Genomic DNA, 54,348 nt, shown 5'->3' with positions numbered 1-54,348 from the left:
TACGGTCACCCCGCCCGGCAGGACCACCTCGACCCGGCCGGCGGCGTCCACCGTGCCGGTGTTGCCCAGCCGGAGGGTGAGGGTGCTGGCGGTGCCGCTGATGTCGAAGGCGACCTCGTCGGCGGCCAGCGTGATCCCGGGCGCCGGTGGGCCGGGCGGGAAGAGCACAGCGAACCCCTGGTCGTCGACCGCTTCCCCGGGGACCCCCGGGGCGTCCGCGACGACCTGGACGACGCCGGCGAGGGGCATCTGCCGCCACGCGGTGCCGTCGACCCGCAGCCGGAGCACCGCGCTGAACCGGACGCCGGCCGCGGCCGTCCAGGCCCCACAGTGGTACGTACCCCCACCGGCGGCGGCGCAGCCCTTGGTCCCCGCGTCGGTAAGCCCGACCGGCAGCGTGTACGAGAGCCGGATCCGTTGCGCGGTCGTGCCGGTGTTGTTGACGGTGACCTGCAGGGTGGTGGCGGTGCTTGCCGCGTTCCAGTACGCGGTGGGGAGCGTGACGTCCTGGGTGGTGACCTGCACACCGAGTGGATTCGGCGGGGGTGCCTCCGAACCCGGGGCGGGCGGGCGGACCGGCGGGGCCGGCGGCGCGGGCTGCACCGGGGGCGCCGGTGTGGGGGGTCCACCCGGCGCGGGCGCGGTGACGCTCGGTGCCGGCGGCACCTCCGGCGCGGTGGTCTCCGGTGCCGGTGGCGGCGACTCCGGCAGCGGCGCGGTGGTCTCCGGCGCCGGGGTGCTCGGTTCCGGGGACCCGCCCGGCTCCTCGGTCGGGGGTGGGTCCTCGGTGGGGCTGGTCCCCGGCTCACCCCCGGGTTCGTTCACCGGGTCGGTGGTCGCCACGACCGGGTCCGCCTGCGGCGTTGCCGCGCCGGCCCAGGCCGGCCCCAGGGCGAGCGCAGCGAGCAGACCGAGCGTGAGCGAGGTCCCCAGCAGGGACATGAGGCGCCGCCTCTCCGCCCGCTTACCGGGCGATGCCTTCAGGCGGGCCATCTGTCCTCCGGTGCATGGGTGGGGGTCCAATGTTCGGCAACAGTTGCCCCAGCGCACTAGTCCCATCCGGAAACAAATCCGTAACGTGTTTGGGACGACCCCTCCGGGCGAACGGTAGGCTCCGGACTGTGACCGGATACCTGGGCTCGTACGCGACGCTCGGGCTCTTGCTGCTCGCCAGCGTTCTGTTCTTTGTTACGGCGTTCTCGGCCAACCGGGTGTTACGTCCGGCGCGCCCGGCCGACCCACCGGGCAAGCGGGCCAGTTACGAGTGCGGGCTCGACCCGGTCGGCGCGGACTGGGCTCAGATGCAGATCCGCTACTACGTCTACGCGTACCTGTACGTGCTGTTCGCGGTCGAGGCGGTGTTCCTCTTCCCCTGGGCGGTGGTCTTCGACCGGCCGGGCTTCGGTCTGGTGACGGTGGTGGAGATGGCGGTGTTCGTGGCGGTGCTCGCGCTCGGCATCCTCTACGCCTGGCGGAGGAACATCCTCCGCTGGACCTGAGCGTCACCGCCGCCGGCGATCGGGCGGGTAGCACGCCCGCCGGCTGTCGGTTCCGGCGACGACCGGAGTCAGGCCAGACCACGGCGGGTCGCCGACGGCGGACGGTCGCCCCGGATCGAGGCCACCATGTCCAGCACCCGACGGGTCGGACCGACCTGGTGGGCCCGGAACACCCGGGCGCCGAGCCAGGCCGAGACCGCCGTCGCGGCGAGCGTTCCCTCCAACCGGTCGGGCACCGGCAGGTCCAGCGACTCACCGATGAAGTCCTTGTTGGAGAGCGCCACAAGCACCGGCCAGCCGGTCGCGGTCAGCTCGCCCAGTCGACGCGTGATCTCCAGCGAGTGCCGGGTGTTCTTGCCGAAGTCGTGGGCCGGGTCGATGAGGATGCCGTCGGGGCGTACCCCTGCTGCCACCGCTCGCTCGGCGAGCCCGGTCACCGTCGCGACCACGTCGCTTACCACGTCGGTGAAGGCGGCCCGGTGCGGCCGGGTCCGTGGGACCAGGCCGCCGGCGTGCGAGCAGACCAGGCCCGCGCCGGTCCGCGCGGCCACCCGGGCCAGGGCCGGGTCGGCACCCGACCAGGTGTCGTTGAGCAGGTCGGCGCCGGCGGCCACCGCCTCCGTCGCCACCTCGGCACGCCAGGTGTCGATGGAGATCACCACCTCCGGGAACGCGGCCCGGACGGCGGCGATGGTGTCGACAGTGCGGCGGATCTCCTCGACGACGTCCACCTCCGCGCCGGGCCCGGCCTTGACTCCGCCGATGTCGATGATCGCCGCACCCGCTGCCACGGCCCGCTCCACGGCGCGCAGCGCGCTGTCGGCGGCGTAGGTGGCTCCCCGGTCGAAGAACGAGTCCGGGGTGCGGTTGACGATCGCCATCACCACCAGCTCGTCGGGGGCGAACGTGCGACCGCCAAGCCGAAGCGCCCCGGCCATTCCCGCCTCCTGAGAGTCCGCCGTCGCTGCCGCGTCGGCCGACCCCGACGCTAGTCGCTGGTCCGGCCGCGGCTCCGGCCGGCGTCGGTACGGATCGGATCGGGACGGGTGGCGGGGTCGCTCCCGGCCGGCTGCCGTGCCACGATCAGTACATGGGTCAGCTTCTGCTCCTCCTGGTCGTGGCGTTGACGGTCGCAGCGGTGATATTCGGCGTGACGGTGCTGGTCAGCGGCCGTGATCCCGGCTTGGTGGCCGCCGAACCGGATTCGCAGGCCGTGGCGCTGCCCGGCAGCCGGCCACTGCGTGAATCCGACGTGGGGGCGGTGCGTTTCGACACCGGGTTGCGCGGGTACCGGATGGCCCAGGTCGATCAGGCGATGCGCCGTGCCGCCTACGACATCGGCTACAAGTCGGAGCTGATCGGCGTACTGGAGGCGGAGGTCACGGCGTTGCGTGCGGGCCGCATCGACGACGCGGACGTGCTGCGCGACGCCCGCGAACAGTCCGCCCGCCGAGCGGTGAACGCGGACGCGGCCGAGCCCGACGCGGCGAAGTCCGAGGCAGCCGACACCGACGCCGTGAACGCGGACGCGGCCGACTCCGACGCGGCGGAGTCCGATGCGGCCGACACCGACGCGGCGGTCGTGACGCCGGCCGGTGAGCCGGGCTCCGGGGCAGCCCCGGTCGGCTCGACAAGCGCCGAGCCGCTGCCCGCCGCCACCTCGTCATCTGCGGATTCCGACGGCGTGGCACCGGCCGACCCGCCGGCAGGCGCTGCGGCGGCCGATCGCGAGCAGACCGACGGCGAGCCCGCCGACGGCACCGGGCAGCACGGCGCGACGGTTCGGTCGGAGTCGGCGTGACCGGCCCGGGGGGCGCCGACGATCTTCGTGAGGCCGCCCAACCCGGTGCTGGTGAGGTAACCGCCACAGTGATCGTCGACGCGCCTGCCGAGCGGGTCTTCGCCGCCCTGCTCGCCTGGGACCGGCAGTCCGACTGGATCCCGTTCACCCGGGTGCGCGTGGTCGAGGGCGACGGACGTGAGGGCAGCCGCGTCGAGGCGGTGACCGCGCTCGGCCGGGCCGTGCTGCGCGACGAGATGCGGGTGGTCCGGGTCGACGAACCGTACGAGATCGGCGTGGTGCACTACGGCCAGCTGCTGCGCGGCCCGGGTGTGCTGCGCTGCACCCAGCTGGACCGGGACCGCACCCAGGTCGTCTGGCACGAGTGGTTCCACCTGCCGGGCGGTCGGGCCGGTCGGCTGGCGTGGCCGGTGCTCTGGCCCGGCTCGAAGCTCGGCCTCACCCAGGCGCTGAAGAGGTTCGCCCGGCTGGTGGAGCAGGGCCGGCTGCCCTGACCGTGCCCGGCGCGGGCGGCCAGCCCGGTGCTGGCGGCGATGGGGTGTCGGAGCGATGCCCTAGCGTGTACGACGTGACTGACCTGGTGATCGGTGCCGACGGGCTGGCTCGCTGCGCCTGGGGGTCGAGCACCCCCGACTACGCCGTCTACCACGACACCGAGTGGGGTCGGCCGCTGCGCGGCGACGACGCGCTCTACGAGCGGATGACGCTCGAGGCGTTCCAGTCCGGCCTGTCCTGGCTGACCATCCTGCGCAAACGCCCGGCGTTCCGGCTGGCCTTCGACGAGTTCCACCTCCCGAGCGTCGCCGGCTACTCCGACGCCGACGTGACCCGACTGCTCGCCGACGCCGGCATCGTCCGCAACCGGGCCAAGATCGAGGCGGCGATCGCCAACGCCCGCGCCGCGCTGGAGGTGCCGGAAGGGTTGTCCGCCCTGCTCTGGTCCTTCGCCCCGGAGCCCCGAGCGGCCCGCCCCGCCTCGTTCGCCGAGCTGGCGCCGATCACCCCGGAGTCGACGGCGATGGCCAAGACGCTCAAGAAGCGCGGCTTCCGATTCGTCGGCCCAACCACCGCGTACGCGCTGATGCAGGCCACCGGCATGGTCGACGATCACATCGTCGGCTGTCACGTCACGCTCCCCGCGGCGACGTGATGGGATGGCAGGCATGACGACCGAGACCGCGTACCGGGCCGGCGGATCCGGCCGCGCCGACGGCGTGGGAGCCTGGGCCGTGCTGCTGCCAGCCGAGCGGTACGAGGCCGAGCGGCTCGTGCACCACGACACCCTGGAGCTGACCGGGCTGGCCGACCTCGCCCGGCCCGGCCCGGGAGACCAGGTGGCGGTGCTTGTCGACGGGCCGCCACGGCTGGTCGCGCTGGGTCGGGTGCGTACGCCAGGTCAGCGCCACCGCGAAGACCCGGACGACCCGCAGTCCCCGGTCGAGCCGGGGACTGTCGTCGTGACGTACACCCGGCGGGCCTTCGACGAGCCGGTGCCGGCCGATCCGCTGACGCTCGACGGGCCGGTCACCGCGCTGGAGCCGGCGGCCTTCCGGGCGCTTGCCGACCAGCTCGGCCCGCCCCCGGCGCGGCGCACCTGGCTGGTCAGCCTCGACCTGCCGATCGAGGCCGGCACGCGGGCCGAGGCGGTCCGGCTGTTCTGGTCGTACGTGCAGGAGCTGGGCCCGCGTGAGCTGCCCGCCTTCGTCTCGCCGGCCGGCGACGAGCTGGCCATGCAGGCGTTCGTGCTGGGCGAGCAGGCCAACCAGGACCCGGAAGAGGACGACTAGAAGAGCCCGTCGAGGCGTCCCCGCCAGTCGGCGAGCACCGGGCCCGGGTCGGTGTCCAGCACCCGTTCCAGCAGCGTGGCGTAGACGTCCCGGAAGTCGGTGGTGTATTTCAGGTCGCCGTCGTCGAGATCGGTGAGGCTCGGTGCCGCACCGTGCCAACCGCCGCGTACGCCGGCACCCAGCAGCAGCACGTCCGAGGCGGTGCCGTGGTCGGTGCCGTCCGAGGCGTTGGCCCGGACGCGGCGACCGAACTCGGAGTAGACCGCCACCACCACCTTCCGTCCCGCCTCGGTGCGACTCATCCGGTCGGCGAACCCGGTGAGCGCCCGGTCCAGCTGCCCCAGCAGGACTGCCTGCAACTGCTTCTCGTCCGCGTGCGTGTCGAAGCCGCCGAGCGACACCGAGAAGGCCCGGGTGGACACCTCGGCCTCGACGCACTGTGCGACCAGGTCCAGTTGCGCGTCCAGCGGCGTGCGGGCCCCGCCGGTGGCCGTCGCGGGGGCCTGCTCGCCGTCCGGGTCCGCCGGGTCCGGGTCGGCGGAGTCGCGGACCTGGCGGATCATCTCGTCCACCGACCGTAGGTCGGCGAAGCAGGCGGCAGCCCGGCTGCGGGCCGCCGACTCACCCGCCTCGGCGGCGGCGAGCGCGGTCAGGGTCTCCGCGGGCAGCCCCTTGGCTGCCTTCCGGTCGGTCACCGGCACGGCGGCGCCCGCGCTCTGCGCGCCGGCCAGCAGCGGCGGCAGCGCCGGTTCGAAGGAGACCGCCAGCCGGGGGTCGCCGCCGGCCCGGTCCAGCCAACGACCCAACCAACCGGTGTTGCCCGGCCGGTCCGGCTGCGCGGTGTGCCAGATGTCCATCGACCGGAAGTGACTGCGGTCCGGCTTCGGGTAGCCGACCCCGCGCACGATCGCCAGCCCACCCTTCGACCAGCGCTGGTGCAGACCCTCCAGGGCCGGGTTGAGGCCGAAGCCGTCGTCCAACCGCCGCACCTCCGCGTCCGGGTAGGCCAGCTCGGGGCGGGCCGCCCGGTACGCCGGGTCGGCGTACGGGATGACCGTGTTGAGCCCGTCATTGCCGCCGTAGAGGGTCACCAGCACCAGCGTGCGGGACTGGGGATCACGGTCGCCGCCGGTGTCCAGCAGGTCCCGCAGGCGGTACGCGCCGGCGCCGGCGGCCAGCGCGCCCGCGCCGACCACCCCGCTGGTCAGCAGGAACCTGCGTCGGGTCTGGGTGTCCATGTCGACTCCTCCGCTCAGCTGACTGTGTATTCGGGGCTGACCAGGCCGGCGGCCAGCAGCTTGCGGGGCTCGCCGGCCAGCGGGGTGAGGGCGGCCCGGGTCCGCGCGCTCCAGCCGTCCACCACCAGGAGCCGCGCCAGCGCGTCCGCCCGGCCGGCGGTGGGGGCGGCGGTCAGCCGGGCCAGCACCGCCGGATTCACCGCGCTGGCGAGCAGGCCGGCGGTCCGCAGCCGCGCCTGCAACGAGGAGGTGGTCAGCCAGGCGGCCCCGGCCGGCCACCCGCCGACGCTCGGCGGTCGTAGCGGCACCTGGTCCAGCGCGTTGAGGCTGGCCAGTAGTTGCTTGTGTTGCTGCTCCGGCAGGGCGGCCGGTCGGATACCGAGCTGCCGCAGCGCGCCGACAAGCCACTCCACCGGCTGCTTGACGAGCGTGCCCCGGGTCTGGGCGAAGGCCGACGCCGTGAAGATCGCCCGCAGGGTCGCGATGGTGTCCGCGCCGGACAGGCCCGCCGGGGCCGGGACGTCGGTGCCGGCGTAGCGGAACCAGAGCCGCCCGGCCACGAACGTCGCCGCCGCGGGTTGGGCGGCCAGCAGCCCGGCGTACGCCTCGGCGTCGAACCGGCCGCGCTGCCCGAGGATCGTCTTCTCGGCGGGGTCGTGCCGGTTGGCCGCGAAGCGGGCCACCCCGGCCCGCCTGTCGACCACCCACCCGGTCAGGGCGCGCGCACCGGCTTTCACGTCCGCCTCGGAGTAGGCGCCGATGCCGAGGGTGAACAGCTCCATCAGCTCGCGGGCCAGGTTCTCGTTCGGGGCCTTGCGGGTGTTCTTCTGCCCGTCCAACCAGATGATCAGGGCGGGGTCGCGCACCATCGCGGTCACCAGCGGGGCCAGCGGCCCGCGTCCGTGTCGGCGCAGCGTGTCCAGTTGGCCCTGCATCATCCGGGCCGACTTGACCTTCTGTGCGCTCGTCGCCCAGTGCCCGTGCCAGAAGAAGAGCAGCTTCTCGGTCAGCCCGTCCTCGGCGGCCACCATCCGGTCCAACCACCAGCCGGTGACCTGCTGGAGTTGCTTGCGCCGCTCCGCGTTGGCCTGCTGGCGCTGCTCGCGGCTGGATTCGCCGGTCAGTCGGGCGTACGGATCCGGGGCCAGCGCCGGCGGCGGGGTGGCCGCCGCGCCACGGTCGGCCCGCCCCGGATCGAGCAGGTGGTCCACCGTCGCCGCCGGTCCGGCCCGCTCGGCGGCGTCCACCTCGTCTGCGGTCGGCCCGAAGGTGGCCCGGCGCAGCAGATGCGCCACCGCTTCCCGATCGCTCATGGACGCCGACGCTAGGCGGCCCGTGTTCGAGGACGGTAAGGGCGGCGTCCGAATCGCGTTCAGCGTCCCTCGAAGACCGGTTTCTGCTTGCCGACGAAGGCGAACGTGGCCGCCCGGTGGTCGGCGGTGGCGCCGCAGATCGATTGGGCCTGCGCCTCGGCCGCGAGGGCGTCGGCGAGGGTGCCGGCGTCGGCGATGGAGAGCTGCCGCTTGATCGCCCCGTACGCGACAGTCGGACCGGCGGCGAGGCGCGCGGCCAACTCCTGGGCGGTCGGCAGCACCAGTTCGTCGTCGTCGGTCAGCCGGTTGAGCAGGCCGATCCGGCAGGCTTCCTCGGCGCGTACCGGCTCGGCAAGCATCAGCAGCTCCACCGCCTTGGCGTGGCCGACCAGCCGGGGCAGGGTCCACGAGGCGCCGGTGTCGGCGGCGAGGCCGACCTTGGCGAAGGCCATCAGGAAGCTTGTGGACGGGCCACCGATGCGGATGTCGGCGAGGAAGGCAAGCGACGCGCCCGCGCCGGCGGCCATCCCACGAACCGCGGCGATCACCGGCTTGGGCAGGTTGGCGAGCCGGGCGGCGATCGGGTTGTAGTGCGCCCGGACGGTACCCAGCGGATCGCTCGCCGCGTTTTCCAGCGTCGCCACGTGCTCGCGCAGGTCCTGGCCGGCGCTGAACGAGCCGCCCGCCCCGGCCAGCACTACCGCCCGGCAGGACCGGTCGGTCTCCAGCTCCGCCAGGGTGTCCCGCAGCGCCTCCTTCAGCGCCACGTCGAGCGCGTTCATCGCGTTCGCCCGGTTGAGCGTGAGAGTGACGACGGCGTCGGTCCGGTCGACGAGCAGCGGCTCGGTCACGTGTCTAACGACCCTTCTGTCGGACGAGGCGGTTGCCGGCGTCGAGGCACTGCTCGACGTACCGGTCCGCGGCCGGCCGCAGGCGGGCGGCGTGCCGGTCGAAGAAACTGGCCGCGGCGGTGCCGGGCCAGCGTTCGGGCAGCAGCGCCGGGGGCAGCTGCGGGTCCCGGAAGAGGAAGGTACGCCACGCGTGCACCAGCCGGAACCGGGTCGCGTACGCCTCCTCGTCGCTGCTGCGCACGGTGACGGCGGAGAGCAGGGGGCGCTGATCCGCGACGAACCGCTCGTAGGCGCGGCCGATCTCGGTCAGGTTCCAGGCCCGCCGGACCACACCCATGGCGCCGGGGGTGCCGGAGAAGTGGGAGGCGGTGAACCGCTCGAACCGGATGCCGGCCTCGGCCAGGATCAGGTCGACGTCGTCGGCGGGTCGGGTGGCGACCCAGGTCTGCTCGTCGAGCGTGCCGTAGCCGAGGAAGCTCAGGTTCGCGGCCAGCCGTTGCCGGTCCCGTCGGGAGCCCGGGGCCTCCAACACCAGCAGATCGAACCGGCCGTCCCAGGTGACCCGGCCGGTCCGGTAGATCCGGGACGCCGCCTCGTCGAGTCGTCGGGCGGCTTTCGGTGTGATCGAATATCCCGGTCCGGAGATCAACCGGAGCGGCTCGAGCCAGCCCTGACGCACCATCCGGGACACGGCGGTGCGAACGGCTGGCGGTGCGATTCCCAGCGGCGCCAGCAGCTTGACCAGGGCAGCAACCGGTGCGCGGCCACCCCTCGGCCGGAGGTGGTCGCCGTACAGGTCGAAGAGTGCCGACCGTGCCTGCATGACCGCACATTGTGACAGGCCTTCTCAAGATAAGCTAGATGCTGTTACATCAATGCTGCTCCGGTTTGGGTCCGGCGGTGTTCATCAGGGAAAATCGTTTGTTGACACCTCCGCGACAGTTGCGGGTGGTCGTGACGAAGTGGCTGTGGGGCAACCCACCGACCCTGGTGTAGGTCTGAGGGGAGACAACATGGCGGCGATGAAGCCGCGGACGGGCGACGGTCCGCTGGAAGTCACCAAGGAGGGGCGGGGCATCGTCATGCGGGTCCCGCTGGAGGGCGGTGGCCGGCTCGTCGTCGAGATGACTCCCGACGAGGCCAACGCGCTCGGTGACGCGTTGAAGGCGGCGGCCGGCTGAGTAAGGAGTGGTCCGGGCGGCTTCCACCGCCCGGAGCGTTCGGCGACCCTGAGCCACCGGTACCGCCGGTGGCTCAGGGTCTTCATTCCTGCGGGCAGGCGGGCTGAGTCCCGCTCCGCGACACTTTCCTGGAGGTACGGTTCCGCGTGCTCGCCATCCGTCTGATCGCCGAGCCCGACCGGCTCGACGTCCTCGTCCTGCCTGTCCGTCCCGCCGATCCGGCGGCGGGAGGTGACGCCTCGGCCGAGCCGGTGTCGACGGCTGCGGCCCCGCCGGACGGCACGGCCGACGAGGCAGCCGCGCTGGCGTCGGCGGCCCGGCTGGACGGCCGAGCTGGCGAGATCCACACCCAGTTGCGTCCCGGCCGTACCCCCGGTCGGCTCCTGCTGCTCGGCATCGGCGACGGTGGCGAGGCGGCGTGGCGGACGGCCGGCGCGGCCCTGGCCCGCAGCACCGGCGCGAGTGAGACGCATATCACCATCGCGCTGCCGGCCGAGCTGACTCCGACCGAGGTGCGCGGGTTGACCGAGGGGCTGCTGCTCGCCTCGTACCGGTACCGGCTGACCGAGGCCGGTGACGCGCCGACGCTCACCGACGTCGACCTGCTGCTCGCCGACCCGGCCACCTTCGAGGCCGTCGTCGCCACGGCCCGGACCACCGCGGCGATGACCCATCTCGCCCGTGACCTGACCAACACCCCCGCCTCGGTGAAGACCCCGCAGTGGTTCGCCGACCAGGTGGCCTCCGCCGCAGCCGACCTGCCGGACCTGCGACTGCGGGTCCGCGGCCCGGCCGAGTTGGCCGCCGAGGGCTTCGGCGGAATCCTCGCCGTGGGCGGTGGCTCGGCCAGCGGCCCGCGACTCGTCGAGCTGGACTGGCACCCCGCCGACGCGCGTACCCATGTGGTGCTTGTCGGCAAGGGCATCACCTTCGACACCGGCGGCATCTCGATCAAGCCGGTGCCGGCGATGAAACTGATGCGCAAGGACATGGCCGGCGCGGCAGCTGTCGTCGCCGCCACCCTCGGCGCCGCCGCGCTACGGCTGCCGGTCCGGATCACCACGCTCGCCCCGCTCGCCGAGAACATGGTGAGCGGCTCGGCGTTCCGCCCCGGCGACGTCGTCCGGCACTACGACGGAACGACAAGCGAGACGACCAACTCCGACGCCGAGGGTCGACTGGTCCTCGCCGACGCCCTGGCGTACGCGGTGCGGGAGCTCAAACCGGATCTGCTGCTCGACCTGGCCACCCTCACCGGCGCCAACGCCGTGGCGCTCGGCAAGCGCACCGCCGCCCTGTACAGCGAGAACGACCAACTGGCCGCTGACGTGCTGGCCGCTACCGAGGCGGCCGGCGAGTCGGCCTGGCGGATGCCGCTGCACAACGACTACGTCGAGTACCTGGGCAGCGACATCGCCGATCTCTACAGTGCGCCGACCCAGGGGGCCGGATCGGTGCTGGCCGCCCTCTACCTGCGCGAGTTCACGGGCGAACTACGGGACCGCTGGCTGCACCTGGACATGTCGGCCCCGTCCTGGGCGGACGGCGACCAGGCCGAGGTCAGCCGCGGCGCCACCGGTTGGGGCGTGCGGTGGTTGCTGCGTTGGCTGGCCAGCGTCGACTGACCCGGATCAGCACTTCACCGCGGCGAGCACACCGTGCCCGACCGGAAGCAGGGCGGGGATCCAGTGCTCCGACTCCCGGACGGCTTTGATCGTCTCGCGGACCGTCACCGTCTCCGCGTCCCGGGCGGCCGGGTCACCGATCCGGCCGCTCGCCAACACGCCGTTGAGGGCGAGCACACCGCCCGGGCGCAACAGCCGCAGTGCGGCTTCCACGCAGGCGTGGAAGCCGGTCGCCTCCGCGTCCACGAAGACCAGGTCGTACGCGCCGTCGGCGAGTCGGGGCAGCACGTCGAGCGCCCGACCGGTGATGATCCGCGTACGGCCGGCCGCGAAGCCCGCCTCGGCGAAGATCCGCCGGGCGATCCGCTGATGCTCCACCTCCACGTCGATAGTGGTGAGCACACCGTCGGCGCGCATGCCGCGCAGCAGCCAGACCCCGCTCACCCCGGTGCCGGTGCCGATCTCCACCACCGCGCGGGCGTTGCCGGCGGCAGCCAGGAGCCGCAACGCCGCTCCGGCGCCGGGGGTGACCGCGTCGAGGCCCACCTCCAGGGCCAGGCTACGGGCGGTGCGCAGGACGAGATCCTCGGTGACGTAAGACTCGGCGAACTGCTGGGCCTGGGCCGACGAACTGCCGGTACCGGCGACCGTGGCGATGGGGCACCTCCGGGAGCGGTGCGTGGTGCGGGGGCGGGTTGGCACTGTGAGCGTAGAGGCGACCGCCAGGGGGCGCAGTCGGGCCTCCGTCTGACGCGATCACAGGGGCAACCGCTGACTCCACCGCGGGCATCCGTGCAATCCTGGAAGCGGCATCCCGTCAGCCGCGACCAGACCGGCCCGTGGCCGGGCGACGCGGCGCGGGATCCGGGGACCGACTGGGAGGCACCGACGTGACCGACGGCTGGGACTGGCGCCGGGGCGGTGAGACTCCGGCTCCGGCGCGACCGCCCGGGGCAGGGGCCCCGCCAGCGGGATCGCCCACCACGCCGGGGGCCGGCAGCACGCCCGCTGCGCCGCCGTCGGGCAGCCTGCCCGCCGAACCACCGCCGGGGGGTGCGGCCGCCGTGCCGCCGCCGGGCAGCCTGCCGGTTGGGCCGCCGCCGGGAGGTACGGCTGTTGGGCCGCCGCCGGGCGGCGTGCCGTTCGGGTCGCCGGCTGGCGTGCCGGGTTCCGGGTACCCGCCGGTGGCACAGGCACCGGGTTGGCAGGTGCCTGTGGCCGGCGGACCTGGCACCGCCGGGGCGTCGCCCTGGTGGTCCGACGCGCTCGCCGATCCCTGGCGGGACCCGTCGGCACCGACAGCGGTGGTGGTGCCGGGGGCGGTGGCGGTCGGCTCCGAGCCCGAGCCGGTCACCGATCCGGACGCGCCGGGTCGGCCGACGTTACGCCAACTGTTGCTCATTCCCGTGATCACCGCGTTGCTGGCCGGCACCCTCGGTGGGGCGTTGGGCTACGCGTTCGCGGTCCGTGGCGGGGCTGCCGGGGTGGTGCTCGGCGGTGCGCCAGCGGAGGCACCCGCGCTTGCCCAACGCAAGCCGGAGTCGCTGGCCGGGGTCGCCGAACGGGTCCTGCCCAGCGTGGTCACCATCCGGGTGAGCAGCCTCGGCGGGACCAGCGAGGGCTCCGGCTTCATCGCCACCGCCGACGGTCACGTGATCACCAACGACCACGTGGTGGCCGGTGGCACCGGCAAGGCCTCGGTGGTCTTCAACGACGGCAGCACCGCGCCGGCGACGATCGTCGGTCAGGATCCGGAGTCGGACATCGCGGTGATCAAGGTGAGTCGGAGCGGACTGCGACCTGTGGAGTTCGGCGACTCCGACGCCCTGGCCGTCGGTGACCCGGTGCTCGCCATCGGCTCGCCGCTGTCGCTCGCCAACACGGTCACCGCCGGCATCGTGAGTGCCCTGGACCGGACGATGCAGGCCGGCGAGCCGGGTGGCCCGATCCGGTACTACGCGGCCATCCAGACCGACGCGGCAGTCAACCACGGCAACTCCGGTGGGCCGTTGGTCGACGGAGCCGGACGGGTGGTCGGGGTGAACTCGACAATCAAGTCGCTTGTCGCCGAGGGGCAGGAGGCGGGCAACATCGGCCTCGCCTTCGCCATTCCGATCAACCAGGCCAAGCGGGTCACCCAGGACATCATCGGCACCGGCAAGGCCCGGCGTACGGTGATCGGTGCCCGGGCGGACGGCCCGAGTGGGGTCGCCGGGGGTGGTCTGCGGCTGGCGGAGGTGGAGCCCTCCGGCCCGGCGGACAGCGCCGGGCTGAAGGCCGGCGATGTCATCCTCAAGATCAACGGGCGGCCGATGACCGAGCCGACGGACCTGACCGCGCTGGTCCGCAAGTTCGCGCCGGGCTCGGTGGTGTCCGTCGAGTTTCGACGAGGCTCCGCCCGGCAGAACACCTCGGTAACACTCGCCGCGGACGCGAAGTGAACACCGTTCAACCCCTTGCCCGAACGCCGCCCGGCGTGCGTAGTCTTGCTGCTGAGGCGGAGAGGAGGCCAGCGGGATGTTCGAGAACCTGAACTGGTGGGAGATCGGGGCGCTGCTGCTCCTGGCGCTGCTGATCTTCGGTGATCGGCTGCCCGCGGTCATCAACGACGGCCTGCGGCTGGTGCGCAACCTGCGCAACATGGCCCGTAACGCCACCGGCGACCTGAGTCGTGAGCTGGGCACCGACATCCAGCTGGAGGACCTGCACCCGAAGGCCTTCATCCGCAAGCACCTCCTCAGCGAGGAGGACGAGGCGGCGATCCGCAAGCCGTTGCAGGGCGTCTACGACAACCTCCGCGCCGACGTCGGCAGCGTGCACGACGACCTGAAGGACGTGGCCAGCGCCGCGGACGTGCGCTCGGGCGGCTCCCGGCCCAGCACGGCCACCGGCAGCCCGTCGGCGCCGGCTCCCCGCGCCAGCTACGACGACGCCACCTGACGGACCCGCTCCGCACCGCCTGAGCCTCAGCCCGACGGTGATCAACTCGGATTTCGGGAAGTCGGCCTCTCCGTCGGGGTGGAATACCCCGACATCCTCAAAGTCGAGTCGACCACGAGACGACTCAGCCCGTCGGCCGATGGGCGGCCGACGGGCTGGCGGTGTGCGTCGAGGTCAGCGGCCGGCGGGCTTGAGACCGAGCGGCTTGCCGAGCAGCGACTCACGGCGCAGCGCGAGCCGGTCGGCGACCGCGCCGAGGGCCTGCGCGGCCGGCGACTCCGGCTCGGCCAGCACTATCGGGTTGCCCGCGTCGCCGGCCTCGCGGACCCGGGTGTCAAGCGGGATCTGACCGAGCAGCGGCACCTGGGCGCCGATGGTCCGGCTCAGCGACTCGGCGACGGCCGTGCCACCCCCGGCACCGAAGATCTCCATCCGGGATCCGTCCGGCAACTCCAGCCAGGACATGTTCTCGATGACGCCAACCACCCGCTGGTGGGTCTGCAGGGCGATCGCGCCGGCCCGCTCGGCCACCTCGGCGGCTGCCGTCTGCGGGGTGGTGACCAGCAGGATCTCCGAGTTGGGCAGCAGTTGGGCAAGTGAGATGGCCACGTCACCCGTGCCCGGAGGCAGGTCGAGCAGGAGCACGTCCAGGTCGCCCCAGTAGACGTCGGCCAGGAACTGCTGCAACGCCCGGTGCAGCATCGGGCCGCGCCACACCACCGCGGCGTTGCCGGAGGTGAACATGCCGATCGAGATCACCTTCACGCCGTGCGACTGCGGCGGCATGATCATGTCTTCGACCCGGGTGGGACGGCCGTCCGCGCCGAGCATCCGGGGCACCGAGTGGCCGTAGATGTCAGCGTCGACAACGCCGACGGAGAGCCCACGGGCGGCCAGCGCCGCCGCCAGGTTGACAGTCACGCTGGACTTGCCGACGCCACCCTTGCCGCTGGCCACCGCGTACACCCGGGTGCGGGAGCCGGGCTGCGCGAACGGGATGACCGGCTCCTCCGTGGCACCCCCACCGCGCAGTTGCGACTGCAACGACTGCCGCTGCTCCGGGGTCATCACCCCGAAGTCGATCTCCACGCCGGTCACGCCGGGCACCGCGGCGACCGCGCTCGTGATGTCCGTACGCAGTTTGTCCTTGAGCGGGCAGCCGGCGACGGTGAGCAGCAGCTCGACGCGTACGACGCCGTTGGCAGCGATCGTGGCGGAGCGGACCATGCCCAGCTCGGTGATGGGCCGGCGGATCTCCGGGTCGTTGACGGTGGCCAGGGCGGCCTGGATCGCGTCCTCGACGGTGCTCACGGGTGCTGACATGCCCGCAATGCTACGTCGCGGGGCATCCGCTGCCGCTGCTGCCCGGGGCGGTGTGAGCCAATCGATGACCCACGGATCAGCTCTCCGACCGGCGCGGCCCGGTGCCGTCCGGCCGGGGGTCGTGGGCGACGTCGCCGTCCAGGTCGTCGCGCGGCTCGTCCAGGCCGCCGCCGTCGGTCGGCCGCTGCCCGCGTCGCTCCTGCTGGCGGCGCTCCAACCGTTGCCGGCGCTGCCCCACCTCGTCCAGCTCCTCGGCCAGCCGGGCCAGTTCCGAGCGGAGGAAGTCACGGGTGGCCACCTCACCCATCGCGATCCGCAGTGCGGCGATCTCCCGGGCCAGGTACTCGGTGTCCGCCTTCTGCGCGGTGGCTCGCCGCCGGTCCTCCTCCAACGCCAACCGGTCCCGGTCGGCCTGCCGGTTCTGGGCCAGCAGGATCAGCGGTGCGGCGTAGCTGGCCTGCAACGACAGCACCAGGGTCAGGAACGTGAAGGTGTACGGGTCGAAGCGCAGGTCCACCGGGGCCAACGTGTTCCAGGCGAACCAGATCGCGATCACCACAGTCATGACGACGATGAAGTTCGCGGTGCCCATGCCCCGGGCGATGCCCTCCGACCACCTGCCGAACGCCTCCGCGTCGAACCGGGGCAGCTTGATGCCCCGGGGTTCGCGCGGCTGGTCCAGCCGTTCGGTCCGCCGCTGCTCAGCCATCCACGCCGTCCAGCACGGTGTCGGTGGTGCCCGGGGCGGTCAGGGCGTCGCGGTCCCGCCAGTCCCGGGGTAGCGAGTGGTCCAGCACGTCGTCCACCGTCACGGCACCGACCAGCCGGTTGTTCCGGTCGATCACCGGCATGGCGACCAGGTCGTAGGTCGCCATCCGACGGGTGATCTCCGGCAGCGGTGTGGTGGGGCGCAACGGGTCGATGTCGTTGACCACCACCTTGCCCAGCAGGTCGGCCGGCGGTTCGCGCAGCAGCGCCTGGAAGTGCACCATGCCCAGGTAGCGGCCGGTCGGGGTGTTCTGCGGTGCCCGGGTGACGAAGACCTGCGCGGCGACGGCGGGGGAGAGCTGCGGCTCCCGGATCCGGGCCAGCGCCTCGGCGACCGTGGCGTCCGGCGGGAGGATGACCGGCTCCGACGTCATCACACTGCCCGCCGTGCCCGGCGTGTACTTCAGCAGCTGACGCACCGGGTCGGCCTCGTCCGGTTCCATCAGGTCCAGCAGCACGTCCTGCTCCGGTGGGGGTAGCTCGTTGAGCAGGTCGGCCGCGTCGTCCGGGTCCATCTCCTCAAGGACGTCCGCGGCCCGTTCCCGGTCCAGTGCGGCGAGGATCTCCACCTGGTCGTGCTCCGGCAGTTCGCTGAGCACGTCGGCCAGCCGCTCGTCGTCGAGCGCGGCCGCTACCTCGTTGCGCCGTGTGTCGGGCAGGTCCTGAAGCGCGTTGGCCAGGTCGGCGGGGCGCATGTCCTCCAGGACGGCGAGCAGATTCGCCGTACCCCGGTTGTCGGCGATGCCGCTGAGCCCGCGCACCCGGTCCCACTCGACCTGGTGCAGGTGGCCGCGGCGGCTGAGTCGCCCGGTCTGCTCGCGTACGGCGACCCGGGTCAGCGACCACTCGTCGCCCCGGCTGCACTCCATCGCGACGTCCACCACCGCGCCGGGCTGGCCGCCCGGGTCGAGCTGCACCCGCCGATCGAGCAACTCCTGGAGGACCAGCAGCTCGTTCGGGCGCTTCTCGAAGCGGCGCAGGTTGAGGGTGCCGGAGCCGAGCACCACCGCGTCCGCGTCGATGGAGGTGATCCGGTTGATGGACAGGAAGATCCGGCGACGCATCGGCATCTCGGCGACGAGCCCCACCACCTCCGGAGGTCGTTTGGTCGCCCGTAGCCGGGCCACGGCGTCGCGAACCCGCCCCACCTGGTCGCCGTTCGGGTCGAAGACGGCGACTCCGGCGAGACGGGCGATGTAGACCCGGGTCGGCGTGCTCACGCGCACCAGCCTAAGCGCCTAGTGTTTATCAACATGTCGACCTTGGCCTACGAGATCGTGGACGTCTTCACCGACCGCCCGTTCGCCGGCAACCCGCTGGCCGTGGTGTTCGGCGCGGAGGCGCTGGCCACCGAGCAGATGCAGGCGCTCGCGCTTGAGTTCAACCTTTCCGAGACGGTGTTCGTGCTGCCGCCGACCCAGGTCGGTGCCACCTACCGGGCGAGGATCTTCACGCCGGCCGAGGAGTTGCCGTTCGCCGGGCACCCGAGCGTCGGCGCGGCGGTCACCGCGAGCCGACGAGGGATGTTCGGTGTGGGGCAGGTCACCCAGGAGTGCGGAGCCGGGGTGCTGCCGATCGAGGTGACAGCGACCGGGGCGACGTTGACCGGTGGCACGCCGACCCTCGGGCCGGAGTTGGACCCGGAGCCGTTGCTGGAGATCGCCGGGTTGACCGCTGCCGACCACGTCGGGCCGGCTCCCCGCGTCGCGGGCTGCGGGCTGGAGTTCCCGTACCTGCCGGTGCGCGCGGAGTCGGTGGCCCGTGCGCGGGTGGACGCGGCGGCGGCGCAGCGGTACGGGGTGTCGCACGTCAGCGTCTTCTCCTGGGATGCCGCCGCGCAAACCGCGCACGCGCGGGTGTTCGTGCCGGGGCTGGGTGTCCCGGAGGACCCGGCGACCGGCTCGGCGGCGCTCGGCCTCGGGGTCTGGCTGGTGGCGACCGGGCTGCTGCCCGGTGCGGGGCTGTCCCGGTACGCGGTGCGTCAGGGCGTGGAGATCAACCGCCCGTCCGCGCTGGCCTGCACTGTCACCGCGGCGGACGGGGTGGCGGTCGGGGCGACGGTCGCCGGTCAGGTGATGCCGGTGGCCCGGGGCGAGATCACCGTTCCGCCCTTCGTGGGTTGAGCGGCGGTGCCGATGCGGGAGGATGCGGGTGTGACGGACGAGAACGCCCCCGGGGGCACACCGCTTGTCGACGAGGCGATGAAGAAGGCCGCGGTGGCCTGGGTCAGCGTGGCCGGTGGGCCGTCGCTCGCCCTCTGGTGCGCCCCGCTCGAGGGTGCGCTGCTCGTGGTCTCCGGGCCGGGCGAGCAGGCCGCGCCGGGTCTGGCCGACGCGACCGAGGCGCAGGTCACCCTGCGCGGTGATCATGGTGGTCGGATCGTCACCTGGCCGGCCCGGGTGAGCCGGGTGCGGCCGGGCACCGAGGCGTGGGACACCGCCGCACCGCTGGTGGCGGCGAAGCGCCTCAACGCGCCGGGTCCGACCGCCGACCTGGTGGCCCGCTGGGCGGCCGACGGGTGTGCGGTGAACCGACTCACCCCGGCGGGTACGCCGCTGGCCGGCGCGGAGCTGCCCGCCGACGCGCAGGCCGAGCCACCCCGGGCCACCCCGGCGGTGCGGGCCACCCGCAAGCCGTTCCGCCTGCACCGGGTCCGCCGGCGCTGACCGCGACCGCGCCTCGATCCCCGCGGTCCGCTGCCGGTCTTCCGCGACCGCGCCTCGATCAACGCCGGCCGCGACGGCCCGCCGCGACCGGACCGCCGCCGCTGCTCGGGTCAACCGGCCCGGCCGCCGACGCCCACCACGTCGACGAGGGTGAGCACCTCACCCAGTGCGCCGAGCGTGGGACCCTGCCAGTCCAGGTCGGCGTTGAACACCATGTGTGTGGCCAGATCCGGGGCGGCGAGTCGGACGGCGGTCATCCCGGCCCGCTCGGCGCCGGTCAGCTCCTGGCTGCCGCCGTCACCGACGTAGAGGCAGTCGGCCGGCGTGAGCCCGAGCCGCTGACAGGCGGTCAGGTAGAGCACCGGATCCGGCTTGCACCGTCCTACCTGCACCGAGAAGACCCGCACGTCGAGCAGTGGGGCGACCGCGAGTTGGGGCAGGAAGGCAGGGAGCTCGTGCGTACAGTCGCTGATCACGCCGGTGCGCAGGCCGCGTTGGCGCAGGGCCGCCAGCACCGGCACGGCCTCGGCCCGCAGCCAGGTGTCCGCGCGGACCGCCCGGTGCCGGGACGCCACCGCCGCCCGCACCGCGTGGTCAGTGGGGTGTACGCCGACCTGGGCGCATACCCACCGCAGGGTCGCCTCGGCGTTGCCGAGCCGGCCGGTGGCCCGTTCGTAGTAGGTGCGGTTCAGCACCTCGGTGAGCGCATCGGTGTGGCAGCCGAGCAGCTCGGCGGTGCCGAGGTGCGCGACACCGCGCTGCACCGGGCGGGTCAGGGTGCCGAAGAAGTCGAACAGCACCGCCTGGTAGCTGGGCATGGGGGAACGCCTCCGGGCGGTCGGGGGTCGCCGGCGCGGAACCGCGTGATCGTAACGGAGTGATGACCCTCCGTGCTGACCGTCATACGTGTGAGGATTACGTCCCGTGCCCCCACCTTCATCCCGACCGACAGTGGATCCACTGACGACCGGCGCGGTCGGGCTGGCCGTGGTCGCCGTGTCGTCGTCCGCGCCGCTTATCGCGTACGCGGCGGCCCCCGCGCTGGCCATCGCGTTCTGGCGCAACCTGCTCGCGGTGGCCGTGCTGAGCCCGTTCGCGCTGGCCCGACGCCGCGCCGAGTTCCGCCGGCTGACCGTCGGGGCGGGGCGCCGGGAGGGCCTGTTCTGCGTGCTGTCCGGGGTCGCGCTCGCCGGGCACTTCGCGACCTGGGTGCCGAGCGCCCAGCTCACCACCGTCGCCACGTCCACCGCCCTGGTCGCCACCCAACCGGTCTGGCAGGGGCTGATCGCCCGCGCCCAGGGGCGGCGGTTGCCCCGGGTGGTGTGGATCGGCATCGCGGTGGCGGTCGGCGGTGCGGCGATCGCCACCGGGGTGGACGTGGGAGTCTCCGGTCGGGCCGTCCTCGGCGACGTGCTGGCGCTGGTCGGGGCCATGTTCGCCGCCGTCTACACCGCCTTCGGCGAACGGGCCCGTGCCAGCATCAGCACCACCACCTACACCACCATCTGCTATGGGATCTGCGCGCTGATCCTGCTGGCCCTGTGCCTGGTCGGCGGGGTACGGCTGACCGGGTTCGACGGGCGCACCTGGCTGGCCATCCTGGCCCTGGTGGCCGGCGCGCAGTTGCTCGGGCACTCGATGTTCAACTACGCCCTGCAGAAGATCTCGGCGACCACGGTGAGCGTGCTGATCCTGCTGGAAGCCCCCGGCGCGGCCCTGCTCGGCTGGGCCTGGCTGGGACAGTTGCCCCGCCCGTACGCGCTTGTCGGGATGGCGCTGCTGCTGGTCGGGGTGGCGGTGGTGGTGCTCGGCGGTGCTCGCGCCGGCCGCCGGGCAACCGCACCCACCGCCCTGCCCGCCGATCCGACGCCACTGCCCTGAAGGAGATTCAGAGGTACGCGGCGAAGTGCTCGGCCACCAGGTCGGTAAGTCCTTCCCCGTCCAGGCTGCCGTCGACCTGGATCACCCGGACCGCGAGTCGCTCGGCCTGCACGACCGCGTCCGCCGCCACCAACTCGTCGCGTTCCCACCGGTGCCGGTTCGCACGACTCGGATCGCTGACCCCGGCCACCGGGGCGTTGGCCCGGGGCAGCCGACTGAGCTGGTCGGCGCGAAACCCGGGGGTTGGCACCAGCACCACCATCTGCCGTACCGACTCCACGAGCGGCGCGACAAGTTCTGGTCGCAGCCCCCACCCCTCGGCCACCACCCGCCGGCCGGAGACCAGGGCGCTGAGGTCGTCGAGCACCCATTCGAAGCGACGGGGAAAGCCGGCAAGTGTCTCAGCCGCCATCCGCGCCGGATCGGTGTGCACCCAGGTGGCGTCCGGGTCGGGACCGGCAGGCGGCTCACCACGCCGGACGCGGTCGGCCACGCGCCGGTCGTCGTGGCCGCGGGCGTCGTGCCGGTCGTAGAGGTACGCGGTCAGTCCGTGCCGCAGCGCCAGGTTGACGGCGACTGTGGACTTGCCGGCCCACTGCCCGCCGCCGATCCAGAGGGCCCGTCGCGCGGTGGCCATCGCATCGAAATTCACCTACTCACCCTGACCCTCGGCTAAGCCAAGATCAAGTCTTGTTCTCGCGGGTTGAGGATGATGAAGTAGAGGTAGAAGGCACGTCCCGCACCTCGATGACCCGGGTGGTCGGCGCGGAGTCGCCGGAAGTGGCGCCCAACGTGCCCTGTTCCCCGTCGGCGAGGAACACATTCGCCGCCTGGTTCCCTCCGCAGCAGGTCCGCCCGGCGTCTATCCCGGCGAGGAGGGCGATCCGTTGACGACTGAGGACCGCACCCGGGACGGCTTCGCCGACTTCGTCCGGGCCGAGACCGCCGGGCTGACCCGGCTCGCGTACCTGTTGACAGGTGACCGGCACCACGCCGAGGACCTCGTCCAGGTTGCCCTGGCCCGGGTCGCGGTGCGCTGGGAGCGGGTCGCGGAGCCGCACGCCTACCTGCGTCGGGTGCTCTGCACCCAGGCGGCCAGTTGGTGGCGTTGGCGACGGGCCCGCCCACCGGAGCGGCTGGACGGGGTGGTGCCGGAACTACCCCATCCGGGTGACGACGCCGACGTCCGCCTGGTGCTGTGGACAGCGTTGGCCCGGCTCACCGTGCGGCAGCGTGCGGTTCTCGTGTTGCGTTACTACGAGGACCGCACCGAGACCGAGACGGCCGCGCTGCTCGGCTGCCGGGTCGGCACCGTGAAGAGCCAGACCCGGCACGCCCTGGGCCGGCTGCGGGTGCTCGCCCCCGAGTTGGCCGAACTCGTCGGCCAGAGCCCGCAGGAGGTGACCTCCCGATGACCGCCCGACTCTCCGAGGCGCTGCACCGCCTCGCCGCCGACGTGCCGGCCGCGCGCGTACCGGACGGGCTCTTCGACGCGGCGCGGACCCGGCACCGTCGTCGCCGGGCCGTCGTCGCCGGCACCCTCGCCGTCCTGGTCCTTCTCCTCGGCACCGGGTACGCGCTGCACCCGGTGACCCTGCCGCTGCCCGCCGGCCCGCGTCACGAGCGGGCGGGCCTGCCCACCAGGCTCGTCGACCCGCCGCTGCGGACCGCCTCGATCGGCTACTCGGCGCCGGGCGCGGCGGCGATGCTCTTCGGTGGTCCCGCTGTGCGCACCAACTGGTTCGAAACCCGGGTGGGTGTGGTGGCCGCCGCCGACGACCGCTACCGGGTGTTCGACGGCGATCCGGCCGTCGCGGGTTTCGAGGCGCTGCTCTCCCCGGACGGCCGGTACGCCTGGGTGGGCGCGTCGCTGCTCGACCTGACGTCCGGTCGGACCCTTCGAGACCGCCCGGACGGCTACCCGCTCGCCTTCGCGCCGGACGGGAAACGCCTGGTCTACGCCACCGACGACACCACGTTCACGGCCCCGAACACCTACCACACCCCGTACGTGGGGGTCTACGACCGGGAGCGCGGATCGGACGTGCTGCGGGTGCGGGTCGGCACCGGCTGGATCCCGCCGGGGCGCACGGCCGCGCTGTCGCCGGACGGCGGCGACCTCGCGCTCCAGGTCCGCGACGAGGTCTGGCTGACCCGGGTGGACGACGCGGGCGCGGATCAGGTCGCCGAGCCGTACCGGAAGCTGCCGCTGCTGGGTGGGCGGCTCGCCGGGGCCGGGTCCTGGCTGCCGGACGGCCGTTCGGTGGCCGTCCTCGGCCGGTCCACCTGCACCGACTGCCCGGTGCCGTCCTACCGGCGCACCTGGACACTGACCGTCCGGTCGACTGTCGATGGTGCCCCGTTGGCAGCGGCGGCGTTCCCGCCGCTGCGCTCCCGCTCGTTCGTGCAACTGCTCGGCTGGCGCTCGCCGGACGAGGCTGTGGCGTTGGTCGGCGTGCCGGGTCCGACGGCGGAGGATCTCCCGGAGGAGCACGACATCGCCTGGGGGCCGTATCACGAGGTCGGCACGCAGGCTGTGGAACTCGTGGTGCTACGTCGGGGGGCCGCCGCGCCGGACGTGCTCTTCCGGACCCCGGAGGGCATCACCGACCTGTCGGTCGCCGCCGACCTCGCGATCAGCGGGGCGGTACGCGAGTCCGGCCGTCCCCACTACGGGCCGCCGCCGTTCTGGGCGCTCGCGGTGGGGCTAGTAGTGGTCGTGCTCGTCGCCCGGCCCGTGCTGTCGATGCTGCACCGCTGGCGCGACCGGCGACGGGCTCGGGCCTAGGGTCTGCTTCATAAGAGCTGGCCGGCCTGCGGGGGGTTCTGGACCTCCTGCACCTCGATGACCCGGGTGGTCGGCGCGGAGTCGCCGAGGGCGCTCCGCATGGCCATCCGCTCCGGGTCGACGAGGAACGACTCGTAGCCGCCCCGGTCGTCGAAGCGGATCACGTGCACCTCGGTTCGCCCGTCGGTGCCCCGCAGCCTCCGGTCCAGGTGGCCGCCGTGCCGCCCGAGCAGGGCCAGCACCGCGTCCTCGTAGCGCTGCCCGGCCCCCTCGGTCCCGACGGCGAACTCGACGATCGCGACAAGTGTCAGCATGCCGGCCCGCCCTAGCTGTCGAGCCCGACGGCCTTGGCGCTCGCCGCCCAGAGCCGGGCGGCGAGTTGCGGATCGGCCGCCTTGCGGCGGGGCCGGCGCGGCCGACGGTCCACGTAGTAGCCGCCGTTTATCAGCCGGGAGCGCTCCTGGTTCGCCAGCCACACAAGGGTCTCGGCGGCCTTCTCCGGGCTGCGGAACGGCACGACCCGCATGCCGAACGCCACAAGCCTGCTGTCGTTCGCGAACCGGGTGCGCACCACCCCGGGGTGGAAGCTGTACGCGGGAATGTCCGGCCAGCGCCGCGCCGCCTCGGCGGTGAACAGGATGTTCGCCTGCTTGCTGGTGCCGTACGCGCCCAGCGGGCGGTAGCCGCGCAGCGGGGCGTTCAGGTCGTCGGGGTCGAGGGTGCCGAAGCGGTGGGCGCCGGAGGCGGTCACCACGATCCGGCCCAGCCGGTCGGCGAGCAGGTTGGTGAGCAGGAACGGGGCCAGGTGGTTGGCCTGGATCGACATCTCGAAGCCGTCGACGGTGCTCAGGGGTTGCAACGCGATAGCGCCGGCGTTGTTGGCGAGCACGTCGATCCGGTCGTACGCGGCCCGGAGCTGCTCGGCCAGTCGGCGTACGTCGTCGAGGATCGCGAAGTCGGCCCGGAACAGCTCCGGGCGCTCGCCCGAGGTCTCCCGTACCCGTTCGGCCGCGGCCTGTAGGCGTGCCGGGTCCCGCCCGACCAGCGCCACCCGGTCCCCCCGGCAGGCCAGTTGCACGGCGGCTGCCAGGCCGATCCCGGAGCTGGCCCCGGTCACCACCACCAGTCGACGCCCAGTGAGATCTTCCACAGGTCCATTCACCCCGGTCATGGCGCGAGGTTACCGTGGCGTCACCACGCCCTTTGGGATCGTTAAGTTTTCGTCGCAGTCAGGTGGCGTCGGCATGTCCGCCGGACGCTGGAAGGAGCGCATCCATGGCCGCAGTCGGTCGTCCCCGCCGGTCGTGCCTCGCCGTGCCCGGTTCCAGCGTGAAGATGCTCGGCAAGGCGCAGGGGCTGCCGGCCGACCAGGTCTTCCTGGACCTGGAGGACGCCGTCGCGCCGCTGGCCAAGCCGGACGCGCGCAAGAACATCGTGGCCGCGCTCAACGAGGGCGACTGGGCCGGCAAGACCCGGGTGGTACGGGTCAACGACCTGACCACCCCGTGGACCTACCGGGACGTCATCGAGGTGGTCGAGGGCGCCGGCGCGAACCTGGACTGCGTGATGCTGCCGAAGGTGCAGACCGCCGAGCAGGTGCACTGGCTGGACCTGCTGCTCACCCAGATCGAGAAGACGCTCGGCCTGGAGGTCGGCCGGATCGGCATCGAGGCACAGATCGAGAACGCCGCAGGTCTGGTCAACGTGGACGCGATTGCCGCCGCCTCGCCGCGGGTGGAGACCATCATCTTCGGCCCGGCCGACTTCATGGCGTCGATCAACATGAGGTCGATGGTGGTCGGCGGCCTGATCCCGGACTACCCCGGCGACCCGTACCACTACATCCTGATGCGGATCCTGATGGCCGCCCGGATGCACGACAAGCAGGCCATCGACGGCCCCTTCCTGCAGATCCGGGACGTCGACGGGTTCCGCGAGGTGGCCAAGCGTTCGGCGGCGCTGGGCTTCGACGGCAAGTGGGTGCTGCACCCCGGTCAGATCGACGCGGCGAACGAGGTCTACCAGCCGGCGCAGGCCGACTACGACCACGCCGAGTTGATCCTCGACGCGTACGAGCACTACACGTCGGAGGCCGGCGGCAAGCTGGGCGCGGTGATGCTCGGCGACGAGATGATCGACGAGGCGTCCCGCAAGATGGCGCTGGTGATCGCCGCCAAGGGTCGGGCCGCCGGGATGAGTCGTACCTCGTCGTTCACCCCACCGGCCGGGTGACTGGTCGGGCTGGGACGACCGCCGCCGGCCGTCGTCCCAGCCCACCGACCGGAGGTACGCCGACCTCGCGCGTCGGTCAGGAGCTGCTGTTGCCCGTGGTGATCGCGATGATGATCGCGACGACGTAGAAGGCGAGCAGCAGCCCGAGCAGCCCGGTGAGGATCCAGCCGATGATGATGGCGGCCTTCGCCATCCCCGCACCGCCTTCGCCGCTGAGCAGGATCTGTTTCTGCGCCACGTGCCCGAGGATCGCGCCGACCGGAGCGGTGATGCAGGACGCGAAGCCGACAAGCGCGAGCACCAGCGCGGCGATCGCCATCCCGTTCGTCTTCTGCGGTGGGTAGCCGTAGCCGGGGTACTGCGGCGGGTAACCGGGTTGCGGGTAGCCGGGTTGGGCGTAGCCGGGCATCGGCTGGCCCACCGGCGGTTGCCCCCCGGCGTACGGGTCGACCGGCGCGTACGGGTCGACGGGGCCGGGTTGGGCGGGCACCGGATGACCCGCCACGAGAGTCGGGTCCGGTGCGGGGCTCGACGGCTGAGCCGGCCAGGTGGGATCGGACCAGTTTCCGGGCGGCGGGGGAGTGGTCATGCGAACTCTCTTCGTCAGGTCGGTATGCGCTGTCAGGGTAGTCAGCACAGCCCAAACCCGACGCCCCCACCACCGGGTGCCGCGTTGCTCGGATCGGTCCTAACGGGCAGGATCCTGGCATGGCATTCGACGCGCGCGCCGCGGACCGTTCCGGCAGCCGACCCAGACGGGACGTCAGCCGCCCGGGCGGGGCTCGGCGGGCCCGCGCGGCCACGCCGGCGGGCAGCCCGGGTCCGGATGAGCCGGTCGCGCTCGCCGACCCGGTGACCATGCGCCTCGACGGGCGGGTCGCCCTGGTGACCGGGGCGGGCAGCCCGGACGGCATCGGGTACGCCACCGCCCGGCGGCTCGCCGACCTGGGCGCGCGGGTGGCCGTCGTCTCCACCACCCGGCGCATCCACGAGCGGGCCGGTGAGCTGGGGGTGACCGGCTTCGTCGCGGACCTGACCGACGAGTCCGAGGTCGGCGCGCTTGCCGACGCGGTCGCCGAGCAACTGGGCGACGTCGAGGTGCTCGTCAACAACGCCGGCCTCGCCAGTCGGGCCAGTCAGGGGGTGTTGCGGCCGGTCGCGCAGCTGAGCTACGACGAGTGGCGCGGCGAGATCGACCGCAACCTGTCCACCGCGTTTCTGTGCAGCCGGGCGTTCATCGGTGGGATGGCCGAGCGAGGCTGGGGTCGAATCGTCAACCTGGCGGCCACGGCGGGCCCGGTCAACGCCCTACCCACCGAGGCCGCGTACGCGGCGGCGAAGGCCGGGGTCGTCGGGCTGACCCGGGCGCTGGCCATGGAGATGATCGCGGACGGGGTGACTGTCAACGCGGTGGCGCCCGGCACCATCCACACCGCCGCGTCCACCGTGGCCGAGATCAAGCAGGGGCTGGGCACACCGGTCGGTCGACCGGGCACCCCGGACGAGGTCGCCGCCGCGATCAGCTTCCTCTGCTCGCCGGCCGCCTCGTACATCACCGGTCAGATGCTCGTGGTGGACGGCGGTAACAGCGTCCGCGAGGCCCGGTTCCGGTGACCGGCGCGGCGGATCAGTAGCCGCCGCTGTCGCCGGTGTTGCCGAAGGCCACCAGAGCCAGCCAGCCACAGCAGGCCAGCACGGTGAGCCCGGTGAACACGTACCCGAGGATCAGCCCCCAGGTGGCGAGCTGGTCGCCCTCCTCGCCGCTGGTGCGGATCTGCCGCTTCGCCAGGTGCCCGAGCACGGCGCCGGCCGGCGGAAAGACGAAGGCGAAGATGAGCGACAGGATCGCCAGCACATTTGTGCCTCGACCCGGTCCGGTCGGCGGGCCGTACTGGGCGTAGGGGCCCTGCGGGGGATACGGCGGCTGCTGACTCCAGTGCCCCGACTGGTGCGGCCCCTGCTGCCCGTACGGCGATGGCTCGTCCGCTGGCGGCCCGTACGGTGACTGGCCGGCCGGCGGCGGCGCGTAGGGTGACTGGTCCCGGGGTGGCTCGTAGGGTGACGGCGGTTGCTCGTCTGATGGTGGTCCCGACGGCGGCGGGTGGCTCACGCGCTGTCCTCCTCCTGCCGGTGCCGGAAAAGTCCCTCTTGCCGGACGCTACCCGTAGCGGTGAACCTTTTCACAGTGGTTGTGTGGACTGGTCACCTTGGCCTCGTCGGCCCGCGCGACCGATACTGACCCAGCGTTCAGTTACCCACGAGTAGTGCGCGGATCCCCGGAGGCTGAGATGGCTCGACTCGCCCAGACGCCCGGCCTGACCGATGTGCAGCAGTCGATCCTGGAGACCGTTCGGGACTTCGCCGACAAGGAGATCATCCCGCACGCCCAGCGGCTGGAGCACGCCGACGAGTACCCCACCGACATCCTCGACGGCATGCGCGAGATGGGGCTGTTCGGCCTCACCATCGCGGAGGAGCATGGTGGGCTCGGCGAGTCGCTGCTCACCTATGCGCTCGTCGTGGAGCAGTTGTCCCGGGGCTGGATGTCGATCTCCGGCATCGTCAACACCCACTTCATCGTGGCGTACCTGATCTCCCAGCACGGCTCCGCCGAGCAGCAGGCCCGCCTGCTGCCGAAGATGGCCACCGGCGAGGTGCGCGGCGCGTTCTCGATGTCAGAACCGGGTTGCGGTTCGGACGTCGCGGCGATCGGGTCCAGGGCCGTCCGGGAGGGCGACAACTACGTGCTCAACGGACAGAAGATGTGGCTGACCAACGGGGCGTACTCCTCGGTGGTGGCCACCCTCGTCAAGACCGACACCGGCGCCGACTCGGTGTACGGCAACATGAGCACCTTCCTGCTGGAGAAGGAGCCGGGCTTCGGCGAGACCGCCCCCGGCCTCACCATCCCCGGCAAGATCGAGAAGATGGGCTACAAGGGCGTCGAGACCACCGAGATGGTGCTCGACGGGGTGACGGTGCCCGACTCCGCGATCCTCGGCGGCGCCGACCAGGTGGGCCGCGGCTTCTATCAGATGATGGACGGCATCGAGGTGGGCCGGGTCAACGTGGCCGCCCGCGCCTGCGGCATCTCCATCCGCGCCTTCGAGTTGGCCGTCGCGTACGCCCAGCAGCGCAAGACCTTCGGCCAGCCGCTCGCCAAGCACCAGGCGATCGCGTTCAAGCTCGCCGAGATGGGCACCAAGATCGAGGCCGCGCACGCCCTCATGGTCAACGCCGCCCGCCTCAAGGACGCCGGCCAACGCAACGACGTCGAGGCCGGGATGGCCAAGCTGCTCGCCTCCGAATACTGCGCCGAGGTCGTCCAGGAGGCGTTCCGCATCCACGGCGGCTACGGCTACTCCAAGGAGTACGAGATCGAGCGGCTGATGCGGGAGGCCCCGTTCCTGCTCATCGGCGAGGGCACCTCGGAGATCCAGAAGACAATCATCAGCCGTGGCCTGCTGAAGGAATACAAGCTCTGACCCGCGCCCAGGCCGGTGACCCGCCCTCACCCCACCAGCCCTCCCGCACTCACCCCAACCTCGTCGATCAAGGAGTCGTGGTGCGGAATAGAAGCGGCAAAGGCCCCCCAACCTGGCACCACAACTGCATGATCGGCGGGGCGGGACGGAGTTCGCGTTAGGCCAAGCGGGTCAGGTTGGCGGCGGCGCGTTCGACGATGAGGCAGCGGTCTTCGACGTAGTCCATGCCGGCCTTCTCGGCGATCCGCCGCGCCTCGGCCGAGACGATGCCCAGTTGCAGCCAGACCGCCGGAGCGCCGATCGCCGCCGCGTCCCGGACCACCTGCACGGCGTCGGCCGCCGGCCGGAACACGTCCACCAGGTCAACGGGGTGCGGGATGTCGGCGAGGGTCTTGTACGCCCGTTCCCCGAACAGTTCGTCGACTGTCGGGTTGACCGGGATGATGCGCCAGCCGTGCTGCTGCATCTGCAACGGCACGCGGTGCGCGGCCTTCAACGGGTCGCGGGACGCGCCCACGACGGCGATCACGGCGGAGTCGGCGAGGATCTGCGAAGCGGTACGCACCCGCCGACTGTAGCTCCGACTAGAGCAGCGTCAGCTGCTCGGCCACTGCTGGTGTCGGCGGCTCAGGCAGGCTGCGGTTGTCGCCCCGCTCGCCGCGGTGCAGCCCGTGCCGGCGGGCCGCGATCCGCACCCGCGCGGTCACCTCCCGCTGGTACGTCTGCGGGGCGTACGCACCCGCCCGGTACAGCTCGCGGTAGCGGGGCACGAGGTGCGGGTGCTCCCGGGCGAGCCAGGGCGCGTACCACTCCCGGGCGCCGGGACGCAGGTGCAGCGGCAGAGCTGTCACGCTTGTCGCGCCGGCGGCGGCGATCGCCGACACGGTGGCGTCGATCGACTCGTCGCTGTCGCTGAGGCCGGGCAGGATCGGGGCCATCAGCACCCCGACGGAGAAGCCGGCGTCGGTGAGCGCCCGGACGGCGTCGAGCCGGCGGCGTGGGTGCGGTGTGCCCGGCTCGACGGTGCGCCAGAGTTGCTCGTCGACGAACCCCACGGAGAAGGAGATGCCCACCGTGGTCACCTCGGCGGCCTGGCGCAGCAGCGGCAGGTCACGAAGGATCAGCGTGCCCTTGGTGAGGATCGAGAACGGGTTGGCGAAGTCTCGCAGGGCACCGATGATCTGGGGCATCAGCCGGTAACGGCCCTCGGCGCGCTGGTAGCAGTCCACGTTGGTGCCCATCGCCACGTGCGCGCCCCGCCACCTCGGTGCGGCCAGCTCCCGCCGGACCAGCTCACCGGCGTTGACCTTGACGATCACCTTCCGGTCGAAGTCCGCGCCGGCATCGAGGTCGAGGTAAGTGTGAGTATTTCTTGCGAAACAGTTGTGGCTGACCACTCCATTGGCGATGAAGTCCCCGGTGCCAGTGGTGATGTCCCAGAGCGGCAGCTCCAGCCCGAGCGCCTGGATGTCGACAACCCTGAGGTCCGCCCTGCACTTCAGTGCGGCGCCCTCGATCGAGCGCTTCCTGGTGATGGCCGGGTCGGTCAGGTGGAAGAACCGAAACCGGGCGGCGAGACCTCCGGTCAGTCTGATCTGCCGCACCCGGTTGGGCCGACCGGGGTCTTCCCGCACGGAGGTGAACCCGAGATGGCGCAGAGCCTCCGTTGCCTGGTCGAGGATTGCGTCGTCGCTGTTGCTGATGCGCAGGATTCCCCCGCTGCAGCTGCCCTCGGCGTCGAAGATGCCGGCCAGGAAGCCGAGTCGCCACTCGTCGCTGGGGCTGCCCGGCCATTGGATCAACTCGGTGATCCTCTCGATGTCCCGCTGCTTGGAGGTGCGGATGGCCGACAGCGGTCGGCGCGTGGCGCTGGCCGGTGTGAATGAGAAGAGCCTCGTCTCGATGCCCTCCTGAGCGAGGTAGCGCGCACTTCTACTCAACGCCTCGTCATCGATCAGCGCCAGACGGAAGCGATGCACTGTTCCGTAGGAGTACGAATGGGTGCCGAGGTGAGCGTCACCCCGCACCATCCCGCAGAGGTAGCCCCGGCGGTAGTCGAGTGACTCCTTGGGCCCGGCCGCGAAACGGCCCGTGCCGATGAGGCGGTTGTTCGTCGTCAGGTAGGGGCGTTCGCCGGCGCCCTGCATGGCGCCGGTGACGTACTTCCAGCCACGGTCTGAGAGGAACCGGTGGTCGCCGCTGGCGATGAGCGTGGTGCCGTCCGCCAATGTGACCCGGTATGCGGGTTTCACCGTGGACCACTTGTCGACGACGGTGGTGATCACATATCGGCGGTAGGCGCCGCGTCGTTCGGTGCCGTAGATGCGGTCGCCGGGCTCAAGCTCGCTGATCGGCTTCGTACGCCCGTCCGCCATCAGGATCGGGGTGTCACCGCTCAGGCAGTAAACACAAGCATGACTGCATCCCCGGTACGGGTTGATCGTCCACTCGAAGGGCACGCGGGACTGCCCGGGCACCCGGTTGAGGATGGACTTGGCCTGCACCTCGTAGAACGTCATCCCGGCGAACTCCGGGGTGTCGAACGTGCGGACGACGGCGCCGGGCAGCGCCAGCGGCAGGGGTGGCGTCGCCGGCGCTGCCCGCTCGGGGTCTCCCTCGACCGGGGGAGCGGTGAGGTTGTCCCAGCGCATGGGCACTATTCGAACACGTGTACGAGCACTGCGCAAGTGACCCGCCGGACACCCGTGCGTGATCGGCGGTCCGGCGGGGGAGGATGGACGGCATGGAGACGTCGACCTTCGTCTACGACGGTGACTGCGCGTTCTGCACGACCTGTGCGGAGTTCATCGAGCGCCGGATCCCCACCACGGCGCGCGTGGTGCCCTGGCAGTTCGCCGACCTGGACGCGCTCGGTCTCACCGTTGCCGAGTGCGAGGAGGCCGTGCAGTGGGTCGGCGCGGACGGCTCCCGCGCGGCGGGTCCGGACGCCATAGCGAAGCTGCTCGCCGACAGCGGGCCGGTCTGGCGGGTGGCCGGGGCGGGCCTGCGGTTCCCGCCGGTGCGCGCGGCGGCCTGGCCGGTGTACCGGTGGGTGGCGCGCAACCGGCACCGCCTGCCGGGCGGCACGGCGGCGTGCTCGCTGCCGCAGGAGGCGCGCGAGCGGCTCTACGGACCGGCCGGACGCCCGACCACCGGGGCCTGATCGCCGAGCGGGGCCAGGTCCGCATCAGCCCTGACCACAGCCTCATCGCCGGGCGGGGCCAGGTCCGCGCCGGTAGCGTGGTCGCCGAGGCGCACTGGTGCCGTGTCCGCGTGTGCCGGGCCCGGGGTTTCCGACGCTGTCCCGGCTGGGCCGCGGCCAAGGAGTCGGCGGGCCCAGAGCATCGGGCGGACCCGCTCCAGCGGCAGGAAGCTGGTCATCGCGGCCAGATGCGGCGCGAACGAGATGGTGATGGTCGCGATGGTGACCACGTGGAACGAGTAGAAGAAGCCGACCATGGCCAGCCGCCAGCGGGGCGGCAGCAGGAAGACCACAGGGCTGAACAGCTCGAAGGCGACGATGCCGAACTGGGCGATGATCAGCAGGTACGGCACCTGGGCGATGAGGTCGGCCAGGTCGGTGCCGCGCCGGATGATCGCGCGGGCCAGGACCGAGCCGGTCAGCCAGTCCAGGCCGCCGAAGCGCAGCTTGGCGAAGGCGGCCAGGAAGTACGTGCAGATCACCGCGATCTGGGTGACGCGCAGCGCCCACCCACCGGCCTCGGTGCGGGTCGTGTCGCCGTGCCGGGCCCGGCCGGCGGTGGGGAGGACGGCAAGTGCGATGAGCAGCCCGAACCGGTCGTGGTCGACCTTGCCGTAGCTCATCGCGATGATCATCCACTGCAGATACAGCGCGCACACCGCCCAGCCGAGCAGTCGGGGTGCCCGCCCGGTCGCGGCGAGGAGCGCGAGCAGCAGCAGCGACCAGAAGATGACCGCCACCAGCGCCGGGGTCGGCGTCGGTAGGGGGAGCACGCGGCCGACCAGCAGCGGCTGGTACAGCTCGCCGGGCACGCTGACCCGGGTGCGCACCCAGGGGGTGAAGATCACCAGGTCGGCGGCGACGAAGAGGTAGATCACGGTCCGGAACGCGGCGATGCGACCACGCGGCACGGCCTCGGTCAGCCAGCGGCTCATCGGGGGGCCTGCCAACTGACCACCGTCTCGTCGGTGTGTCCGCCGGTCGGCCGGCCGGCCCGGATGCCGTGCCAGCGGATCACGATGCGGATCTCGACAAGCGCGTCGGCATCCGGATGGCGTTCGGCGTACGCGTCGGCGATCTCGGCGAGCAGCGCCGGGTCGGCCGCGTACCGGTCCTGCTGCCCCTCGATCTCGGCCCGCCGGATGCCTGTCGCGTCCTGGCCGAGGTCGACCACGACGCCGCTGCTGGTCACCCCCTCGACCCGGGTGTCCGGCGCGGGTGCATTCGGCGGGTTGGAGGTGGAGTACATCCGGAACGGGCCGAACGGGAAATCGTCGTCGCTGCCCCAGAAGGTGCCGGCCAGCAGCAGGACTAGACCGAGTGCGGTCGCGCCCAGCCGGGTCACGCGCCCGCGGGTGGTCAGGGTCTCCATCAGGTCGTGACGATACGGGATCTACCGGCCGTCTCGGGTCCCTCCGACGGTCAGTTGGGCCTGCCCAGGCAGGTGATCACGGAAGGGGGACACGACGAAGGCCGGGCCCGCACCGGGCCCGGCCTGCGGATGTCGTCGTGGGGACGACTCAGTGCTTGTGCTCGGCCAACTGCTTGCGGACGTCGTCCATGTCCAGGGCCTCGACCTGCTCGATCAGGTTTTCCAGGGCGGACTCCGGAAGGGCACCCGGCTGGGCGAAGACGATCACGCCGTCACGGATCGCCATGATCGTCGGGATCGACCGGATGTCGAACTTCGCGCCCAGCTCCTGCTGAGCCTCGGTGTCGACCTTGCCGAAGACGATGTTCTGGTGCTTCTCCGAGGAGCGCTCGTAGACCGGGGCGAACCGCTTGCACGGACCACACCAGTCGGCCCAGAAGTCGACCAGGACGATGCCGTCGTTGCCGGTCACCTCGTCGAAGTTCGCCGAGGTCAGCTCAACGGTTGCCATTGCACTCTCCGATCACCGCGGTTTGTCTACGTCCCGTAGAACCAGGGCTGACCGTATCGAATTCCCGGGCGGTCGGGCCCGAAACGTGTACCTCCTGGTGGGGGCGCCGGGGTCATCGACCCACGTCTGTTCATCTCTTTCCTGCGGAACGCAAATGCATGACGCACTTGCGTGACCTGCCGTGATGGGAGCGTTTCCAGGGAGATCCACCCGATTGAGCGCTACGAATCGGTAACTTGGTGCCTGACAAGGAGGTATCCGGCCTGGGGAGATCGCCGATCAACCCTCCCGTCGTCACCGAGAGTAGTGTTACAAAAAGATAAATGTGACCTCGATCTCTGTTGGACCTACGCTTCCGTAGGGCAGAATTCTCCGCATCAGAGCGTGGGCGGCGGGTGCCGGGGAGGGCCCCGCCGCTCATTGCGTCTCCCCCCGTGTGAGTGACTGGTGTGACATTTCCGCCACGGTCCCTCCCGGTCGGTCTCCTTAACCAGCGGTAAGGCATGCTGTGCCGAACTCCATCGCCGCCCGTCGAAGGGGACCAGGATGCAGTTCGGCCGCTACTACGAGGAGTTCGAGGTCGGCGCGGTCTACCGGCACTGGCCGGGCAAGACGGTGACCGAGTACGACGACCACCTCTTCTGCCTGCTCACGATGAACCACCACCCGCTGCACCTGGACGCGCACTACGCCGCGACAGCCAGCCAGTTCAAGCGCAACGTGGTGGTCGGCAACTACGTCTACTCCCTGCTGCTCGGCATGTCGGTGCCGGACGTGAGCGGGAAGGCGATCGCCAACCTCGAGGTGGAGTCGCTGCGGCACGTGGCGCCGACCTTCCACGGCGACACCATCTACGGCGAGACCACGGTGCTGGACAAGCGCGAGTCCGGCTCCAAGCCCGACCGGGGCGTGGTGTCGGTGGAGACCCGCGGCTACAACCAGGACGGCACCATGGTCTGCGTCTTCCGGCGCAGGGTCATGGTCCCCAAACGGGAGTACGCGGAGACCGCCGTCCCCGAGGGAGTGGACCCGGAGCGGCCGAGCTTCCCCGAGCCTCGCTGAACGGGCGGCGGCCGGCCGCCGCCCCGGGCCGCCGCTGCCGACAGTTTGTTCTGCGCGGAAGAGGCGCTGCCCGGGTGGCGGGGGACATATGCTGACGCCGGAGGTTCCGATGAGCCACTCCGTCGCCGGAGAGCCGCCCTCTGCCGGCCGTCGAGCCGCACCCCTGACCACCGCTGTCTACTCCGCCGCCGAGTGGGACCTGCTCGTCAGCCTTCCCGGCCGGGTTCTCGTGGCCACCGCGGCTCCCGGCCCCGGTCGCCCGGAACGGGGGGTCAGGGCGGGGCTGGCCGGCCTGGACGCCGTGGCCGCGGGTCGTGCCTCGGACAGCGACCTGGTCCGGGCGGTGGTCGCCGCCATCTACGCCCGGCACGACGGCACCTCGCCGCCCACCGAACGCCTCGCCGACCCGGTGGATCTGCTGGCCACCTGTCGCGCCGCGAGCCGGGTGCTCGGGCGACGCGCCGACCCGGCGGACTCGGCCGCGTACCGCCAGTGGGTGCAGTCGGTCGCGGCCCGGGTCTGCCGCGCGGTGCCCGGCCCCGGCGAACGCCGGGTGGACCAACACGCCACCCCGGCGGACCGGCGCTTCCTGGACCGACTCGGTGCCGCGCTCGGGCTGGGCTGACCGGCAGGCCGTCGCGCCGAGCGCCGACCCGGTCCGTACCCTCTGATGACCGTGACCGACGACCAGCTTGAGGTGGGCGTGGGCCCCTGGCCGGGGGACCCACCGGACGACCCGCGTTACGACCCGCAGTTGCTTGCGGAGGGGGACCGGCGCAACGTCGTCGACCGCTACCGCTACTGGCGGCACGAGGCGATCGTCGCCGACCTGGACCGGCACCGGCACGGCTTCCACGTGGCGATCGAGAACTGGCAGCACGACTTCAACATCGGCACTGTGGTCCGCAACGCCAACGCGTTCAACGCCGCCGAGGTGCACATCGTCGGGCGGCGCCGGTGGAACCGGCGCGGCGCCATGGTGACCGATCGCTACCAGCACGTGCGGCACCACGAGACGATCGAGGAGTTCGTCGCCTGGGCGGCCGGTCGGCGGCTGCCGGTGTTCGGCATCGACAACCTGCCCGGCTCGCTCCCGCTGGAGACCGGCACCCTGCCCCGCGCCTGTGTGCTGCTGTTCGGCCAGGAGGGGCCCGGTCTCTCCGCGCCGGCCCGCGCCGCGTGCGACAGGCTCTATTCCATCGCCCAGTACGGCTCGACGAGGTCGATCAACGCGGGCGTGGCCAGCGGCATCGCGATGCACGCCTGGATTCGTGCGCACGCTGGCACGCCCCCGGACTGAGTCGCACCCGGGGGCCGAATCGGACGTTCCGGCTTGACGTGCCGTCGGTCGAGGACGACGGTGGAGATGTGAGTGTCGCGGTGAGTTGTCCGAGATGCGGGAGCCCGGTGCGGGCGCCGGATCTGATGCACACCGACTCGAGGTGTCTGCGCTGCGGCCCGGTGCCGCCGTTGCACGTGCCTGAGCACATCGGAGCGGAGATCGTGGCGAGCGTGGTGGAGCGGATCACCGCGACCGCGGACCCGCCGGCGACCCCGTTGTGGTGCCCGTGGCCGCTGCCGCCCGGCTGGACGCTCACCGGCGTGGCGTACGCCGGGGACGAGCGGACGGGCGTGCGGGCGACAGCGGTGGCCTGTGCGGGCCCGGCGCCACTCGGCGGTGGCCCGGCGGACCTGGTCTTCGTGGCCGAGGAGCCGGGCGTCGGCCTGGGCACCCGGCTCGCCGGACTGGCCGGGCCGGATCCGGGACCGCAGTTGGCCGGCGCGCTCACCGACCCGGGGCCAGGTCATCCCGACCACGTGGGCCAGGCCAGGATCCGGGTCGGCGGTCATCCGACTCCACTGTGGTTGGTGAATTCTCCAACGGATCGAAGCGCGTACGCCGGCGAAGCTCGGGGAATGTGGCTCCATGCGATAGCCTGGCCGGCGAGTGCGGGTCATCTGCTCGCGGAAGATGTCGTGTTACACGACCTGACCGAGTGGACTCCGCCCGAGCTCGTGTACGGCGCACCGTCTCCGTACCTACCCGGGAGGGCTTGACAAGTCTCCCGGATTGACGGAGAACGGACGCAGATATTCACTGTACGACACCACACTGATACTCTGGGTGCCGCTGCGGTAATGGGACCCGGCGCCGCGCGAGAGGATGGCCCGCCATGGTCAAGAAGGTCCTCACCTGGGCCGGAATCGCATTCTTGATCTTCTTCGTCGCCTACCGGCCAAACTCTGCGGCGGACGTGTTCAAGTCGCTCGGCGGCGGGATCATGGATATCGCTCAGGGGTTCGGCGACTTCTTCACCAGTCTCGTCGCTTAACCGCCGATGGGCAGCCCTTCCGGTCCACCCTTCGACCCGGACGACCCCGACCGGGAGCGTCGCGAGCGCGACACTGAGCCGATCCCGCGGATCGGGCCTGATGACGGCCCGGACTACGGGGCCGGTCCCGGCCTGTCCGACGGTCCGTCCCTTTCGGACGACGTCGGCTACGGCGACGGGCCTGGCTATGCCGGCCAGGGTCGTTCGGGTCGATCGTGGATTCGTGACCCGGAGGCCGGCTACCAGCAGCCGCAGATCTCCGAGGACGAGCTGGCCGGGTTGCGGGCCGACGCGACAGGCGCGACTCCCCGGCGGGTGCTGCCCCTGGAGGACGAGCCCAGCTCGCTTGTCGCCCGCTACCTCTTCCCCACCGAGCGCTACCGGGGCGAGTGGAAGCGGCACTGGATCCACCTCACCAACCCGCTGCTCATCGGCGTCGCGGCGACCTTCGTGCTCGGCTACCTCTCCGGCTTCCTCGCCGGAAACGGCGTGGGCGCGTTGACCACAATCGCCGTGCTGCTCTGGTTCGCGGTGATGGGGTGGGTGGCGTGGAAGGTCGCCGACTGGTGGTATGACCGTTTCATCCTGACCAACAAGCGGGTCATGGTGGTCAACGGCATCGTCACCCGCAAGGTGGCGATGATGCCGCTGGTCCGGGTCACCGACATGAAGTACGAGCAGACGCCGACGGGTCGCGCCCTCAACTACGGCACCTTCGTGCTGGAGTCCGCCGGCCAGGAGCAGGCGCTCCGCGAGGTCAAGAATCTGCCCAACCCGAACGAGCTCTACCTGCGTGTGGTCGAGGAGATGTACGAGCCGCAGGCGGTCGAGGCTCGGCTCGGCAAGGAGGCCGACGAGGCCAAGGCCGACGACGGGGCGTGAAGGTTTCCGACCGAACATCGGAGTAAGTGCGCACCTTTCGTCATGGACCGGAACGCCTCTGACGTGGCACTCTGCCAGGACGGCTGGGGTGCGGAGGTGGGCGGTGGCGAGCAGGGACCCGTTGGAGGAGCAGTTCCGCGAGTTCGTCGCGGCCCGCTCCGCCGCGCTCCTACGCACCGCCTATCTGCTCACCGGAGACTGGGCCACTGCCGAGGATCTGCTCCAGACGGCGTTGACCAAGACCTACCTGGCGTGGAAGCGGCTCGGCGGAATCGAGGCCGTCGAGTCGTACGCCAGGCGTGTGATGGTCAACACATCGACAAGCTGGTGGCGGCGACGCTGGCACGGTGAACGCCCCACCGAGGTGCTGCCGGAACGGGCCGGCGTCGACGAGATCTCGCAGCAACTCGACCGGGACCTGCTCTGGCGGCACCTCCGGGAGTTGCCCGGTCGGCAGCGGGCGGTGCTGGTGCTCCGCTACTACGAGGACATGTCGGAGGCGCAGACCGCCGCGATGCTGGACATCTCACCCGGCACCGTGAAGAGCCAGGCATCCCGGGCGCTTGCCACGCTGCGTCGTCGGATGGGCGCCGACGCACCGGACCTGACCGCCACTCCCGGTGCCGCCGGTCGCTCGGCTGGCGCTGGCGCTGCCGGTCGGCCGGCTGCTGCCGGTGCTGCCCGGCGCGGCGGCCCGGGGGCACCGAGCGGACCGGTCCCGGCCACCGGTGCCACCGCCCCGTCCAGCGGCCGGCAGCCGGCCGGTCGACCCGTGCCCCGCCCCGCCGTCCGCCCGGCCGCGCCGAGACCGACCGGTCCGCAGGTCGTGCTTCCCGCCGCCCCGGTGGTCGTGCCCGTCGGCACCGGCCCCGGGGAGCAGCAGTGAGCGCATTGCCAGGTCAGTCCGACAACCTGACGGACGGGCCGCGGCGTTCTTACCAGGTGCCGCCTGACGAACTGGAAGGTGCGGTGCGGGAGACTCTCTCGCACCAGGTCGCCCTTGCCCGCCCACTGGGCGTCGACCCGGCCGGCCAGGCCATCCGCCGGGCGAACCGGATCCGGCGTCGGCGTACCGCTGCCGGCCTCGCCGTCGCGGCGGTCGTCACCGTCCTGCTCAGCGCCGGCATGGCACAGCTCGGTGCCGAAACCGGGCGCGACGGGGCGCCCATCGTGGTGATCGGAGATCCGGATCCGTCCGGTCGGCCGATGCCGACGGCAAGCGTTCCGGGCGCCGTTCCCTCGCCCGCGCCGTCGCTCGCCGCGCTCGGCAGCGAGATCCTTGTCAACGCGGACGGACGACGACTGGTGCTGTCCGACGTCGGGCCTGCCGAACGGGCCCAGCTCCTACCCGGCGGCGGCGGTTGGCTGGTGGTCAGCACGCAGAAGACCGCAGGCCGTTCGCTCTGGATGGTGCAGAACGACGGCCTGGTGCAGGTGCTGCTGGCCGGAGCGGGCCCGATCGTCCTGGCCCCGGACAGCCGCCAGGTCGCCTGGCGGGACGGCGGCGACCTGCTGGTGGCGGGGGTGGTCGGCGGTCAGCTCATCGGTGCGGCGCGCACCGCGGCGCCCGCCGGCGCGGTGCCCGTCCGGTTCGTCGGCGACAGCGTGCTGGTCCGACCCGACCCGGCGGACGCCGGCCACACTCTCTGGCGGCCCGCCGCGGGGCCGTTGACCGGGGCCGTCGAGCAGAAGACCCTCAACTTCTACGGGGGGCTGCCCGACGGGCGGCTCGTCGGGCAGATCTCCACCGGCGCGGGTCGGACCTGCCTGGCCGCGCTCGACCCGACCCGGCTGAACCCGGTCGAGACCGGTTGCGGGCCGCAGCTCAGCCAGGACGGAGCCGGCGAGATCTCCGCCGACGGGCGGTGGCTGCTGGTGAACGGGCTGGTCGGCAAGGCCAGGCAGGCGCTGCTGATCGACCTCCGGCGGCTCGGGTCGAACCCGACCGCCGTCTCGGCCGGGCCACCGATCACCGGCGCTGTCGTCTGGACCGACGAGTCCCACGCCGCCTACCTCGACCCGGCAGGCGAGCTGGTCCGGGTCGACGTCGGCCGGGTGCGGGCCGGAATACCCGCCAGCCCCGCCGCGGTCTCCGGTGTGCCGGCCGGGGACCGTCCGATCCTGGTGGCCGGCTTCTGACCCACCCCGGTCGAGGTGACCTTCGTGAGCCGGGCTCGGGTGTTCCTCGGTAGCGTCGGACGGTGACCTCGCGTACCGGCTCTGCGCCGCGCATCGACCTGCACACCCACTCGACGGCCAGCGACGGCACCCTGCCCCCGGCCGAGCTGGTTCGGGCTGCCGCCGAGGCGGGGCTGGACGTGCTGGCGATCACCGACCACGACACCACCGCCGGCTGGGCGCCGGCCGTGCGGGCGCTGCCGCCGGGACTGCGCCTGATCCGCGGGGCGGAGCTGTCCTGTCGATGGTCCGGCACCCGGCCGGCGGTGCCGTTGCACCTGCTCGCGTACCTGTTCGACCCGGAGCACCCGGAACTGGTGGCCGAGCTGGGGCGGGTGCGGGCCGCCCGGGAGGAGCGCGGCGAACGGATCGTCGGGTTGCTGCGCGCCGACGGCATCGACGTGAGCTGGCCGGAGATCCTGGCCGGTGCCGGCGGCGGCACTGTGGGCCGCCCGCACATCGCGCAGGCATTGATCCGGGCCGGCCTGGTCGATAGCACCCGGGAGGCGTTCGGCCCGGACTGGCTGGGCGAACGCTACCGGCTGCCCAAGGACGACATCGACGTGTTCCGGGCGATCGACCTGGTCCGGTCGGCCGGCGGAGTGCCGGTCTTCGCCCATCCCCGGGCCAGTCGGCGCGGTCGGGTGGTGCCCGACGAGTTGATCGCCGAGCTGGCCGTCGCGGGGCTGGCCGGGCTTGAGGCCGACCACGAGGACCACAGCCCGGCCGAGCGGGAGCACGTGCGGGCGCTCGCCGCCGAGTTGGGCCTGTTCGTCACCGGTTCGTCGGACTTCCATGGCACCCACAAGACCGTCCAACTCGGTGCCTTCACCACGAGCGTCGAAGCGTACGAGCGGATCGTGGCCGCTGGGGTGACCGAGGTCGCTTCGGGCTGATCCGGGTATTTCGCCCACTGTGCCGCGGCTAGGTTGATCACGTGGATCTCAAGCTGTTCGGCGAGGTTTTCGTGACCCTGCTGGTGATCACTGACCCGCCGGGCATGATGCCGATCTTCCTGGCGTTGACCGGCCCGCTGCCCGCCCGGGACCGTAACCGGGCCGCCTGGCAGGCCGTCACGCTGGCGTTGGGCGTGATCGTGGTCTTCGCGGTGGCGGGGCAGACCCTGCTCGACTACCTACACGTCGACCTACCGGCGTTGCAGGCGGCCGGTGGGCTGCTGCTCGTGCTCGTCGCCCTGGAACTGCTCACCGGAAAGACCGACGGCCCGAGCTCGGACGCCACCTCGAACATTGCCCTGGTGCCACTGGGCACCCCACTGCTCGCCGGTCCGGGCGCGATCGTGGCGACCATGCTCTTCGTTCAGCAGGCCGACGGGTGGGGCGACTTCACGGCCATCGCCGTGGCGATCCTCGCCGTGATGCTCGCGGTCTGGATCGTCCTGCGCTTCTCCGGCGGCATCGTGAAGATCCTCCGACCGGGCGGGATCGAGGTGCTGACCAGGATCGCCGGCCTGCTGCTTGCCGCGATCGCCGTCCAGTTGATCGCCGACGCGGTGTTCGCCTTCGTCACGCAGTACGTGAACATGACCTGACCGGCGTACGCCCGATGTCGGGGGTGGGTGGCAGGATCACGGGGTGCGACCATCCTCCTCAGCGGGACGGCCGGCGGCCGGTGGCCGGGCTCCCCGACAGCGTGCCGGCGGTGCCGAGCAGCTCGGCTTCGAGGGCATGCCGGAGCGCCTGTTCGTCTGCACACCGAGCCGACTCGGTGCGTACGCGGACTGCCCGCGCCGTTACCGCTACTCCTACGTCGACCGGCCGGCCCCGCCCAAGGGCCCGCCGTGGGCGCACAACTCGCTCGGTGCGAGCGTGCACACCGCCCTGAAGAACTGGTACGCGCTGCCCACCGACCGGCGTCGACCCGAAGCGCTGGCCACCCTGCTCAAGGGCACCTGGGTGCGGGAGGGTTACCGCGACGACGAGCAGGAGCGGGCCGCCTACCGGCGGGCGTTGGGCTGGTTGGAGGCGTACGTCGACACGCTTGAGGCCGATTCCGACCCGATCGGCGTGGAGCGGGTGGTGGCGGTCAAGACCGCCGTGCTGGCGTTCAACGGTCGAGCCGACCGGATCGACTCGCGTCCCGGGCCGGACGGGCCCGAGCTGGTCATCGTCGACTACAAGACCGGCCGCACCGGGCTGGACAGCGACGACGCCCGCGGTTCGCAGGCGTTGGCGCTCTACGCGTACGCCGCCGAGCGGGTGTTCCGCCGGCCCTGCCGGCGGGTGGAGCTGCACCACCTGCCGACCGGCACGGTCGCCAGCCACGACCACACCGTCGACTCGCTGGCCCGGCAGTTGACCCGCGCGGAGCAGACGGCCCGCGACATCATGGCCGCCGAACGGGCGGTCGCGGACGGTGCCGACGCGGACGAGACCTTCCCGGTGGCACCCGGCCCGCGCTGCGGGTGGTGCGACTTCCGGCGGCACTGCCCGACCGGGGCGCAGGTGCCGGGCAAGGAGCCGTGGGCGGCCATGGAGCGGCACGTCGACGGCTGACCTCCGGTCGCGGCGGCCGGTCAGCCGGCCAGCGGGGTGGCGGCGCGACGCGCGGCCCGCTCCTTGGCGGCCTGGATCAACGGCCCCTCCAGATAGCGACGGGGCACTGCGGCGAGCGCGAGCCGCAACGCCCGCACGCTCAGGTCCGCCGACACCGCGGTGGTGGGCAGACCGAGCCCGCCGTACATCCGGCGGGCCCAGGCCGGCAGCAGTGCGAAGGCGGTGCCGGCGATCCCCAGGTACGCCCAGCGTGGCGGGCCGAGAGTGAGCCCCAACCGGGCCGGCAGGCTGAGCTTCCACGGCAGCGGCGGGACGGTGAGGAAGAGCGCCGTCTCGGCGGCCTCCCTGGTCATCCGCAACTGCGGGCGGACGGCCCGGTAGTAGTCAGTGACCTCGGCCGCGGTGCCCGGCACGGAGGCCGGGTCCAGACCGACAAGGGCGGCCGAACGACGCTGTTCGGTGTAGTAGCCGTCCACCTCGTCGTCGGTCAGCGGCAGTCCGGCCCGCCGGGCGGTGCTGAGGAACGACTCGACCTCGGTGACATGCACCCAGCGCAGCAGGTCGGGCTCGTCGATCCGGAACTCCTCACCGGTCTGCGGGTCGGTGGCCCGCAGCCGGCCGTGCAGCCGACGGAGCCGGGCTCCGGCCGTCTCCACCTCGGCAGTGGTCCCGTAGACGGTGGTCGCGACGTAGGTGGCGGTGCGGACCAGGCGGCCCCAGGCGTCGGTGCGGTAGTTGCTGTTCTGCGCGACCCCGGCCATCGCCCGGGGGTGCAACGCCTGGAGGTAGAGCGAGCGCAGGCCGGCGACGATCAGGATCGGCTCCTCGTGCACCTTCCACGTGACCGAACCTGGACCGAAGAGGCCGAGGTCATCGGAGTCCACCGCCCAAGAGTGCCACGCCCGCGCCGACCCCGTGGGACACGTCCCGTCGATGCCGTCGGGTCACCCGTCGGCGGAGCGGCGTGCCCGGCAGGCCGGGCAGAGACCCCAGAAGGTCACTTCCGCCTCGTCCACCTCGAACCCGTGCGACACGTTCGGCTCCAGACACGGTGCGCTGCCCACCGCGCAGTCGATGTCGGCGATCTCGCCGCAGCCCCGGCAGACAACGTGGTGGTGGTTGTCGCCGACACGTGCCTCGTAGCGGGCGGGACCGCCGGCCGGCTCGATCCGGCGGGACAACCCGGCCCGGGACAGCGCGCCGAGCACGTCGTACACCGCCTGGGTGGAGACCGAGTCGAGGCGTTCCCGAACGCGCCGGCTGATCTCGTCGACCTCCAGATGGCCGCCGCCGGCCAGCACGTCGAGCACGGCGAGGCGGGGCCGCGTGACCCGCAGGCCCTTCGATCGCAGCAACTCCTCGGCGGCGGACATGCGCCAATGACAGCACGCGCGACCGGCATCGACAACCGTCGCCCGGTCCGGGTGGTCACCGACACAGCCCGGGAAGATCAGGTCCGTCGCCCGAGCCGGTGAACCCGATCGACGCGTGGCGCGTGTGACCGGTCGAGAGCCTGCGTACGGCCGGCGGACCGTACGCTGGCCCTCTCCTGACCATGATCTACCTGGAGGGTTCGATGTTCGAGGAGATCCTGGGTCTACCGGGACACGTCCTGGTGGTCCACGCGGTTGTCGTGTTCGTGCCGCTGCTGGCGGTGCTGGCCATGGCGTACGTGGGGCTGCCGGGGTGGCGGTACCGGCTGGACTGGGCCCTGGGCCTGCTCGCCGTGGTGGCGCCGGTGACGGCGTTCGTGGCCGTCGAGTCGGGCGAGGCGTTCACCGACGCGCTCGTCGCCAGGGGTTTCCAGGGGCCGATCCTCGATCAGATCTTCGACCACTCCCGCTACGGCGACATCCTGTTCCGGATCGTGGTGCCGCTCGGGATCGCGGCCATCCTGCTGCTGGTGGTGACAAGTGGGCACCCCCGGGTGCCGCGGCTGCCGGCGCTGGTCACCCCCGTGCTGGCGGTGGCGGTCGTGGCCCTGTCCATCGCCGCCCTGGTCTACGTCTACCTGACCGGCCACAGCGGCGCCGAGGCCGTCTGGGGCACCACCCTCTGATCTGCTCTGCCGGCCGCTCAGAAGATGATTCGCGAGCAGAGCAGGCAGACCACGACGAGCAGCACCACACCGGCCCCCGCGGCGAAGCCGTACGTGACCCGCTGTGCGCGTTGCTCGACCACGTCGAGTTCGGTCATGTCCTGCGGTGGCAGTCGTCGGGGCGGTGCCGGCTGAAGATGTACCGGTGGACGCCAACCGGTCGGCGGCGGCACGGTCGGCGGCGGGCCGGCGTAGCCACCCGCGGCGGCGTCTGTGGACGCGGCCGGGGGCTGCACCGTCGCCGCTTCGTCACCGGTGCCGGGCCGTCGCCAGTAGTCGTCCGGGGTGCTGCCACCGCTGGGGGTCGTCACGCCGTCCGACGCTACCAACGCGGCCGGCGGCCCGTCCGCTTCTGCACGACGCGCCACCGCTGGCGACCGGCCGGCAGCCGATCCCGCTGCGCTAGTCTTGCCGCTCGTGAGCACCATGGACCCCGGCACCCAGGCCGCGCCCGACGACGACCGCACCGTCGACCTGAGCGAAGACTTCGTGGTGCTGCCCGAGCAGACCTCCGACGACACGGACCAGGGCTGGGGCGAACGGGCCGCCGGCAACGACGACTGGCTGCTCGCCGAACGCCCCCCGCACTGGGACTGACGCCCGGCGCGGCCCAGCCCTCGTCGATCATCTCGAACAGGAACCCTGCGGGGCGGTGGTGCCGCCCGCCTCGACCGCGTGATTCAGTTGCGTACGACAACTGCGAAGCGGGTGCCCTCCGGCAGCCCGACGGTGCGTTGCGCCTGGTCCGGGCGGAGCGCCAGGTAGAGCGCCGCGGAGCCGTCGGCCGCGTCGGCGCCCAACACGTCCAACACCAGCGCCGCGGGAGCGAGTAACGCCGCGTCCGGGCTCGCCCCGCCCGGTGCCGCCGCGAGCAGGTCGACCCGGGATCCCCGGCGGACCACCGCCAGGGCGGCCGGCTCGGCCAACCGGACCGGCACCCCGACCGCGCCGCTCGGCAGCGGCAACGGGCCACCCGTGTCGCTCCCGTCCGGTCTGCCGTCGGTGGTTGCTCTGCCGTCGGCGGGCTGTCCCGCGGTGGCGGTTGCTCCCGTCGGCACAGCGGCGGGCCCGGGCGCGGCGGCTGGCGGGCATCCGGGAGGCGTGTGCAGTACGGCGGCGGCCAGGCCGAGCAGGGCGGCGACCAGGCCGGCCCGGAACAGGGCAGGCCTGGCAGGCAGCCTGGGTCGACGCAGCGGACGTAACGCCCGCGCGGAGTCCGGATCGCCCATCGCTCTGCCGCCTCCCACCCACGGGCGTCGCACTGACGACCCGTGGGTGGCAGACTAGGCGGCTCACGCCCTGCTCAGCCGGCCGTTCGCCGCTGTCTGTGGATAACCGGACAGCCTGTGGACAACTCCCGCCGGCCGCCTCGATCTGCTAGGCCTGCGGGCCGCGCCGGGCCCACCGGGGCGGGCCGCCGGCTGGTCGGCGCCTGCCGGTCAGGACGCGGAGCTGGCCGCCGGGGCCTTGCCACCGCTCGACCCGCCAGACGAGCCCGACGACCCGGCCGAGGACGAGCCCGACGACCCGGCCGAGGACGAGCCCGACGACGAGGACGAGGACGACGACGAGGACGAGCCCGACGACGAGGACGAGGACGACGAGGAGGACGACCCGGAGTCCGCGCCCGAGGACGATGACGCGGACTTGGCGGACTTGCCGGTGGTGCCGCCGGCCGTGACCTCGGAGCCGGACGCCCGCGAGTCGGTGCGGTAGAAGCCCGAACCCTTGAAGACGATGCCGACCGAGTTGAAGACCTTGCGCAGCCGCCCCTGACACGCCGGGCACTCGGTCAGCGGCTCGTCAGAGAAGGACTGCACCGCCTCGAGCTGGTGACCGCACGTGGTGCAGGCGTACTGGTACGTGGGCACGTTCTCCTCCGGATCTGGGCTCAGCCAGTTGGCACTCGACCTATTCGAGTGCCAATGGTGCGTCATTCGCCCCGGGTTCGTCCAGCGGACGTGTGGGGCGCGACACCGTGCGGCGCACCCGGGCCGGCGTCAAGCGTACGCACCCCGTCGGCGGGGGTGACGACCGCGCGGACCCGACGGTCGTGCGGTTCCACGGGCAGCACCTCGACCAGTTCGCCGTCGTGCAGGGGCACCACCGTCAGCGTCGACGCGGGCACCCGGGCGAGGGCCCGGTCGTACGAGCCGCCGCCACGCCCGAGCCGCCGGCCGAGGCGGTCGACAGCGAGAGCCGGTACGAGCACCAGATCCACCTCCGCCAGGGCGGCCACCCCGAGCCGGGCACCGGCCGGCTCCCGGATACCCCGACCGGCGGCGATCAAGGCTCCGGGCCCGGAATACGCCGCCCAGTCCAGATCCAGGTCGGTGCGCAGGACCGGCAGCAGCAGTTCGGCGTCGACCGGGAGGGCCGCACGCAGCACCTCCGGCAGATCCGCGCCGCCGGGTTCCGAGCCGACCGGCACGTACGCCGCCATCCGGCCTGGGCGCAGCCGGCGTACCAGCGTGACCAGCTCGGCCTGCACGCGCCCGGCGGCGACGGCCCGGGTGGGGCCGCTCAGTGACCGGCGGCGGGCGAGCAGTTCGACGCGGGCGTTCCGCTTCGCCTCCCGGGTCACTTCTGCTTCATCAGAAAATTCCGCCACGCAACACTCCTGACGCAACGCCTCTCTAGCGGTTGCACTGTGTCAGCATCGCAAGCAACGGAGGCGGAACTTCCGGGGGGACCGAGTGACGCTACGCGGGCGGTTGACGGCAGCCTTCCTCGTGGTGGTGCTCGGCCCGGTCCTGCTCGGCGCGCTCTTCGTCGCCTCCACAGTCAGTGCCGTCGACCGCAGCCGCTCCACCGAGCGCCTGGCGGTGGCGGCGTCCACAGTGCGTACCTCGATCGACGCGCTGTGCCAGCAGTTGCGCGCCACCGCCGACGTGGTGGCTCTCAGCGCCGATCCGGCAGTCGCGGCGGCCCAACTGATCGGCCGGGGCCTGGTCGCCGCGGTTCTGATCAGTGATGTGCACGGCCAGGTCAGCTACCTCTCGCCCGGGGCGCCGTCGACCCCGTGGCGGGACTGCTCCGGCCCCACCACGTCGGCGACAAGCCCGGTCCGCGCGCTGGCCGCCCACGTCGACCTGCACGACCGTGCCGGTGCGCTGCTGGGCACGGTGACCGCCGGGCAACTTGTCGACCCGGCCTTCGTGGCCCGGCTGGCGGCGGTGACCGGAGTGGCGGTCACCCTGCTCGACGGCAGCGCCAGCGCCGCCCGGGTCACCCACACGACCGAGTCCCGCGAGGTACGCGACGCGGTACTCGCCGCCGCCAGCGCCGTCAACGGTGAGCGGGTGACCGAGACCAGCCAGGGCCGGTACGTGCGCAGGATCGGGCCCTCCGACGCGCAGCCGCTGCCACTCGTGGTCTCCGTGCCCAGCGAGCGCCCCGCGGGGCTGCACGCCACGCTGATCGGGGTGGTCGTGGTGGCCGCGCTGCTCGCCGTACTGACCGCCTGGCGGCTGGCCCGGATGACCACCCGGCCGCTCATGGAGTTGGCCGGCGCGGTCGACCGGGTGGCACACGGCGACCTGACCGCCCGGGTGCCGGTTCGCAGCCGCGACGAGTTGGGCCGGCTGGCCGCCGCGTTCAACCGGATGACCCGGGAGACCGGTGCCTACGTCGCGGCGCTCACCAGCAACCGCGACCAGCTCCGCGGTCACCTCGCCGTGCTTGGCGACACTCTGGCCAGCACCCACGACCTGCAACGCATCCTCCGGGTGATCCTGCACAGCGCCATCGGCGCCACCGGCGCGCGGGCCGGCGCGGTGCTGCTCGTGGAGACCGGCGGGATGCTCGTCGCGCAGTGCACCGAGGGGTTGGCCGGGCGCTGGCCCGAGACGGACGCGGACGGGCCGCCGACACTCCGGGTGCCGGTCGGGGTCGGTGTGGTCGGTGCCGTCGCCGCCACCGGGGAACCACAACGGGGTACGGCCGAGCCGACCGACACCCCGTCCATCGAGCCGCGCTGCCGCACCTACGTCGCTGTCCCGTTCGCCACCCCGGGCGCGACCACCCTCAGCGGATCCGCCGGCCCGACCGACGAGGCCGGCGTGGCGGTGGCGCTCGGTGTGCTGGCCCTCTACGACCGGCTGGGCGCCGACGAGTTCGACGACGACGACCTGGCCACCCTGCGCACCTTCGCCAGCCACGCGGCGGTGGCGGTCGACAACGTCCGGGTGCACGAGGAGGCCCAGCGGCTCTCCCTCACCGACCCGCTCACCGGGCTGTGGAACTACCGCTACCTGCGCGAGTCGATCCGGCGTGAGGTGGAGCGGGCCAGCCGCTTCGGGCGGATGCTCAGCGTCCTCGCCCTGGACCTCGACCGGTTCAAGGACGTCAACGACACGTACGGGCACGCCGCGGGGGACACCGTGCTCGCCGAGTTCGCCCGGCGGGTGCGCGGCGAGATCCGTGAGGTGGACCTCGCCTTCCGCCAGGGCGGTGAGGAGTTCGTGTTGCTGCTGCCGGAGACCGACGCGCGGGGCGCGGCGATCGTGGCCGAGCGGCTCGGCGCGGCGGTCCGCGAGACGCCGATCGCTGTCGAGGCGTACGCCGGGCCGGTGGTGGTGACGGTGTCGGTGGGCATCGCCGTCTATCCGGACAACGGCAGCACCGGGCGGGAGGTGCTGGAAGCCGCCGACGACGCGCTCTACGCCGCCAAGGCGGCCGGCCGCGACACCTACCGGGTCGCCGAGGTACGCCCGGACGTGGCCACCCGGGAGATACCTGTGCTCGCCGGTGCCGTGAGCCCACCCGACGGGCTGCCGCGCGCCGGTCAGCCGGTGCAGGTCAACCGGGAGCCGGGCGGGTCCGCCCGGTCGGAGCCGGCGGCGGGCGTACCGGAAGGGTCGCCCGCGCACGCCCGGTCCGACCCGGCCGACGACCCGGCGGACATCGACGCGGAGGCGGCCCGCGCCGGCCCGGATGCCACCCGGCCGGGGTCGGGTGGCGGCGCGTCTTCTGGGCCACACCCGCCGCGGCAGAGCCGTGGCCGATAGTCTCGCGGCATGTCGGAGCACTCAGCGAACCCCTCATCGACGGCCGCCGCAACCGGCCGTCCCCTGGCGGTCAAGGCCGTCATCCCGGCCGCCGGACTGGCCACCCGGTTCCTGCCGGCCACCAAGGCGGTGCCCAAGGAGTTGCTGCCGGTGGTGGACCGGCCGGTGTTGCAGTACATCGTCGAGGAAGCCACCCAGGCTGGCATCGGCGACGTGTTGCTGATCACCGGACGGGGTAAGACATCGATGGTGGACCACTTCGATCGTCGTCCGGACCTGGAGGCCAGGCTGGCGGAGAAGGGCGACACCGAGCGGCTGGCCGCCGTGCGTGGGCCCAGCGAGCTGGCCGAGATCTACACAGTGCGGCAGCCCGAGCAGCTCGGGCTCGGCCACGCCGTCGGGTACGCCGAGTCGCACGTCGGCGACCAGCCCTTCGCGGTGCTGCTCGGCGACGAGTTCGTCAAGCCGGCGGAGCCGCTGCTGCCGGCGATGCTCGAGTTGCAGGCCCGCACCGGCGGTGTGGTGCTCGCCTTCTTCGAGGTCGACCCGGCCGAGACCAAGCGGTACGGTATCGCCTCCGTCGAGCCCGCCGAGGCCGAGCTGACCGACATCGGTGAGGTGGTCAAGGTGACCGGGATGGTGGAGAAGCCCCAGCCCGAGGACGCCCCGAGCAACCTCGCGGTGCTCGGCCGGTACGTCCTGCCCGGCAAGATCTTCGACGCGATCCGGCGGACCAAGCCGGGCAGCGGCGGCGAGATCCAGCTGACCGACGCGATGGAGCTGCTGCGCACCGAGGGCACCCCGGTGCACGCGATCGTCTACCGGGGCACCCGTTACGACACCGGCATGCCGCTGGGCTACCTCCAGACGGTGGTGCAGATCGCCGCCGAGCGTGAGGACCTGGGCAGCGAGTTCCGGTCCTGGCTTGCCGACTTCGTCAAGGCCGACGCGGCAGGCGGATCTGGTACATGACAGCGACGGCCGACGCCGAGGCGGCCGCGAACGAGTTGACGCCGCTCGCCGACTACCTGGGCAGTGTGCTGCGCAGGTTACGCGCGCTGCCGCCACTCGACCTCGACCTCACCCAGGCGCACGGCAACGTCCTCGCCGAGGACGTCGTCGCGCCGCACGCCTTCCCGGCCTTCGACCAGGCTGCCGTGGACGGTTACGCGGCCCGCTGGGAGGACATTTCCGGAGGGGGCCGGGGCCCGAGTTACGTCCCGGCCCCCTCCGGCACGCCCGGTGGGCGGACGATCCGGCTCAACGTCGTCGGCGATCTCGGGGCGGCGAGCTGGCGGCCGGTCCGCCTCACCCCGGGCTCGTGCTTCTCGGTGGCCGCCGGGGCGCCGCTGCCGGTCGCCGCCGACGTGGTGGTCCCGGTCGAGTGGACCGACCAGGGCATGGCCGCCGTGGAGATCTTCCGCACCCCCAAACGGGGGTACGGGGTACGCCGCGCCGGTGAGGAACTGCCCGCCGGCACCCTGCTCGCCCGCGCCGGCACGTACGTCTCCCCGGCGCTCGTCGCGGTCTTCGCCGCCACCGGCATCGGGCACGTGGTGGTCCGGCCCAGCCCGCGGGTGGTCATCGTGGCCACCGGCGACGAACTCGTCGACGTGGGCCGGGGCAGCCAGCCCGGTCAGGTGGTGGACGCCAACTCGCACGCGTTGACCGCAGCCGCCGCCGAGGTGGGCGCACTCGCGTACCGGGTGGGGATCTGCGACGACGACCCGGAGGGGCTGCGCGGGCTGCTGGAGGACCAGACCCTGCGCGCCGACCTGATCATCACCACCGGGGGCACCGGCACCGGCCCCGGGGACATGGTGCGCCGGATCCTGTCCCGCCGCGAGGGCGGCCGGGCCGGGCCTGTCACGTTCACCGACGTGGCGCTCTATCCCGGCACCGCGCTCGGGTTCGGCACCGTCGGCGCCGAGGAGGTGCCGGTGGTCTGCCTGCCCGGCGACCCGGGCGCCGCGTTGATCGGCTTCGAGGTGCTGGCCCGCCCCGCCATCCAACTGCTCGCCGGCGCCGAGCCGGTGTTCCGACCCAGCGTGCGGGCGCACCTGCTGGAGACCGTGTCGTCGCCGGGCGGGCTGCGCGAGTTCCGGCCCGCGCACGTCGCCGAGCGGCGCGGCGGCGGGTACACGGTGCAGCCACTCAGCGGTGGGCCCTTCACCCTCTCCGGGCTGGCCGAGGCGAACGGGCTGCTGGTGCTCGGTGAGCGGGTCACCACCGCGGCGGCCGGATCCACGGTGGACGTGCTGCTGCTGGACCGCCGCCGGTGACGGTGTCCCGACCGGCCATTCGGGCGTCGCGCAGCCGTCCGGTCGTCGCGGTGGGTCCACTTGCGCGCGACACGGTCGCGCGCGGGAGACTGTGCCTGTGAGTCTCTTCGGACCCCCGCGGGCGCCGGGCTGGCCGGTGGAGTTGGCGGACGGCCCGGTGTTGCTGCGCCCCTACCGGCGCTCCGACGCGGTGCCGTGGTCGGAGATCCGGCGGGCCAACCGGGCCTGGTTGGCGCCCTGGGAGTCGTCACTGCCCGGCGGTTGGGACGAGCTGAACTCACCGGCGGCGTTCCGCTGGGTGCTCCGTGACCAGCGGCGCTCGGCCCGTGAGGGTGACGGCATGCCGTTCGCGGTCTGCCTGCGCGAGGCCGACCGGGACCGGTTGGTCGGGCACATCAACGTGGGCAGCATCGTGCGGCGGGCGCTCTGCTCCGGCTATGTCGGCTACTGGGTGGACGCCCGGGTCGCCGGTCAGGGGGTGATCCCGACGGCGCTCGCTCTCGCCGTGGACCACGCGTTCGGTCCGGGCGGGCTGCACCGGGTGGAGGTCAACATCCGTCCGGAGAACCGGCCGTCGCGGCGGGTGGTGGAAAAGCTGGGCTTCCGTGAGGAGTCGTACCACGTGCGCTACATGCACATCGACGGCGCCTGGCGGGACCACATCGGATACGCGATGACGAGTGAGGAGATCGCCGCCGAGGGCGGCCTGTTGGCCCGCTGGCATCGGGTACGCGCCGCCGCCCGCTGAGCTGCTGTCCCACGGACGGGATCGGCGCGGCGCGCCGGCTTCCTGGTCGGTGCGCCGTAACCTCAAGTAACTGCAAGTTGCGGCGAACGCTCTCCGGCCGGACGATCCACGCACCTAGGCGTGATCGGTGGAAGATCCTGCGGTCGGAGAGCGGTTGCTTCGAATTCGGCGACGGGAGGGGTGAGGGTGCCGACCTCGGTGCTCCTCGCCGTCCTCGCCGCCGCCGGCCTGCTCGCACTGGCCCCGGCGTTGGTTCGCCGGTACGACGCCACCGAGCGGTTGGTGGCGGAGCGGGCGCAGTCGACGGCGCGGGTGCTCCAGCGCCGCCGGCGGCGCCGTACTGTCCCGGGGCGGCGACCGGTACACCCGCCGCGCTCGCTTGTCGTCACACTGAGCGAGGATGCGACTACCGGAGCGTTGACCGCACCGGTCTCCGCGCCTCCGGCGGGCCGTCGCTCCGGTCGCCTACGCGCCGTGCCACCCGCACCGAAGCGGTCCCGCCGCCGCCCGCCGCCCCGCCGCCAGCACACCCCGGCGGTGTACCGGCGTCGGCGGGTGCTCGCCGCGCTGCTGCTGCTCAACGTTGTCGAGCTGATCGGCGTGCTGTTCGCCAGCCCCGGCTTCTGGATCGGCTTCGCGGTCACCTTCCTCCTCCTCGCCCTGTACGTCGTCCACCTGCGCGGCCAGGCCCTCGCGGGACGCCGCCGCCGCCGCGCCCGCGCCCGGGAAGCCGCCTGGCTGGCCGCCCGGCAGGCCGAGGTGCGCCGGGAGCAGGCC

General features: G+C 72.5%; 63 protein-coding genes and 1 pseudogene (1 of these 64 only partly in view). 37 read left to right on the top strand and 27 right to left on the bottom strand.

All coding sequences use genetic code 11. The features are described 5' to 3' along the window. Window positions 1-942, bottom strand: the 5' portion of a protein-coding gene (locus AB0B85_RS26530; RefSeq protein ID WP_357411679.1) for a hypothetical protein. 456 nt of this gene lie to the left of the window's left edge; the window shows 942 of its 1,398 coding nt (coding positions 1-942); its start codon is at window positions 940-942; its stop codon lies beyond the left edge, outside the window. A 179-nt stretch (window positions 943-1,121) separates the two neighbouring features. Here AB0B85_RS26530 and ndhC point away from each other — a divergent pair, with 179 nt between their 5' ends. Then, on the top strand, window positions 1,122-1,499 hold the full coding sequence (ndhC, locus tag AB0B85_RS26525) for an NADH-quinone oxidoreductase subunit A (protein ID WP_088986508.1): 378 nt from the start codon (window positions 1,122-1,124) through the stop codon (window positions 1,497-1,499). A 68-nt stretch (window positions 1,500-1,567) separates the two neighbouring features. Here ndhC and folP read toward each other — a convergent pair whose 3' ends face one another. Then, complete coding sequence (gene folP / locus AB0B85_RS26520; RefSeq protein ID WP_357411678.1) at window positions 1,568-2,437, bottom strand: dihydropteroate synthase; 870 nt, start codon at window positions 2,435-2,437, stop codon at window positions 1,568-1,570. A gap of 152 nt (window positions 2,438-2,589) precedes the next feature. Here folP and AB0B85_RS26515 point away from each other — a divergent pair, with 152 nt between their 5' ends. The 4 genes from AB0B85_RS26515 to AB0B85_RS26500 all read left to right on the top strand — a co-directional run bounded on the left by AB0B85_RS26515 (window position 2,590) and on the right by AB0B85_RS26500 (window position 5,087). Further along, window positions 2,590-3,300 (top strand): DivIVA domain-containing protein, encoded by a 711-nt coding sequence (locus AB0B85_RS26515; RefSeq protein WP_357411677.1) that lies wholly within the window; start codon window positions 2,590-2,592, stop codon window positions 3,298-3,300. Next, window positions 3,297-3,794, top strand: coding sequence for an SRPBCC family protein (locus AB0B85_RS26510; RefSeq protein WP_357411676.1), 498 nt, complete (start codon window positions 3,297-3,299; stop codon window positions 3,792-3,794). The genes AB0B85_RS26515 and AB0B85_RS26510 overlap by 4 nt, the downstream gene beginning before the upstream one ends. 74 nt (window positions 3,795-3,868) lie before the next feature. Further along, window positions 3,869-4,450, top strand: a complete 582-nt coding sequence (locus tag AB0B85_RS26505; RefSeq protein WP_357411675.1) for a DNA-3-methyladenine glycosylase I — start codon at window positions 3,869-3,871, stop codon at window positions 4,448-4,450. A 13-nt stretch (window positions 4,451-4,463) separates the two neighbouring features. Then, the gene (locus tag AB0B85_RS26500) at window positions 4,464-5,087 is read left to right on the top strand and encodes a hypothetical protein (RefSeq protein WP_357411674.1); all 624 of its coding nucleotides are present in this window, start codon (window positions 4,464-4,466) and stop codon (window positions 5,085-5,087) included. Here the strand turns inward: AB0B85_RS26500 and AB0B85_RS26495 are convergent. The 4 genes from AB0B85_RS26495 to AB0B85_RS26480 are packed head-to-tail and all read right to left on the bottom strand — an operon-like array spanning window position 5,084 to window position 9,312. After that, a complete protein-coding gene (locus AB0B85_RS26495; protein WP_357411673.1) occupies window positions 5,084-6,325 on the bottom strand; it encodes a DUF1501 domain-containing protein in 1,242 nt (413 codons plus the stop codon). The two genes, AB0B85_RS26500 and AB0B85_RS26495, sit on opposite strands and share 4 nt — an antisense overlap. A gap of 14 nt (window positions 6,326-6,339) precedes the next feature. Further along, window positions 6,340-7,638, bottom strand: coding sequence for a DUF1800 domain-containing protein (locus AB0B85_RS26490; protein ID WP_357411672.1), 1,299 nt, complete (start codon window positions 7,636-7,638; stop codon window positions 6,340-6,342). 59 nt (window positions 7,639-7,697) lie between these two features. Then, window positions 7,698-8,489, bottom strand: coding sequence for an enoyl-CoA hydratase-related protein (locus AB0B85_RS26485; protein ID WP_357411671.1), 792 nt, complete (start codon window positions 8,487-8,489; stop codon window positions 7,698-7,700). Window positions 8,490-8,493: 4 nt separating this feature from the next. Next, window positions 8,494-9,312 carry a PaaX family transcriptional regulator C-terminal domain-containing protein gene (locus AB0B85_RS26480; protein WP_357075855.1) on the bottom strand — a complete coding sequence of 273 codons (819 nt, stop codon included), beginning with the start codon at window positions 9,310-9,312 and terminating at the stop codon, window positions 8,494-8,496. 190 nt (window positions 9,313-9,502) lie between these two features. On the opposite strand from AB0B85_RS26480, the gene AB0B85_RS26475 reads away from it, so the two are divergent. Continuing rightward, window positions 9,503-9,670 carry a DUF3117 domain-containing protein gene (locus AB0B85_RS26475; protein WP_007455245.1) on the top strand — a complete coding sequence of 56 codons (168 nt, stop codon included), beginning with the start codon at window positions 9,503-9,505 and terminating at the stop codon, window positions 9,668-9,670. A gap of 146 nt (window positions 9,671-9,816) precedes the next feature. Further along, complete coding sequence (locus AB0B85_RS26470) at window positions 9,817-11,295, top strand: leucyl aminopeptidase family protein (RefSeq protein ID WP_357411670.1); 1,479 nt, start codon at window positions 9,817-9,819, stop codon at window positions 11,293-11,295. Between the two features lie 6 nt (window positions 11,296-11,301). Here AB0B85_RS26470 and AB0B85_RS26465 read toward each other — a convergent pair whose 3' ends face one another. Beyond that, window positions 11,302-11,952, bottom strand: a complete 651-nt coding sequence (locus AB0B85_RS26465; protein ID WP_357411693.1) for an O-methyltransferase — start codon at window positions 11,950-11,952, stop codon at window positions 11,302-11,304. A gap of 527 nt (window positions 11,953-12,479) precedes the next feature. Between AB0B85_RS26465 and AB0B85_RS26460 the strand changes: the two genes are divergently transcribed. Both AB0B85_RS26460 and AB0B85_RS26455 read left to right on the top strand, forming a co-directional pair. After that, on the top strand, window positions 12,480-13,736 hold the full coding sequence (locus tag AB0B85_RS26460; RefSeq protein ID WP_357411669.1) for a trypsin-like peptidase domain-containing protein: 1,257 nt from the start codon (window positions 12,480-12,482) through the stop codon (window positions 13,734-13,736). A gap of 76 nt (window positions 13,737-13,812) precedes the next feature. Next, window positions 13,813-14,235 (top strand): preprotein translocase subunit TatB, encoded by a 423-nt coding sequence (locus tag AB0B85_RS26455; protein WP_357411668.1) that lies wholly within the window; start codon window positions 13,813-13,815, stop codon window positions 14,233-14,235. 174 nt (window positions 14,236-14,409) lie between these two features. Here AB0B85_RS26455 and AB0B85_RS26450 read toward each other — a convergent pair whose 3' ends face one another. The 3 genes from AB0B85_RS26450 to AB0B85_RS26440 form a co-directional block, all read right to left on the bottom strand. Then, a complete protein-coding gene (locus AB0B85_RS26450) occupies window positions 14,410-15,558 on the bottom strand; it encodes an Mrp/NBP35 family ATP-binding protein (protein WP_357411667.1) in 1,149 nt (382 codons plus the stop codon). 76 nt (window positions 15,559-15,634) lie between these two features. Further along, on the bottom strand, window positions 15,635-16,267 hold the full coding sequence (locus tag AB0B85_RS26445) for a DUF1003 domain-containing protein (RefSeq protein ID WP_357411666.1): 633 nt from the start codon (window positions 16,265-16,267) through the stop codon (window positions 15,635-15,637). Next, complete coding sequence (locus AB0B85_RS26440) at window positions 16,260-17,546, bottom strand: CBS domain-containing protein (protein WP_357411665.1); 1,287 nt, start codon at window positions 17,544-17,546, stop codon at window positions 16,260-16,262. Before AB0B85_RS26440 ends, AB0B85_RS26445 begins: the two co-directional genes overlap by 8 nt. Window positions 17,547-17,579: 33 nt before the next feature. On the opposite strand from AB0B85_RS26440, the gene AB0B85_RS26435 reads away from it, so the two are divergent. Together AB0B85_RS26435 and AB0B85_RS26430 are read left to right on the top strand one after the other, a co-directional pair. After that, complete coding sequence (locus AB0B85_RS26435; RefSeq protein WP_357411664.1) at window positions 17,580-18,449, top strand: PhzF family phenazine biosynthesis protein; 870 nt, start codon at window positions 17,580-17,582, stop codon at window positions 18,447-18,449. Between the two features lie 12 nt (window positions 18,450-18,461). Beyond that, entirely contained in the window at window positions 18,462-18,992 is a 531-nt protein-coding gene (locus tag AB0B85_RS26430; protein WP_357411663.1) for a hypothetical protein, read from the top strand. 110 nt (window positions 18,993-19,102) lie between these two features. Here AB0B85_RS26430 and AB0B85_RS26425 read toward each other — a convergent pair whose 3' ends face one another. Then, window positions 19,103-19,810: an HAD family hydrolase gene (locus AB0B85_RS26425; RefSeq protein WP_357411662.1), complete on the bottom strand. Its 708-nt coding sequence runs from the start codon at window positions 19,808-19,810 to the stop codon at window positions 19,103-19,105. Between the two features lie 106 nt (window positions 19,811-19,916). Here AB0B85_RS26425 and AB0B85_RS26420 point away from each other — a divergent pair, with 106 nt between their 5' ends. Beyond that, on the top strand, window positions 19,917-20,873 hold the full coding sequence (locus AB0B85_RS26420) for a DMT family transporter (RefSeq protein WP_357411661.1): 957 nt from the start codon (window positions 19,917-19,919) through the stop codon (window positions 20,871-20,873). 7 nt (window positions 20,874-20,880) lie between these two features. Here the strand turns inward: AB0B85_RS26420 and AB0B85_RS26415 are convergent, their stop codons facing one another. Beyond that, window positions 20,881-21,525: a hypothetical protein gene (locus AB0B85_RS26415; protein WP_357411660.1), complete on the bottom strand. Its 645-nt coding sequence runs from the start codon at window positions 21,523-21,525 to the stop codon at window positions 20,881-20,883. Window positions 21,526-21,760: 235 nt separating this feature from the next. Between AB0B85_RS26415 and AB0B85_RS26410 the strand changes: the two genes are divergently transcribed. Continuing rightward, window positions 21,761-22,288, top strand: coding sequence for a SigE family RNA polymerase sigma factor (locus tag AB0B85_RS26410; protein WP_357411659.1), 528 nt, complete (start codon window positions 21,761-21,763; stop codon window positions 22,286-22,288). Continuing rightward, window positions 22,285-23,661, top strand: a complete 1,377-nt coding sequence (locus AB0B85_RS26405) for a hypothetical protein (RefSeq protein WP_357411658.1) — start codon at window positions 22,285-22,287, stop codon at window positions 23,659-23,661. The genes AB0B85_RS26410 and AB0B85_RS26405 overlap by 4 nt, the downstream gene beginning before the upstream one ends. 8 nt (window positions 23,662-23,669) lie before the next feature. Here AB0B85_RS26405 and AB0B85_RS26400 read toward each other — a convergent pair whose 3' ends face one another. Together AB0B85_RS26400 and AB0B85_RS26395 are read right to left on the bottom strand one after the other, a co-directional pair. Further along, window positions 23,670-23,975: a hypothetical protein gene (locus AB0B85_RS26400; protein WP_357411657.1), complete on the bottom strand. Its 306-nt coding sequence runs from the start codon at window positions 23,973-23,975 to the stop codon at window positions 23,670-23,672. An 11-nt stretch (window positions 23,976-23,986) separates the two neighbouring features. Then, window positions 23,987-24,811: an SDR family NAD(P)-dependent oxidoreductase gene (locus tag AB0B85_RS26395; RefSeq protein ID WP_357411692.1), complete on the bottom strand. Its 825-nt coding sequence runs from the start codon at window positions 24,809-24,811 to the stop codon at window positions 23,987-23,989. Window positions 24,812-24,936: 125 nt separating this feature from the next. Here AB0B85_RS26395 and AB0B85_RS26390 point away from each other — a divergent pair, with 125 nt between their 5' ends. Next, entirely contained in the window at window positions 24,937-25,893 is a 957-nt protein-coding gene (locus AB0B85_RS26390) for a CoA ester lyase (protein WP_357411656.1), read from the top strand. Between the two features lie 76 nt (window positions 25,894-25,969). Here the strand turns inward: AB0B85_RS26390 and AB0B85_RS26385 are convergent, their stop codons facing one another. Then, the gene (locus AB0B85_RS26385; RefSeq protein ID WP_357411655.1) at window positions 25,970-26,482 is read right to left on the bottom strand and encodes a DUF4190 domain-containing protein; all 513 of its coding nucleotides are present in this window, start codon (window positions 26,480-26,482) and stop codon (window positions 25,970-25,972) included. Between the two features lie 119 nt (window positions 26,483-26,601). Here AB0B85_RS26385 and AB0B85_RS26380 point away from each other — a divergent pair, with 119 nt between their 5' ends. Further along, complete coding sequence (locus AB0B85_RS26380; protein WP_357411654.1) at window positions 26,602-27,507, top strand: SDR family NAD(P)-dependent oxidoreductase; 906 nt, start codon at window positions 26,602-26,604, stop codon at window positions 27,505-27,507. Window positions 27,508-27,520: 13 nt separating this feature from the next. Here the strand turns inward: AB0B85_RS26380 and AB0B85_RS26375 are convergent, their stop codons facing one another. Continuing rightward, entirely contained in the window at window positions 27,521-28,003 is a 483-nt protein-coding gene (locus AB0B85_RS26375; protein WP_357411653.1) for a DUF4190 domain-containing protein, read from the bottom strand. Between the two features lie 178 nt (window positions 28,004-28,181). On the opposite strand from AB0B85_RS26375, the gene AB0B85_RS26370 reads away from it, so the two are divergent. Beyond that, window positions 28,182-29,378 carry an acyl-CoA dehydrogenase family protein gene (locus tag AB0B85_RS26370; RefSeq protein ID WP_357411652.1) on the top strand — a complete coding sequence of 399 codons (1,197 nt, stop codon included), beginning with the start codon at window positions 28,182-28,184 and terminating at the stop codon, window positions 29,376-29,378. A gap of 157 nt (window positions 29,379-29,535) precedes the next feature. Here AB0B85_RS26370 and AB0B85_RS26365 read toward each other — a convergent pair whose 3' ends face one another. Both AB0B85_RS26365 and AB0B85_RS26360 read right to left on the bottom strand, forming a co-directional pair. Continuing rightward, window positions 29,536-29,943, bottom strand: coding sequence for a CoA-binding protein (locus AB0B85_RS26365; protein WP_357411651.1), 408 nt, complete (start codon window positions 29,941-29,943; stop codon window positions 29,536-29,538). A 19-nt stretch (window positions 29,944-29,962) separates the two neighbouring features. Further along, the gene (locus AB0B85_RS26360; protein WP_357411650.1) at window positions 29,963-32,029 is read right to left on the bottom strand and encodes an intein-containing Rv2578c family radical SAM protein; all 2,067 of its coding nucleotides are present in this window, start codon (window positions 32,027-32,029) and stop codon (window positions 29,963-29,965) included. A 92-nt stretch (window positions 32,030-32,121) separates the two neighbouring features. Between AB0B85_RS26360 and AB0B85_RS26355 the strand changes: the two genes are divergently transcribed. Then, on the top strand, window positions 32,122-32,541 hold the full coding sequence (locus tag AB0B85_RS26355; RefSeq protein WP_357411649.1) for a DUF393 domain-containing protein: 420 nt from the start codon (window positions 32,122-32,124) through the stop codon (window positions 32,539-32,541). Here AB0B85_RS26355 and AB0B85_RS26350 read toward each other — a convergent pair. The 3 genes from AB0B85_RS26350 to trxA form a co-directional block, all read right to left on the bottom strand. Further along, complete coding sequence (locus AB0B85_RS26350) at window positions 32,505-33,515, bottom strand: HTTM domain-containing protein (protein WP_357411648.1); 1,011 nt, start codon at window positions 33,513-33,515, stop codon at window positions 32,505-32,507. The genes AB0B85_RS26355 and AB0B85_RS26350 overlap by 37 nt on opposite strands. Next, window positions 33,512-33,952 (bottom strand): hypothetical protein, encoded by a 441-nt coding sequence (locus AB0B85_RS26345; protein ID WP_357411647.1) that lies wholly within the window; start codon window positions 33,950-33,952, stop codon window positions 33,512-33,514. Before AB0B85_RS26345 ends, AB0B85_RS26350 begins: the two co-directional genes overlap by 4 nt. Window positions 33,953-34,100: 148 nt before the next feature. After that, window positions 34,101-34,463: a thioredoxin gene (gene trxA / locus AB0B85_RS26340; RefSeq protein ID WP_074316526.1), complete on the bottom strand. Its 363-nt coding sequence runs from the start codon at window positions 34,461-34,463 to the stop codon at window positions 34,101-34,103. A 546-nt stretch (window positions 34,464-35,009) separates the two neighbouring features. Between trxA and AB0B85_RS26335 the strand changes: the two genes are divergently transcribed. The 11 genes from AB0B85_RS26335 to AB0B85_RS26285 all read left to right on the top strand — a co-directional run bounded on the left by AB0B85_RS26335 (window position 35,010) and on the right by AB0B85_RS26285 (window position 43,434). Next, entirely contained in the window at window positions 35,010-35,525 is a 516-nt protein-coding gene (locus AB0B85_RS26335) for a MaoC family dehydratase (protein WP_357411646.1), read from the top strand. A 109-nt stretch (window positions 35,526-35,634) separates the two neighbouring features. After that, window positions 35,635-36,150: a hypothetical protein gene (locus tag AB0B85_RS26330; RefSeq protein WP_357411645.1), complete on the top strand. Its 516-nt coding sequence runs from the start codon at window positions 35,635-35,637 to the stop codon at window positions 36,148-36,150. A gap of 51 nt (window positions 36,151-36,201) precedes the next feature. Further along, entirely contained in the window at window positions 36,202-36,825 is a 624-nt protein-coding gene (locus AB0B85_RS26325) for an RNA methyltransferase (RefSeq protein WP_357411644.1), read from the top strand. Window positions 36,826-36,863: 38 nt separating this feature from the next. Then, complete coding sequence (locus AB0B85_RS26320; RefSeq protein ID WP_357411643.1) at window positions 36,864-37,583, top strand: DUF6758 family protein; 720 nt, start codon at window positions 36,864-36,866, stop codon at window positions 37,581-37,583. A 116-nt stretch (window positions 37,584-37,699) separates the two neighbouring features. Continuing rightward, window positions 37,700-37,858 (top strand): hypothetical protein, encoded by a 159-nt coding sequence (locus tag AB0B85_RS26315; protein WP_007455302.1) that lies wholly within the window; start codon window positions 37,700-37,702, stop codon window positions 37,856-37,858. A 6-nt stretch (window positions 37,859-37,864) separates the two neighbouring features. After that, a complete protein-coding gene (locus AB0B85_RS26310; RefSeq protein ID WP_357411642.1) occupies window positions 37,865-38,740 on the top strand; it encodes a PH domain-containing protein in 876 nt (291 codons plus the stop codon). 103 nt (window positions 38,741-38,843) lie between these two features. Next, a complete protein-coding gene (locus AB0B85_RS26305; protein WP_357411641.1) occupies window positions 38,844-39,626 on the top strand; it encodes a SigE family RNA polymerase sigma factor in 783 nt (260 codons plus the stop codon). Beyond that, a complete protein-coding gene (locus tag AB0B85_RS26300; RefSeq protein WP_357411640.1) occupies window positions 39,623-40,879 on the top strand; it encodes a hypothetical protein in 1,257 nt (418 codons plus the stop codon). The genes AB0B85_RS26305 and AB0B85_RS26300 overlap by 4 nt, the downstream gene beginning before the upstream one ends. 62 nt (window positions 40,880-40,941) lie before the next feature. Further along, a complete protein-coding gene (locus AB0B85_RS26295; protein ID WP_357411639.1) occupies window positions 40,942-41,814 on the top strand; it encodes a PHP domain-containing protein in 873 nt (290 codons plus the stop codon). A gap of 41 nt (window positions 41,815-41,855) precedes the next feature. Continuing rightward, on the top strand, window positions 41,856-42,470 hold the full coding sequence (locus tag AB0B85_RS26290; protein ID WP_357411638.1) for a MarC family protein: 615 nt from the start codon (window positions 41,856-41,858) through the stop codon (window positions 42,468-42,470). 136 nt (window positions 42,471-42,606) lie between these two features. Continuing rightward, the gene (locus tag AB0B85_RS26285; protein WP_357411691.1) at window positions 42,607-43,434 is read left to right on the top strand and encodes a PD-(D/E)XK nuclease family protein; all 828 of its coding nucleotides are present in this window, start codon (window positions 42,607-42,609) and stop codon (window positions 43,432-43,434) included. A 20-nt stretch (window positions 43,435-43,454) separates the two neighbouring features. Here AB0B85_RS26285 and AB0B85_RS26280 read toward each other — a convergent pair whose 3' ends face one another. Next, entirely contained in the window at window positions 43,455-44,318 is an 864-nt protein-coding gene (locus tag AB0B85_RS26280) for an oxygenase MpaB family protein (protein ID WP_357411637.1), read from the bottom strand. Between the two features lie 60 nt (window positions 44,319-44,378). Next, a complete protein-coding gene (locus AB0B85_RS26275) occupies window positions 44,379-44,807 on the bottom strand; it encodes a Fur family transcriptional regulator (protein WP_357411636.1) in 429 nt (142 codons plus the stop codon). A gap of 203 nt (window positions 44,808-45,010) precedes the next feature. Here AB0B85_RS26275 and AB0B85_RS26270 point away from each other — a divergent pair, with 203 nt between their 5' ends. Further along, on the top strand, window positions 45,011-45,493 hold the full coding sequence (locus tag AB0B85_RS26270) for a hypothetical protein (protein WP_357411690.1): 483 nt from the start codon (window positions 45,011-45,013) through the stop codon (window positions 45,491-45,493). Window positions 45,494-45,510: 17 nt separating this feature from the next. Here AB0B85_RS26270 and AB0B85_RS26265 read toward each other — a convergent pair whose 3' ends face one another. Then, a complete protein-coding gene (locus AB0B85_RS26265; RefSeq protein ID WP_357411635.1) occupies window positions 45,511-45,843 on the bottom strand; it encodes a hypothetical protein in 333 nt (110 codons plus the stop codon). Window positions 45,844-45,949: 106 nt separating this feature from the next. Here AB0B85_RS26265 and AB0B85_RS26260 point away from each other — a divergent pair, with 106 nt between their 5' ends. Then, complete coding sequence (locus AB0B85_RS26260) at window positions 45,950-46,129, top strand: hypothetical protein (protein WP_357411634.1); 180 nt, start codon at window positions 45,950-45,952, stop codon at window positions 46,127-46,129. Between the two features lie 83 nt (window positions 46,130-46,212). Here the strand turns inward: AB0B85_RS26260 and AB0B85_RS26255 are convergent, their stop codons facing one another. Then, window positions 46,213-46,761: a flagellar biosynthesis protein FlgA gene (locus AB0B85_RS26255; RefSeq protein ID WP_357411633.1), complete on the bottom strand. Its 549-nt coding sequence runs from the start codon at window positions 46,759-46,761 to the stop codon at window positions 46,213-46,215. Window positions 46,762-46,999: 238 nt separating this feature from the next. Between AB0B85_RS26255 and AB0B85_RS26250 the strand changes: the two genes are divergently transcribed. Beyond that, a complete protein-coding gene (locus AB0B85_RS26250; protein ID WP_357411695.1) occupies window positions 47,000-47,248 on the top strand; it encodes a hypothetical protein in 249 nt (82 codons plus the stop codon). A 14-nt stretch (window positions 47,249-47,262) separates the two neighbouring features. Here the strand turns inward: AB0B85_RS26250 and AB0B85_RS26245 are convergent. Together AB0B85_RS26245 and AB0B85_RS26240 are read right to left on the bottom strand one after the other, a co-directional pair. After that, a pseudogene (locus tag AB0B85_RS26245) lies at window positions 47,263-47,469 on the bottom strand (FmdB family zinc ribbon protein); the annotation flags it as partial. After that, entirely contained in the window at window positions 47,466-48,143 is a 678-nt protein-coding gene (locus AB0B85_RS26240; RefSeq protein WP_357411632.1) for a 5-formyltetrahydrofolate cyclo-ligase, read from the bottom strand. The gene AB0B85_RS26240 and the pseudogene AB0B85_RS26245, both read right to left, overlap by 4 nt. Before the next feature lie 85 nt (window positions 48,144-48,228). On the opposite strand from AB0B85_RS26240, the gene AB0B85_RS26235 reads away from it, so the two are divergent. The 5 genes from AB0B85_RS26235 to AB0B85_RS26215 form a co-directional block, all read left to right on the top strand. Then, window positions 48,229-50,541 carry a diguanylate cyclase gene (locus tag AB0B85_RS26235; protein WP_357411631.1) on the top strand — a complete coding sequence of 771 codons (2,313 nt, stop codon included), beginning with the start codon at window positions 48,229-48,231 and terminating at the stop codon, window positions 50,539-50,541. A gap of 9 nt (window positions 50,542-50,550) precedes the next feature. Next, entirely contained in the window at window positions 50,551-51,513 is a 963-nt protein-coding gene (locus AB0B85_RS26230) for a UTP--glucose-1-phosphate uridylyltransferase (RefSeq protein WP_357411630.1), read from the top strand. Further along, window positions 51,510-52,823 carry a gephyrin-like molybdotransferase Glp gene (gene glp / locus AB0B85_RS26225; RefSeq protein ID WP_089017844.1) on the top strand — a complete coding sequence of 438 codons (1,314 nt, stop codon included), beginning with the start codon at window positions 51,510-51,512 and terminating at the stop codon, window positions 52,821-52,823. The genes AB0B85_RS26230 and glp overlap by 4 nt, the downstream gene beginning before the upstream one ends. 97 nt (window positions 52,824-52,920) lie before the next feature. Next, on the top strand, window positions 52,921-53,571 hold the full coding sequence (locus tag AB0B85_RS26220) for a GNAT family protein (protein WP_357411629.1): 651 nt from the start codon (window positions 52,921-52,923) through the stop codon (window positions 53,569-53,571). 180 nt (window positions 53,572-53,751) lie between these two features. After that, window positions 53,752-54,348: hypothetical protein (locus AB0B85_RS26215; RefSeq protein ID WP_357411628.1), on the top strand; the 597-nt coding region annotated here is incomplete at its 3' end.

It is taken from the genome of Micromonospora sp. NPDC049044, from assembly GCF_040649215.1.
Lineage (GTDB): Bacteria > Actinomycetota > Actinomycetes > Mycobacteriales > Micromonosporaceae > Micromonospora.
The sequence above is the reverse complement of the archived record's forward strand: the minus strand, read 5'-3'. Positions and strand labels throughout refer to the sequence as shown.

Bases quoted from the DNA above. Each gene is read 5' to 3' on its own strand.
- AB0B85_RS26515 (WP_357411677.1), top strand. From the start codon at position 2,590: ATGGGTCAGCTTCTGCTCCTCCTGGTCGTGGCGTTGACGGTCGCAGCG.
- AB0B85_RS26335 (WP_357411646.1), top strand. From the start codon at position 35,010: ATGCAGTTCGGCCGCTACTACGAGGAGTTCGAGGTCGGCGCGGTCTAC.
- AB0B85_RS26500 (WP_357411674.1), top strand. From the start codon at position 4,464: ATGACGACCGAGACCGCGTACCGGGCCGGCGGATCCGGCCGCGCCGAC.
- AB0B85_RS26385 (WP_357411655.1), bottom strand. From the start codon at position 26,482: ATGACCACTCCCCCGCCGCCCGGAAACTGGTCCGATCCCACCTGGCCG.
- AB0B85_RS26380 (WP_357411654.1), top strand. From the start codon at position 26,602: ATGGCATTCGACGCGCGCGCCGCGGACCGTTCCGGCAGCCGACCCAGA.
- AB0B85_RS26490 (WP_357411672.1), bottom strand. From the start codon at position 7,638: ATGAGCGATCGGGAAGCGGTGGCGCATCTGCTGCGCCGGGCCACCTTC.
- AB0B85_RS26430 (WP_357411663.1), top strand. From the start codon at position 18,462: ATGCGGGAGGATGCGGGTGTGACGGACGAGAACGCCCCCGGGGGCACA.
- AB0B85_RS26455 (WP_357411668.1), top strand. From the start codon at position 13,813: ATGTTCGAGAACCTGAACTGGTGGGAGATCGGGGCGCTGCTGCTCCTG.
- AB0B85_RS26355 (WP_357411649.1), top strand. From the start codon at position 32,122: ATGGAGACGTCGACCTTCGTCTACGACGGTGACTGCGCGTTCTGCACG.
- AB0B85_RS26495 (WP_357411673.1), bottom strand. From the start codon at position 6,325: ATGGACACCCAGACCCGACGCAGGTTCCTGCTGACCAGCGGGGTGGTC.
- AB0B85_RS26285 (WP_357411691.1), top strand. From the start codon at position 42,607: ATGCCGGAGCGCCTGTTCGTCTGCACACCGAGCCGACTCGGTGCGTAC.
- AB0B85_RS26480 (WP_357075855.1), bottom strand. From the start codon at position 9,312: ATGCAGGCACGGTCGGCACTCTTCGACCTGTACGGCGACCACCTCCGG.
- AB0B85_RS26475 (WP_007455245.1), top strand. From the start codon at position 9,503: ATGGCGGCGATGAAGCCGCGGACGGGCGACGGTCCGCTGGAAGTCACC.
- AB0B85_RS26405 (WP_357411658.1), top strand. From the start codon at position 22,285: ATGACCGCCCGACTCTCCGAGGCGCTGCACCGCCTCGCCGCCGACGTG.
- AB0B85_RS26425 (WP_357411662.1), bottom strand. From the start codon at position 19,810: ATGCCCAGCTACCAGGCGGTGCTGTTCGACTTCTTCGGCACCCTGACC.
- folP (WP_357411678.1), bottom strand. From the start codon at position 2,437: ATGGCCGGGGCGCTTCGGCTTGGCGGTCGCACGTTCGCCCCCGACGAG.
- AB0B85_RS26345 (WP_357411647.1), bottom strand. From the start codon at position 33,952: ATGGAGACCCTGACCACCCGCGGGCGCGTGACCCGGCTGGGCGCGACC.
- AB0B85_RS26270 (WP_357411690.1), top strand. From the start codon at position 45,011: ATGTTCGAGGAGATCCTGGGTCTACCGGGACACGTCCTGGTGGTCCAC.
- AB0B85_RS26450 (WP_357411667.1), bottom strand. From the start codon at position 15,558: ATGTCAGCACCCGTGAGCACCGTCGAGGACGCGATCCAGGCCGCCCTG.
- AB0B85_RS26255 (WP_357411633.1), bottom strand. From the start codon at position 46,761: ATGGGCGATCCGGACTCCGCGCGGGCGTTACGTCCGCTGCGTCGACCC.
- AB0B85_RS26445 (WP_357411666.1), bottom strand. From the start codon at position 16,267: ATGGCTGAGCAGCGGCGGACCGAACGGCTGGACCAGCCGCGCGAACCC.
- AB0B85_RS26310 (WP_357411642.1), top strand. From the start codon at position 37,865: ATGGGCAGCCCTTCCGGTCCACCCTTCGACCCGGACGACCCCGACCGG.
- AB0B85_RS26370 (WP_357411652.1), top strand. From the start codon at position 28,182: ATGGCTCGACTCGCCCAGACGCCCGGCCTGACCGATGTGCAGCAGTCG.
- AB0B85_RS26390 (WP_357411656.1), top strand. From the start codon at position 24,937: ATGGCCGCAGTCGGTCGTCCCCGCCGGTCGTGCCTCGCCGTGCCCGGT.
- AB0B85_RS26360 (WP_357411650.1), bottom strand. From the start codon at position 32,029: ATGCGCTGGGACAACCTCACCGCTCCCCCGGTCGAGGGAGACCCCGAG.
- trxA (WP_074316526.1), bottom strand. From the start codon at position 34,463: ATGGCAACCGTTGAGCTGACCTCGGCGAACTTCGACGAGGTGACCGGC.
- AB0B85_RS26330 (WP_357411645.1), top strand. From the start codon at position 35,635: ATGAGCCACTCCGTCGCCGGAGAGCCGCCCTCTGCCGGCCGTCGAGCC.
- AB0B85_RS26350 (WP_357411648.1), bottom strand. From the start codon at position 33,515: ATGAGCCGCTGGCTGACCGAGGCCGTGCCGCGTGGTCGCATCGCCGCG.
- AB0B85_RS26275 (WP_357411636.1), bottom strand. From the start codon at position 44,807: ATGTCCGCCGCCGAGGAGTTGCTGCGATCGAAGGGCCTGCGGGTCACG.
- AB0B85_RS26230 (WP_357411630.1), top strand. From the start codon at position 50,551: ATGTCGGAGCACTCAGCGAACCCCTCATCGACGGCCGCCGCAACCGGC.
- AB0B85_RS26435 (WP_357411664.1), top strand. From the start codon at position 17,580: ATGTCGACCTTGGCCTACGAGATCGTGGACGTCTTCACCGACCGCCCG.
- AB0B85_RS26400 (WP_357411657.1), bottom strand. From the start codon at position 23,975: ATGCTGACACTTGTCGCGATCGTCGAGTTCGCCGTCGGGACCGAGGGG.
- glp (WP_089017844.1), top strand. From the start codon at position 51,510: ATGACAGCGACGGCCGACGCCGAGGCGGCCGCGAACGAGTTGACGCCG.
- AB0B85_RS26315 (WP_007455302.1), top strand. From the start codon at position 37,700: ATGGTCAAGAAGGTCCTCACCTGGGCCGGAATCGCATTCTTGATCTTC.